This window comes from Paenibacillus sp. J53TS2, from assembly GCF_018403305.1.
In the GTDB taxonomy this organism is placed as follows: domain Bacteria; phylum Bacillota; class Bacilli; order Paenibacillales; family Paenibacillaceae; genus Fontibacillus; species Fontibacillus rhizolycopersici.
Window position 1 is genome coordinate 403699 of record NZ_BOSK01000002.1, and the last position, 57671, is coordinate 461369.

Consider the following 57671-nt stretch of genomic DNA (forward strand, 5'->3'; position numbering starts at 1 on the left):
TCAGCGATTTCCTCAACCGTTCCATTTAGCGTACGGGCGGGTTGATCGCCTGAGGCGGCAACCGCGACCTCAAGCGTCTGCCCGGTCGCAACCTGCAGGCGGCCGATCAGCTCGGCATCGCCGGTCATCTCCAAGCGGTAGCCCGCGATGTCGCTCGATACGACCACGTCCGGTTGTCCGGCCGAAGCCAAACCCTCTACCGCATTCACTTTTGCAACGACTCCATCAAACGGGGCGACGAGCTCGCGCTGGCGGTCGAGTTGCTCCTTTAGGCCCTCGATTTTTCGCTCCTGCATGGAGAGATCCAGCTTGCGCGTTTCCAGCTCGCGTTTCGCTTCCCGAAGACCGGTCTCGTCACCGCCAACCGTGGCCTCAATGAACTGGTCCTGGATCGTCTGCAGCGCAATCCGCTGCTTCTTGAGTTGATCCGACTCGTCTTCCAGCTCCCGCTCAGCAGCGGCGCTGTCGTATAGTAGCAGCGGTTGACCTTTCTTCACGCGGGCTCCTTCCTTCACAAGCACCTTCCGAACCTTCCAGCCTGCTGGATTAGGAAGATCCGCCTGCTTGGCCGGCTGCAATACGCCGCTGGCTTCCAGCTTGTAGGTAAGTCCGCCGAGCTTGGCTTGGCCCGTCCGGACCTTCGGTAGCGTCACCGATTGCAGCGTATTGCTGAACAAGGTGAAGAACAGCAGTCCTCCCATCAGAGCCATAAAGGCGATTAAAATCATCTTTTTCCTATTGCGATCGGTTTGTTCTTTCGTAAGCTCCATGACGTAAGCTTCTCCTCCTTACCCCTTGATCCCGGACAGCTGCACGCCTTCGATGAAATACGTCTCGGCATAAAGGAACAGCAGCACCATCGGCGACATGTACAACATCGAAGCAGCAAAAGCTGTCCCCCACTCGCCGCTTAACCTCGACAAGAAAACCGATAAAGGCTGCTGGAGCGGATCCAAGAAAACTAACGGCTGCTCGACCATATTCCAATAATCCACGAACAGCAAAATCACCAGCGCGGCGAGACCCGGCTTGACCATCGGAAGGATGATCGTCAGAAAGATCCGCGGATGGCCGGCACCGTCCATCTTGGCGGCTTCGATATAGGCGTACGGGATATGCAGCATGAACTGGCGCAGCATAAAGACCCCAAATGCGGCGAAAATCCCCGGCAAAATCACCGCTCCCGAATGGTGCAGCAGCCCCAGCTTATCGGCCATGAGATAGTTAGGGACCAGCGTGACCTGAAAGGGCATCAACATCGACAGCAAATACACCAGAAACACCGCGTCGCGACCGCGAAACCGCAATTTCGAAAGCGCGTAAGCCGCCATCGCGGCCACCGCCGTTTGTCCGGCGATGATCGGCAGCACCAGGCCCACGGAATGCCAAAACATCAGCAAATAGTTGGGGGTATGTACCAACAGTTGACCATATTGCTCCAATGTGATCTGGTCCGGCACCCATTTCAAATTGACGAAGGTATCGGCCCCGGTTGAGGTCGCCTCCGTCAATTTCCCGATATTGCCGTAATCGATGACCAGCTCCTGTTCGCTCATCAGCGAGTTGGTGAACGTAATGATGATCGGGAACAGCAGCATCGCAGCGACTAGACTCATCCCCCCGGTTAACAACACCTTACGTATCGTTTGGAACGCCTGCACGTCCTGCACCTCCTAAATATGCGCGTTATTGTCGGCTTTGCAGGACCGAGACGCTTCGTCCTAAAAAGCCGACCTTCTATTCCATGAATTGTCGGTATCGGCGTTCTAGCCCGAACAAGCCCAGGACGATCGCCAGGATGGCGGCAACCATTAACACCGCCGCAGCCGTCAGCTTCTGAATGTCCATCGAAACAAACATATTGTTCATGTAATGCTGCAGCATGTAGATGCTGTCGTGCGGATAATCGCCTGCAAGCAAATACGTCTCCCGGAATACCTTAAACGAGTTGATAATGGACATGATGACCACGAAGAACGTGGTGGTCGTCAAATAAACGAGCGTGATGCCGAAGAATCGGCGGATCGGCCCTGCGCCTTCGACCTGTGCCGTTTCGTAGTAGTCCTTCGGAATCTGCTGCAGGCCGGCCAGAAACAAAATCACGTTATAGCCGATGTTCTTCCACAAATACACCACGATGACGACATACCGGGCGGCCCCGGTCTTCATCCAGTCCACGCGCTCCATCCCGAAGCGGCTGAGGGCATAATTCAGCACGCCGTTCCAGTCAAAGATCATCTGCCAGATGAGGATGACCGACGCCACCGGCACAACCAGTGGGAGCACGTACGAAGTGCGCAGCCACTTCCGCAGGTAGATCTGCCGATTTAACAACAGTGCGAGAATCAAGGACAACACCAGCATCAAGGGGACGCCAAGCGCGCTGAAATAAAGCGTGTTGGCCGCTGCCTTCCGGAACGAATCGCTGGCTAGAAGCTCGCGGTAATTCGCCAATCCGGCGAAGCCTCCGCCGGGGATGCCGCTCTGGAAGGAATACAAGAAACTCATCCCAAACGGGATCAGATAGAAGACCCCGAACCCGGCCACGCTCGGCGCCAGGAACAACCCGGCTGCGGCGGAATCCCCGCGTCGCCACCTCGCGAATCCCGAGGAGGCTTGGCTTTTTGGCGCACGCAAAAAAACCCACTTTTTCATTTTCCAATCCTCCTGCCGTTCTTGCTCTTAAGCATAAGGCGGACTGTTAAAATCAAAAGTGGGGTAAACCTAAACTTTTTCTTAAGTCAGCTTTTCATGACGAAGCGGTTCATGAGATCCAAGCTTCGGCAAACGCACCTCGAACTCCGTGCGGATCAGATCGCTTTGCACCGAGATCGTGCCTTCATGCTGCTCCACGATATTCTTGGCGATGAACAGGCCAAGCCCGGTGCTGCCTTCCTGGTGCGTGCGCGCCCGATCGCCGGTGAAGAACATGTCGAACACGTGAGGCAGCTCGTCCGGCGGAATGGAATCCCCATAGTTGGTGACGCGCACGACAACCTCTTCCCCGTCCAGCGCCACGCGGACGTCGAGGTATTCACCGTCTTTGCCGTAACGGACGGCATTGGACAGCAGGTTCTCGAAGACGCGGGCGAGCAGATCGCCGTCGCCAGAGATCATCAGTTGCGGCTCCGTCTCCAGACGGGCGGTCAGCTGATTTTTTTCAAATACCGGGTACATCTCTTCGGTCAATTGAGTCAGCAGCTCGCTCAAGTCCAGCGGCCGGCGGTGGATACTCAGCTTGCCGTAATTCATCCGTGTGATTTCGAACAGCTCGTCGATCAGCTTCTCCAGCCGTTGCGATTTGGTGTAAGCAATCGTCGTGTAATGCTTCATCTGCTCGGCGGTTAAATCCTTGCCCTGCAAGATGAAGTCCAGATATCCGATAACGGAGGTTAGCGGGGTTCGCAGATCATGGGCTAAGTTCAGCACCAATTGTTCCTTACTGTTCTCGGCAAAATCCCCCCGTTCCACCGCCTGCTGCAGCTTCTCGCTGGCCAGGTTAATGTCCCGTGCAATCTCTCCGAACTCGTCGCCGGAAGGAACATGGACCCGATTCGTGAAATCTCCTCCCGCCAGTTGGTTGATGCCCCGGGAAATCTCCCGAAAGTAAGCGACGTAACGCCGGGTAAGCAGATAGAAGTATAAGAACGAGAGCGGGATGAAAATAATCAAAAATACGTTGATGTCGCCGATCTCACGCATGATCCGACGGACATCATACAGCGGGTCCTCGCGAAGCAGCGTGTGGTAGTACCCCCGCAGTGCCAGGTAAATCAGAAAGGTCGTCCCGGCGGAGAGTAGCATGCTCAGCCCAAACAACCGGATCATTTGGAAGCGGAAGCTGCGAAACTTCGGTTTATCCATGTGGTTATCCATTGAACGTATACCCTACTCCCCAGACGGTTTTGATCAACTTGTTCTTGTGCTGATCTTCGCCCAGCTTCTTGCGCAGAGTCCGGATATGCACCATGACCGTATTCCCGCCTTCATAATATGCCTCGCCCCAGACCTTCTCAAAAATATGCTCCGAGCTGAACACCTTCTTCGGATGGCTGGCGAGCAGCACCAAAATATCGAACTCCTTTGGCGTAAGTTCCACCGGTTCGCCGTACAGGAACACCGTTCGCTGCTCGGGGTGGATCACGAGCCCTCCGGCCTCCAGCACCGGCTCGTCCACCTGAGCGGCGACCGAGGGATTCAACTGAATAAAACGCCGCAGTTGGGCGTTCACCCGGGCCACCAGCTCCATCGGATTAAACGGCTTAGTCATGTAATCGTCCGCCCCGCGAACCAGGCCGGTGATTTTATCAAGATCGGTTGCTTTGGCGCTTAGGAAAATAATCGGGAGATGATGCTGTTCGCGGATTTGCCGGGTCACTTCGTACCCGTCGATCTTCGGCATCATAATATCCAAGATGGCCAGATCCACGGACTGTGTCCGGATGACATCCAGCGCCTCCTGTCCGTCGGCCGCTTTGATGCAGCGGTATCCTTCCCGGGCCAGGTGCAGTTCAATCAAGTCGGCGATTTCCGCTTCGTCGTCTGCAATCAATACCGTGATGGGTTTCATCGATCCATCGCTCCTTTTCATGGACAGCATAACCGATGACGCTTCACGATTTCAAATGTTCGTTTAAGACGTTCTCATCCAGAACATCATAGCTGCCATATACCTTGCAGATATGTTGCTCTCCCCAAGCGCAGAGCGCATCCAGAATCCCGCGTAAGCTCTCTCCATATTCGCTTAGCTCATATTCCACCCGGGGCGGGACCTCCTGGTAGATCATCCGGCGAATAACCCCGTCTGCCTCCAGCTCGCGCAGCTGCTGGGTTAACATTTTCTGCGTGATGTCGGGCATCAGTCGTTTCAATTCACTGGTCCGTTTCCGTCCGTGCGTCAGGTGGCACAGGATTACACACTTCCACTTCCCACCGATCACCTCCAGCGTCGCTTCTACGGAAATATTGTATTTCTTCTCTTTCATCGTCTTTGCTCCTTTTCATAGGCACAAAAATGTGCCTACCCTACTTTTTGGTGCCTATATCACTTGAAAGTGCGTACTTCTCAAAATAAACCCTATCTCCCATAATAGCATTTGTCGCTCGCTTCTGCAGAAATCTCGCAGACGCCAGCCGCTCTTAATCCACATCATCACTGGGAGGTTAAAGACAGGTTTATGGATAAAAAACGAAGTACCCTCGCGCTGCTTGCCTTGGCGATTAGCGCCTTTGCGATCGGGACTACCGAATTTATTAGCGTGGGGCTGCTACCCTTGATCGCCGAGGATCTGCACATCTCCACAACCACGGCAGGGTTGACCGTTTCCTTATATGCCTTGGGCGTCACCTTCGGGGCGCCGGTTCTCACATCACTAACGGCACGGTTGTCACGCAAAACGCTGCTGCTAGGGATCATGGTCGTGTTCATGATCGGCAATGCCCTGGCAGCTACAGCGACCGGCATCGGCATGTTACTCGTTGCCCGGGTCGTCTCCGCCTTCTCGCACGGCGTGTTCATGTCGATCGGATCTACGATCGCCGCCGATCTGGTACCCGAGCACCGCCGAGCCAGTGCGATCTCGATCATGTTCACCGGCTTGACCGTCGCGACGGTCACCGGGGTGCCGCTGGGTACCTTTATTGGACAACAACTCGGCTGGCGCGCCGCGTTTATCGTCATTGTCACCGTGGGGCTGGTTGGCTTCATCGCCAATAGTCTGCTGATACCATCCGGCTTGCGGAAAGGGGGACGAACCGCGTTCCGCGATCAAGTCAAGCTGGTGACGAACGGCCGATTGTTGCTGTTGTTCTCCATTACGGCTTTGGGTTATGGCGGCACCTTTGTCGTCTACACCTACCTGTCGCCGATTCTGCTGGAGATTACCGGATTTAAGGAAAGCGCCGTTGCGGTCATTTTACTCGGTTACGGTGTCGCCATCGCCATCGGTAACATGGTTGGCGGCAAGCTGTCGAATCGCCAGCCGGTCCGAGCCTTGTTCTATATGTTTATGGTCCAGGCGCTCGTCCTGCTCGCCTTACTGTTTACGGCACCGTTTAAGGCCGCTGGCTTGGTCACCATTTTCCTCATGGGACTGCTCGCCTTTATGAACGTACCGGGGTTGCAGGTGTATGTCGTCATGTTAGCGGAGCGGTTCGTCCCGTCCGCCGTCGATGTTGCCTCTGCGATCAACATCGCGGCTTTCAACGCCGGAATTGCCCTTGGGTCTTACCTGGGCGGGGTCATCGCCGATTCGATCGGCCTCATCCACACCTCGTGGATCGGCGCGCTAATGGTCGCGGCTGCCGTGCTTCTCACCGGCTGGAGCCGCGTTCTGGAACAGAAAGATCGGCAAGAAAAGCACGCCCATCCTAAACTTCAACAGGAGGTTCAACTATTATGATCACCCATTTACAAGATACCACTACGCTGCACAATGGAGTGAAGATGCCTTGGCTGGGTCTTGGCGTATTCCAGGTCGAGGAGGGACCCGAACTCGTAAACGCGGTCAAATCCGCCATTGCCCACGGTTATCGCAGTATTGATACGGCAGCGATCTACGGGAATGAAACGGGGGTTGGACAAGGCATCCGCGAAGGCTTGCAGCAAACCGGTATCCCGCGTGAAGCCTTGTTTGTCACCTCGAAGGTATGGAATGCCGACCTCGGATACGAAGAGACGCTGGCCGCTTATGAAACGAGCCTGCGCAAACTTGGTTTGGATTATCTCGATCTGTATCTGATCCACTGGCCAGTGGCTGGTAAATACAAAGAAGCCTGGCGGGCGCTGGAGACGCTCTACCAAGCCGGTAAGGTCAAGGCGATCGGCGTCAGCAACTTCCAGGTTCATCATCTGAAGGACTTAATGGCGGACGCAGAGACGATACCGATGATCAACCAGGTCGAATATCATCCGCGTCTGACGCAGCAAGAAGTGCAAGCCTTTTGCCGCGAGCACGGCATTCAAATGGAGGCCTGGTCCCCGCTGATGCAAGGGCAATTGCTGGACCATCCTTTACTGGTTGAGCTTGCCCGCCATTATGGGAAATCGGTGGCGCAAATCATCCTCCGTTGGGATTTGCAGAACGGTGTGGTCACCATTCCGAAATCGACCAAGCCGCACCGCATTGCCGAGAACGCGAGCGTATTCGATTTTGAGTTGATGGCCGAGGATATGGCGCGGATCAGCGCCTTGAACCAGAACCTTCGGATCGGGCCGGACCCCGACCATTTCGATTTCTAAGCATACCAAAAAGAGCAGATGCCGGGGATCCTTAAGATCCTTCGGGTCTGCTCTTGTCAGCTGTAGGGGCCGATTTCGATGCGGTGATGTTCCGTCTCGTACGTGAGGTCCTTGTATACGCCATCTTCTTTGACCGAAAATTCAGCGACCGCATAAATTTCATACGTGCCGATCCGATCGATTCGAGTTTCGAAAAACTCGTTGATATCCGTTTCGCCCCCCATGCTGCGAGCTACCGCACGGTCCACCTCGGTGATCGTGTTCACCCGGTTCCCCGCACTGTCTACAATCAGGTAATGAAACACCCGTGGCTTGCTCTGCAGTTCAAACCGTTGTTTTGACAGATTGTGCAGGCTAGCGATCAGCGTAAACTTCGCGTCTAAACCGGCGCGCTTCGGAACCGATAGCTCTACAGTGAAGGGGCCGTCCGCATGCTCGGAGGTCGCCTTGGTTTCAGCCGGTCTTAGTCGGGTCAGCGCCTGGTCGACCGGATCAAACGTGCTGCATCCGGCAAGCAAGAGCAGCCCTAAAGCCGCCGCCAATCCTAAGACGGATTTCTTCATAAACGATCACCTCAAACTAAAAAACATGTCTCGCCGGTTTGGTTGTAAACGGCGTAAAGAAAGGGTACCTCAAAGGCACCCCGGGAATCAAGGGCCTTCGGCCCTGCTAGGAACGATTCGCTTCCCACCAGCTTAGGTACGGATAGGCGTTGAGGGCTTTCCACGGCGACGTCTGGTAGATGCCAAAATGCAGATGCGGCAGGAATAGACCGGATGTCCCCTCCGGGCCGTAGCCCGTGCTGCCAACGTAACCGATCAACTGACCTTTCGTTAATTTGCTGCCTGTTCCAATCCCCTTCGCATAACGCGACAGATGCGCATAATAAAATGCGGTAGAACCGTCGACCCGCACGGTCAACCGCCAGCCGCCAAGCTCGCTCCAGCCGTAGTTCATGACTTCTCCGGCCATCGCGCTGTAGACGGGGGTCCCTTCATCAGCGAAAATGTCGATCCCCTCGTGCGTGCGCTGAGCAGTACCATCTTCAGCCCATGCCCGTCCATCGCCATAACTGTTCGTCATCGGGGTATACGTCCCCTTGGCGAGCGGGAAGAAGCCATTTTCGAACCGGTCTGGCTTGGATACGGTATTGGATAATTTCGCTTCCGCCGGGAGATTGATTTGCAATCCGGCCCAGATATTATGGGGATTCGATAATTGCGGGTTTGCTGAAATCAGCGAATTCAACGAAACCTTAAATTTTAAGCTGATCAACCAAAGTGTTTCTCCATTTTGCACTGTATAAGCCGTTGGTCCAGGGACCTGCAGCACTTGACCCGGATAAATCCAATCGTTGGTTAACTGATTCATCGATTTTAACTGTGTTGTGCTGATTTGGTACGCCGTTGCGATTTTCCACAGGGAGTCCCCTGATTTCACCGTGTAAGGCGCTGCGCTGGATATGCTGCTAAATAACAAGGTGCCGGCGATTGCCCCAGCGATGCCCAGTGTCCACTTCTTGTTACTCATGATGTCAACCCCTAGCAGATGTAATAGTTGGACTCCTTCCATCGTACAGGAAATCAGGAGGACAGATAAGCGGTGGATTTTGGAAGTGGCTCAAGAGTAAAAAGGGGATTGCATAAAAAGCCGAGGAATGTGCAAGTTACGAAAAACAAGAAAAAAATGGAGGATTTGATCCCTTGGAATACGACTGGATTTGGAAATCAGCCATCGTCGCGTTGTCCGGCTTGGTGCTCTTACGGATCGCCGGAAGAAAATCCATCTCTCAAATGACAGCCGCCACAACGGTCATTATGATCTCGATCGGAACGATGATTGTGCAGCCGATCGCCAATCGGGAAATCGGTAAAGCGGTTGGTTCCGCCGCCGTGTTTGTCCTATTTCTCTTTCTTATGGAGTACCTACAGATCCGATGGGACGGACTTGAACGCTTGATTAGCGGACGGGCGGTTCCGATCATTGAGAACGGCCAACTCCTCGTGAGCAATTTACGCAAAACCCGAATAACCGTGGATCAATTGGAGGTAAGGTTGCGTCAGTTAGGCGTTGCCAACATCGGTGACGTGAAGAATGCAACTATGGAAGTCAACGGACAGATTGGTTATGAACTGATGGAGCACGCCAGACCTGTTACGTTGGGGGACCTGGAGCGTATTCTCGGACTCCAGCCGGGAATGTCCCTGAACACCTCCGTGTTATTCCAAGAGGTGCGGCAAAATCACCACCCCACCCCGGTGGACCCCAAATTGCAGTAAATTTTGAGCGATTTATGAACCAAGGATAGACGGCCTCCCCTGAACCATACTAATACCAGCTTTATCCAAACAATAAATAATGGAGGCTTGGTTGCGATGGCGCAAAGAAGAATGAACCTGCTCATGTTCAGCGGGGATTACGATAAGGCGATGGCCGGACTGATTCTGGCGAATAGTGCGCGGGATATCGACGTAGAGGTGACGATGTTTTTTGCCTTCTGGGGCCTGTTTCTCGTGCGCGATCCGGAGAAAATGACGCTGGAGGACAAGACGCTGTACGAAAAGCTGATGACCTGGATGACCCCCAAAGGGCCGGAGGAGCTGCCCCTCTCCAAAATGAATTACAGCGGGCTGGGCAAATGGATGCTGAACGAGATGATCGAAGACCAGGAAGCCCCCCGGCTGATCCATTTCTTGAAAGGAGCCCGTAAGAAGAACATCAAGTTCTACGGCTGCAAGCTGTCGGTCGACATCATGGGCTTCAAGCCGGAGGAGTTCCTCCCAGAGCTGGAGATCATCGATGCGCAAACGTACCTGCGCGATGCACTGGAATCGGACATACAGCTGTTTATTTGAATGCGAGGCTGTCTTCTGCGAGCCGCCCGTCCCCTTTGTGGACGTTTTCCGAACTCTCTCCCTTTCCCCTAACGCCCCTAGGCGAATGCACATACCCTAAAGCGTGATTACAGTTACCTATAGGGGGAGACTCGGCTTGCTGGAGACAGAGGAATTGGAATTTGAGGTTTACCGGGAAAATACGATCGGCTACCGGCACCCGTTTGTGACGCCGTACGGGATTCAACCGCTGCGGTATGCCGATTGGGCAGCCAGCGGCCAGCGAGGGCCGTAACGCCGTTCCCCTTCCGCAGCGACATTACTCCCGGCGCGCGTCCGGTCGCCATTGACGGCAGCCGCGAACTGATCCAGAACGGGCGCCATCAGGAGGCGGTGTTCTGGATCACCGCCACATTTGCGCGCTGCCATAAGATTCTAGCAGCTGACGCCCCGGAGCTCGGGGAGCAGCTCGCCCCGGATTTCCTTGCCTTGCTGTCCGATCTTGGCGTCTCATCGACTGCGGCATTGCTTCGCCGGGCGGACGAGGTACATCGCTATCTGCCCCGTCTGATGGGGATCGCGCAAGCCATCATGGATGTCAACCCGGACATCACTCAATCCGGCTCGCCTTGACCGGCCGGCTTCGCCTCATCGGCAAAAGCCCCCAATCACAAAATACGGTGGAATTGGGGGCTTCACGATCTGGCGTTACTTATGCGGTTTAGTCGATGCGAAGCTCGCCGTCGTAAGAGGTGATGATCTTGTAGAGATCCGGCCGACGATCGCGGAAAATCCCCCATTCGATCCGCTGGATCTCCAACAGGTCGAGGTCAAATTCCGCCACCAGCACGGTCTCCTCCGCACGGTCGGCTTCCGCGACTTTGTTGCCTTGCGGCCCGGCGATGAAGGACGAGCCGTAGAAGGTGATGCTCGACTCTTCGTCGATTTCCGTGCCGACGCGATTCGAAGCGATCACCGGCATCAGGTTGGAAGCGGCATGCCCCAGCATACACATTTGCCAGTGATCCTTGGAGTCGATCGAGCCGTCCTGCGGTTCGGAGCCGATCGCCGTCGGATAGAACAGCAGCTCGGCGCCCATCAGCGCCATGCAGCGGGCAGCCTCCGGATACCACTGATCCCAACAGACGCCGACGCCAATCTTCGCGTAACGCGTCTTCCACACTTTAAACCCGGTATCCCCCGGATTAAAATAAAACTTCTCCTCATACCCCGGTCCGTCCGGGATATGGCTCTTGCGGTAACGTCCGAGGACCTCACCGTCGGCGTCGATCACGGCCAGCGAGTTGTAACGGGCGTTGTTCTTTTTCTCATAGAAGCTGATCGGCAGAACCACTTCCAGCTCCTTGGCCACATTACGGAAATGCTGGATCGCTGCGTTCTCCTCCATCTCCGTCGCATAGACGTAGTAGTCGGACTTTTCTTTTTGGCAGAAATAAGGGGTTTCGAACAGCTCCTGCAGCAATATAATCTGTGCCCCTTGCGCCGCCGCTTGTCGAACCAGTTGATCGGCTTTGGCGATGTTCTCTTCTCTATTGGACGAGCAGCTCATTTGCGTTGCTGCCACTTTGACGTTTCTCATGTCGTTGATCGAACCCCTTTCGCTAAAAGTTTATGGGCGTCTTGCGGCCATTTGCTGCGTCGTGCAATGCACGTTGCCGCCTTCGCGGATGATGGCCATGCCATCGACGGTACGGATCTTGCGATCCGGGAACGCCTCGCTTAGCACCTTCACGGCCTGGCGGTCGGTTTCCGCCGCAGCCCCGCCAAAGACCGGCAAAATAATGCCGCCGTTGACGAAATAAAAGTTCAAATAACTCAGCGTCAGACGGCTGGCTTCGTAGAACGCCTGTGGCGGCTGCGGGATCGGAAGGATCTCCAGCTTGCGGCCTTGGGCGTCCGTTGCTTCGCTAAGGATCGCGATATTTTCCTGCGTAATGGCATAGTTCTCGTCGCTGGGATCGTCGCATACTTGCAGGATGACCTTGCCCGGTGCGGCGAAGCAAGCCACGTTGTCGATATGTCCGTCCGTTTCGTCCCCGCTCAGACCGCGTTTCAGCCAGATGATTTGGTCGACGTTCGTAAAGCTCTTGACCGCCGCCTCGATCTCTTCCCGGCTCATGTGCGGGTTGCGGTTCTTGTTCAGCAGGCACTCCTCGGTAGTCAGTAGCGTACCTTCTCCATCCGCATGGATGGAGCCGCCCTCGAGCACCAATGGCGCGTCGAATTGTTTCACTTTGAGGGCTTCAAGGATTTGCGGCGCGACCGCATCGTCCAGATCCCACGGCGAATATTTGCCGCCCCAGGCGTTAAAGCCCCAGTTAACCCCGGCCAGCTCCCCTTCTGGATTGACGAGGAACGTCGGGCCGTTGTCGCGCAGCCAAGCGTCGTTATGCTCAATCGGCAGATAAGAGATGCGACCCGTGTTTGGATCCTGCTCAAAGCGGGCCTTCACCTTTTGTAAATCGTCCGGATTCACGACCACCGTGATCGGTTCAAATTCAGCGATCGCCGTAATGAATTCGGCATACCCGTCGCACACTTCGGCGTACCGGTCGGGATAAACCATCGACTCCTGTACCGGCCAGGAGATAAAGGTGCGTTCATGTGCCGCCCATTCGGCTGGCATTTTATAGTTGAAGTCTTTAGGATACATCGTTTCCTCCACGCTCAAAAATATGATTTATTTATCGTTTCAAACTAGATTTCGGGGCAGCCTCCTAGTGATTCTCCATGTCATGGATGCCCTTAGGCTGTTCCCACTGCTCTAACGCGGATGAGAAACGCTATTTGAAGGATTTCCTCGTTGTACCGTTTCTAACGACGCTGTGGATCACTATTTCCATTAAACCACCTGATTCCGGCTCAAAAAATAAGATTTAAGCACGGTGAGCAGCGTTAAAATGCAAAATCGGCGATTTGAGCCGACTTAAGCGCTGTGGTAAGCGTTAGACCTGCGGATGGCCCCCAAATACTAGCGCGTTCACCCAATTTACCATGATATCATATAACAAATCTCCCTTGCCCACAATGGAAGTCTTGACCGGAAAATCAATGCCTGATTATCGGCGGCACCGCCTTGCTGCAAACGATATAATGGGGACACAAAGTTGAAGACGAGGAGGACCCTCCCTTAATGATTCTCGCCGAACGGAAGGAAGAGTATTATCAAGCTTTATTGGAGAAAAAAACGGAGTATGAAGGGGTATTTTACGTTGGCGTCAAAACCACCGGCGTCTTCTGCCGACCAACCTGCCCGGCACGAAAACCGAAATTCGAAAACTGCGAATTTTACGAAACAGCCAAAGAAGCGCTGCTCGCCTCGTTCCGGCCGTGCCAACGCTGTCGCCCGTTATCCCACCCGAGCCGCGTGTCCGATTTGGTCCGGCAGTTGGTAGAAGCCGTCGAGGCTCATCCGGAGAAGCGCTGGAAGGACGAAGACTTCCGGCAGCTGTCCGTCGATGCATCCACGGCGCGCCGCCAGTTCAAGAAGCGCTTTGGCATGACCTTCGTGGAATACGCCCGCGCCCGCCGGATGGGTCTGGCGCTCGGTAACATCCGTTCGGGCCGACCGGTCATCGACGCCCAGCTCGCTATGGGGTATGAGTCGAGCAGCGGATTCCGGGATGCCTTCTCCCGGATTATGGGGGCTGCACCAACCCGGTTGGAAGAGAGCCGAGTGCTAAGGGCGGCGTGGCTCGACACCCCGCTCGGGCCGATGATCGCGATCGCCGATGAGGAAGCGTTGTACCTGCTGGAGTTCGTGGACCGCCGCGGTCTGGAGCGCGAAGTCGAGCGGCTCCGCAAGCGGACAAAATCCGCGGTGATCCCGGGATTCACCGGCCCGATCCGCTCGATCGAGCGGGAACTCGCCCTGTACTTCGAAGGGCGGTTGACCGAGTTCGTTACCCCACTGCGCCTGCTGGGCACGCCGTTTCAGCAGCAGGTATGGGCCCGGCTGCGGCAAATCCCCCCAGGGGAGACGCGCTCGTATGCCGAGCTGGCCGCCGAAGTTGGCCGTCCGTCGGCCTTTCGCGCTGTCGCCCAGGCCAATGGGGCCAATCAACTGGCCCTTGTTATCCCTTGCCACCGCGTCATCAACGCGAATGGCGACCTTGGAGGCTACGGCGGCGGATTGTCCCGCAAAAGCTGGCTGCTGAAGCATGAAGGGGGTGCGTTCGCTTAGCGGCTCTGCCCTATGAGAGAAATGTTGTAATTAGTACAACATTTTGTTACTCCCCCATCACCCTGATCGCCAACTCCAGGCCGGCAACCAGCTGCTCCAACGCCATACTCGGGGCGCCGGGATGTCGCTCCGCCTGCTCCGGGAGGTAGGGGATATGGATGAACCCACCCCGGATGGGCTTGCCGCTGACGGCGAGATGATGCATCAACCCGTAAAACAAGTGGTTGCATACGAAGGTACCGGCTGATAGCGATAGCGACGCGGGAATCCCCTCGACCTGCAGCCGGTCGGCCATGCGTCTGACCGGCAGCGTGGTCCAATACGCTGCCGGGCCTTCCGGCACGACAGGAACATCCACCGGCCGGTTCCCCGCATTGTCATCGATGGCGGCATCGCTTAGGTTGACGGCGATCCGCTCAAACGAAATCCCCCTTCGTCCGCCGGCTTGCCCTAACGCGATCACCACCTCCGGCTCCGTTTCCTCGATACCGGCCAGCAGGCGCTCCATCGATTGGCCAAACACCGTCGGTAGTTCCAAGCCTATAACCTCATAGGAACCGATCACACGTCCCTGCAGCCGGTGCACCGCTTCAACTGCCGGATTGATCGATTCACCGCCAAAGGGTTCAAACCCGGTGAGCAGCAATTTTCTCATTTTCCTGTCCCCTCCCACTTGAATATTCTACGTCATATACGTTATACTGCTTTACAAATCATATCTCGGAATCATGCCTATGAAGAGCATCCAACTCGGAGGCGTTTTCGTCAAGGGGAACCCGCGCGCCAAACGCGCAATCATCTCCTCCTAAGCTAACCGGGTCCGCCCGTTACCGCGGAACTAAAGGGGATCAACCCGGCCCGGCCGGTTTGATCAATTTGGGTGGCACCGCGAGCATACAGCGCTCCTCGTCCCAATCGGACGAAGGGCGCTTTTTGTATTCTCATCGAAAAAGGAGCGGATCACCCATGTTAGACGGTAAATGGATTCGGGAGCATCAAGAACAAGTTCAACAGGTGGCGGAGGACAAAGGGATCGAGTTATCGGTCCCGGAGCTATTGCATTGGGACGACCAACGCCGGGCCCTTCTGCAGGAAGTGGAACGGATACGGCAGGAGCGTAACCGGCTTACCCCTCAGATTGAGGTACAGATCCGGGAGCAAGGGCCGGACGCCGCCGCCGCTTTGAAAGAAGAGGTGAAACAGCTGAACCGGCGGCTGAGCGGACTGGAGAAGGAGCTTGAGGAGGCGGGGCGCGAGTATCGGCGACTGATGCTGCTTGTTCCGAGCCCGGTCTCGCCGGATACGCCCAAGGGCCTGTCGGACCTCGACAATGTCGTGGTGAAGCAGATCGGAGAACCGCCCGCGTTTGAATTTACGCCGCGAGATCACGTCGCCCTCGGTGAACAGCATCGGATGATCGACATTCCCCGCGGGGTCAAAACGGCTGGCGCCCGCAACTACTACCTGAGCGGCACAGGGGTTCTGCTGCACCGGGCGGTACAGCAGCTGGCCGTGGATCTGCTTGCGGCGAAAGGATTCACCCTGCTGGAGGTTCCCTTAATGGTACGCTCGGAGGCGCTCGTGAACACCGGATTCTTCCCGCTGGGCGTGGATCAGACGTACCGGATGGCCGAGGACGATCGCTGGCTGGTCGGAACCGCCGAGGTTCCGCTCGTGTCGTATTACGACCATGAGATCGTTGATGTCACCCATCCCATCAAGCTGGCCGCGGCCTCGCTTTGTTTCCGCAGCGAAGTTGGCTCGGCCGGACGGGATGTTCATGGCTTGTATCGCGTGCATCAGTTCTCGAAGGTCGAGCAAGTGGTGCTGTGCGAAAACAACCCGGAGCTGTCGGAACAGCTCTTTCAGGAAATCACCCAAAACGCCGAGGAACTGCTTCAACTGTTAGAGCTGCCATACAGGGTAATGGCGGTGTGCACCGGAGACATGTCGCAAAAAACGTATAAACAATACGACATCGAAACGTGGATGCCGAGCCGTGGGGCCTACGGGGAGACCCATTCGTCGTCGCAACTGCTCGACTTCCAAGCCCGCCGTTCGAATATCCGGTACAAGGACCAAAACGGCAAGCTGCAATACTGCTACACGTTAAACAACACCATGGTCGCTTCGCCGCGCATCCTGATCCCGCTCTTGGAGAATCATCAAGAGGAAGACGGGAGCATCCGGATCCCTCATGCGCTGCGTAAGTATATGAACGGATTGGAACGGTTGACCTCGTTGAATCCAGAGGGGTAGGAAACATTTTCCACACAACAAATCTGCTTGGATTTCGTCCAATAGTATAAATCCATCCAGAAAATAGGTGATTTAGAATGACGAAACCATTCAACAATAAAACACTCGGACTGACCTGGCTGTTGGCAGCCTCCCTCGTATTGTCCGCCCAAGCGGGAACGGCCGGTGCGGAGCCCGTGGGAGATCCGGCCTTGGGAGCCTCGGGGGCGGTGGCTGCGGCCCCGTTGATCCAAACCGCCTCTAAGGGCGGCATCACGATTGAGCTCGACGGGCGGCCGCTGCAAACGGAGACGCTCCCCTTGCTGGTGAACGGCAGCGTCCTGCTCCCTATCCGTGACGTGTTTGAAGCGCTGGGCGCCAAGCTGGCCTGGGACGATACCAGCAAGACCGTCACGGCCACCCGAGGCCAAATGACGCTCGTTTACCGCATTGGCGACCCCACGGCTCAGTTGAACGGCCAGCTCCTCACGCTGCCGGTACCCGGGCAGATCGCGGACGGTTATTCGCTGGTTCCTCTACGGTTCGTAAGCGAAGCGCTCGGCAGCGATGTCGTCTGGGACGGCGATCACCACACGGTGCGAATCACTTCGGCGTTTACATACGAAACCACCATCGCTTGGGGCGTCAATCTGCGCAGTGCGCCGGATGCCGGGAGCGAAACGGTCGGTGAGGAGCTGCTGCCCACCGGCAGCAAGCTACATGTCGTTCGCGAAGCCGGTGCGCTCTGGCTGGAGGTGCGAACCCCGGACGGACGCTCCGGTTATGTATCGGCCAAGCCGAAATACACCGACTATCGGAGCGACACCCTTGCGGACAAGCAGGCGGACGAGCTGATCGCTTACGGCAAAACGTTTGAAGGTACGCCTTACGAATTCGGAGCATCTCCCAACCAAACGAAAACGTTCGACTGCTCCTCTTTTGTGAATCGGGTGTACGAGGAGATTCTTTCGATCGAGCTTCCGCGCGTTTCGTATGATCAAGCCAAGGAAGGTACGGAAGTCAGCCTGGATCAGTTGCGCAAGGGAGACCTGTTGTTCTTCAGCGCGCGGGGTCTGGATATCGGCCACGTCGGCATCTATATTGGCGACAATCAGATTCTGCACACCTATTCCAAAGAGCAAGGAGTCCATATCGAGGCGTTTGATGGCCAGTGGAAAAAGCGGTTCGTGACCGCACGCCGGGTGTTTTGAGGTAGCTGCTTAGATCAATGGTGGAGCGAATCGGGATCATTCAATTTTTTCCTCTTTTTGCCGACATAGGAAGTATAGACATGGCGAAGGAGGTGAATCCGTGCGGTTCTGCCGGCGAGGATAGGAATCGAACCCGGATAACGCGCATGGAGACGCGATGTGGAAATGGCTGAAAGGCTCGAAAACAACCCAAGGCCTTGCCCGCAACGAGGCTGAAGCATCTTCTGACAAGCCCAATGACGCGGGCCTGGAGGAGGAGCGCACTCCGCAGCCCAAAGTGATCGTCATTACCGGCACGAGCGGTTCGGGCCGCAAAAGTATCGCCAAGCAGCTCAGCACCGACCTGGGCCTTCCTTATGTCCTTCCTTATACCACGCGAGCGAAACGCCCAGGGGAGAAGGACGGTGAGCACTACCGTTTTATCTCCGATGCGGATTTTCAAACGATGCTCGGCAGGCAGGCGTTTACCCAAAGCGTCCGCCTGGAGCGCGGCAGCTACGGAATCACGGAGCATGAACTAATCGAAGCGCTGGAACAACATGGTGCGGCGGTCGTCGTCGTGAATCATGATGGCTTGCAGGCGTTCCGGAAACGGTTTGGGTCGCAGGCGATCCGGATTTTCCTCTATGTGACAAAGGAGGACATTCGGCTGCGCGAGGAACGGGAGGGGGCCCCGCCCGAGGTGATCGAAGAGTATTTACGGAACTACTCCGAGCAGGTCGTTTACAAGAAAGAGTCCGACTATTTGCTGCAAAATATCGATCCCGCCGCAACGCTGGAGAAGATTAAGGGTTTTTTGCAGGAGAAAAAATAAATGGAAACGGGTTGTCCCGGTCGTTACTGGCTGGGGCGACCCGTTTTTTTGTGCTTGAGGTGCTTGGAGTGCTTGCGGTTCTTGCTGTACGGATACTGTGCCAGCGCTAACGCTGACCAGGAACTCTAATGTGGCAAATTCGGCGCTGTGGAAATTCTCCACCAAGACCCACTCCCATGCGCTAACGCTGACCAGGATCGCTAATGTGGCAAATTCGGCGCTCTAGAATTTCTAACGACGCTGAGCAACGCTATTTCGGGGAAACCCCCCGATTTCAACCCCAAAAATGGCAAATAAACTCTGTGATCCGCGTTAGATCCGCAAAGCGGCGATTTTAGCGGATATTAGCTGTGTGGCAAGCGTTAGGTGCTAAGCCGTCGTTCCTCGCTCCAGGCGAAAAGTAGGTTGACGAGATGAAATTTTATTTATATAGTTATATATAAGACTATATAACCATATAACTAACAACAAAGGGATACGGAGGTGATTTCCCGTTGAGTCCGTCTTTTGACGACAAGAAGCCGATTTTTCTGCAGATCAAAGAGCTCATTGAAGACCAGATCGTGAACGACCAACTGAAGGAGCATGAGCAAATTCCGTCGACGACGCAGCTCGTACAATTTTACAAAATCAATCACCTGACGATCGCCAAAGGCATCAATCTGTTGGTGGACGCCGGTATTTTGTACAAGAAGAGGGGGGTTGGCATGTTTGTGGCCGAAAATGCAAAGGAAATGCTGCTTACGGAACGTAAAGATCGATTTCTCGATGAATATGTCCTTCCCATGATGCGGGAAGCTGCGAAGCTGGGCATTGCCGAAGGGGAAATGAATCTGCTGATCACTAAAGCAAAGGAAGGGATTAAACATGAGCCTTGACGTTACGCTTGAGCAGGTGAGTGTCCATTTTGGCAGCCACCCCGCTCTGATCGATATTACTTTAGAGCTGGAGGCCGGGAAAATTTATGGGCTGCTAGGCCGCAACGGCGCGGGCAAAACCACCCTGCTCTCCCTCCTGGCTTCCTATATGGAGCCAACGGCAGGACGGGTGCGGATTGGCGGCCATCCCCCGTTTGAGCATGCCGAGACGATGGCCCAGGTCAGCTTCGTTTATGAGACCAATTACAGTGAAGAAAGCGAAAAAGTGAACGGCATGCTGAAGGTTGCCGAGCGATACCGCCCTTATTTTGACCGGGCGTATGCCGAAGAACTGGTCCGGTTGTTCGGTTTACCGACGGATGTATCGATGAAGAAGCTCTCCAGCGGGATGCAGTCGGCGCTGAATGCCGTGATCGGGCTGGCAAGCCGAACACCGGTGACGATCTTCGATGAGGTGTATCGCGGAATGGATGCGCCAACCCGAGAGATTTTCTATAAGCAGCTGCTAGAGGATCATGCCAACCACCCGCGGACGATCATCCTATCCACCCACCTCGTTTCGGAAATGGATTATTTGTTCGAGGACGTGGTGATTTTGCACAAAGGACGGATGCTGCTGAAGGAGCCCATTGACCAGTTGTTGGAACGGGGTGCATCTATCACCGGAGCAGTTGCCGATGTCGACGAGTTCGTGCGCGGCATGAAGGTGCTAAATGTCCAACAGCTTGGCAGCACGAAGGCAGCGATGGTCTACGGGGAGATTGACGAGGCTCGGCGCAGAGCCGCTGCGAACAAAGGTCTCGACATCGGACCGGTTCCGCTACAGGATTTGTTCATCCATTTAACCGGGGAGGGGGGTTCCCATGAAGTCCAATCCGAGCTTTAAGAACCAGCCGATCAATAACACAAGCCGCGCGCTTCGAGTTGCTGCGGATATGTCCTGGCTCCAGCTGACCTGGGCCGCCTGGTTTATCTGCTTCGTCACCCTGGCGTATGCGCTAATTGAAGTGAATGCGCAAAACTTTATCACGTTCGCTTTTCAACCGTCCAAGGTGTTTATGCTCGTCATCGGAATTATTTCGGTGTCCGGCTTCCTCAGCTTCTACGCCAGATTTGGGGTTACGCGAAAAGCCTATTTCTGCGGGTCCTCACTGGCTGCTGCTATGGTGGCCTTGGTGTTGATGGGGGGTGTAGGCGTCCTCGGCAGCTTGCAGCATTGGCTGATTCCTGCACCCGAGAAGGTATCCTTCCTGGGGGAGAATGCTTCCTGGTTGCTTACCGTAATCGTCTACATCTTGAACGCCCTCGTTTATTATTTGGCGGGTTATGTGATCGGTGCCGGCTTTTACCGGTTCGGCAAGCTGGGGGGCATGTTGTATATCGTTCTGGCCCTGATTCTTCTGTTTGCTTCCGAGGCCATGTGGGATTTGGAGCTCAAGGACCTCCTTAACCGCGTCGTCTATATAGGCCATTTGCCGGTTTGGGGTTCGTTGCTGGGTACGTTGTTGCTAGCAGGTCTTGCGCTGGGAATCCTATGGGCCACGATAAAAAGGGTGCGCATCAAAATAAAGTAACCGGGCGTGGTTCTTTGTCCCTTTCGCCGCCGCTGGGGATTCGTATAATGGGTACGAAATCATGATGCCCGAGGTGATCCCTGTCCAATGAAATATAGTGTCATCATCCCCAGCTATAATAAGGCGTTGTCTTTGATGCTGACGTTAACGGCATTTGAAATCCAGACCTATTCGCTTGATCAATTTGAAGTGGTGGTGGTCGACGACGGCTCCACAGATGACACCCTGGAGCGTCTAAGCCGGTACCGCCCCCCTTACCAGCTCGTTCCCGTCACCCTGGAGGAAACGGCCGGGAGGTCGGCGGCTCGGAACCGCGGGGTTGAGGCCGCTTCCGGCGACTACCTGATTTTTTGTGATCCCGATTACCTGGTCACTCCCGACTTCGTGAAGACGCACGACACCTATCATCAACTGCACCGAAACGCTGTCGTCTCCGGCGTTCCGATCTTGTTCATCAAGGCGTATCCCCACCTGTACCCTGATTTCTCTGGGGAGGAGAAGGTCGCTGCCTCTGAGGTTCTGCAAGCTTCCGGGCTGTGGAACAACGACTATTGGCAAGCACCGGATCTGATCGAGATCGTTACCCGCGAGGATATTCTCGGCCAAACCGGCCAACTGGAAAAAGTCGTCGCCCCTTGGGAACCGATTAAGGGGAATTATCGCGAATTCCCAACCACCGATGTGGCGCCTTGGCTCATGGCGGTCACGCGCAACCTCTCTTTGTCCAAACGACTATTTGAAGAGGTCGGCGGTTTTAATGAGAACTTCCAGAAGCATGGCCTTGAAGATTGGGAACTGGGCTACCGGCTGCACCTTCGCGGTTGCACCTTCGTTAGCATTGAGGAAGTGGTCGGTTATCATCAGGAGCACCCGTCCTTTCATCGGAGTGAGGATTCCCAAGGAGAGAACCTGCGGATCATCTACCAGAACCATGGCTACGCCGATCCGGAAATCAGCTTGTTCGCCATCCTGCCCCCTTCCGAGGGGATGGAAGGGTATAAAAATACGCTGCGTATCCTCAAATCGTGGCGCAGCAGCAAGAACGCTTCGGAGCGTGCTGCCGCGCGACAAGTTCGGCGTACGTTAGCTCACGGCGCCCGGCTCTTTCATCTGCAGCCGGATGCTCCCGAATACGGAGCTTTGAAGAACGGGCTGAAGCCGGCGCTGATGGCGGCTACCCAGATCTATACCCAGCCGGATGCTCCGCATAAACAGGAGCAAATCAAGGCAATCTTAACGCAAGCCTGCCAGAGTCTATGGCCTGACTCGGTGAAACCAACCTCGTCCCGCCGGCGTCGCAAACGTTCGATCCGCAAAGGGGCGCTGCGCAAGAAAGGGGCACGAACTTGGGTTCGCAGTTCCATTGGTAAAGCGGCCGCTCATGCCCGCAGCAAGGCCAAGCGGCGGAGCGCCCGATCGCTTCACGTCACGCTGCGCGGACGAAGAAGACAACGGCGACGCAGCCGGTTATAGCAGAATGGCAAAAAACCATCTCTTGCAAGTGAGAGATGGTTTTTCGTATGCCTGAACTTTGAATTCGGAAGTTAGCCGACTCCTTCCTCAACGTCCATGTCCAAAGCCAAGCTTTCCCTTAACCCTACTCGCCCTTTCGCGGTCAACTTGACGGCCCGGCTATGCGGATTTCGCTCTACCCATCCCAGCTCCATCAGCCGCTCTAGCAGCGCATGGCCGAGCGCCCCGGCCAGATGATGGCGCCGTTCACTCCAATCCAGGCATTTTGGGGAAAAAGAGCGGCGTTTGCGCTTGGCTCCGTCGATGTCGACCCCGAACCGACCCAGAAACGCTTCCCCTTCCGTGGTAACATCAAACCCTCCGTCACCTTCGGCGAGGATTCCTCGGCCAACCAAGCATTGCGTCAGCCGGACGCCTAAACTCCCCGCCAAATGGTCATAGCAGGTTCGGGCATACCGCAGTGCCTGATCCTCCGTGGCCTGCCGCAACGACTTAATCGGTGCCGGCGGCGCGATGGACAACAGGGATTCCATCACCCGGGCGACCTCCGGGCCTGCGATTCCGTAGTAGCGGTGGCGACCTTGTTTCTCGACGGCAATGAGGCCGGCTTCCGTCAGCTTGGTCAGATGAAAGCTGGCTGTTTGCGGCTGGATTCCGGCCGCTTGAGCCAACTCCCCGGCGGCATGGTACCTTCCGTCCAGCATGGCCGTTAACATCGCCGACCGACTAGGGTCGCTGACAAGCGAGGCGATGACCGCCGCTGACGTATGCATCGGTGTTTTCATAACGATTCACTCCCCCTTTTTGAGGATGTCATCCATATTTCGATCCCCATGGTATTGTTGCCATTATACAATGAGCGGGAAACACATAAAACCGGGAGGTCATTCCGATGCAAACTTCGAAAGCGGCAAGTCCGTCAGCCGACGACACACATCTGATTCAGCCAAAAATTTTGTATTACGGTACGCCCGTCGTCCTGCTCACGACTCTTAATGAAGACGGAAGCACGAATATTAGCCCGATCTCTTCTTCTTGGGCGCTCGGCAACCATATTGTTCTTGGCATCGGGCTGGGCGGAAAAGCCGCCGAAAACGTACAGCGCTGCCGAGAGTGCGTGATCAATCTACCCGATCCCTCCCTGTGGGAGCAAGTCGAGCGGCTAGCCCCCACAACCGGAAAAAACCCCGTGCCAATTGAAAAAGCAGCACAGGGTTTTACGTATCAAAGCGATAAATTTGCGGCCAGCGGGTTGGCATCGATCCCTTCCCAGCAGGTGCGGCCCGCCCGCATCCGCGAGTGCCCGCTGCAAATCGAAGCGGTCGTGAAGGACTTCCGAGCGCCAGCCTATGCCCCCTTCTTCGCGATCGTCGAAACCCGGGCCGTGGCCGTCCACGCCCGTCGTGACCTCGTCATCGGCGAACATCATATCGACCCTCGCCTGTGGAGCCCGCTCATTTATAACTTCCGCCACTACTTCGGCCTCGGCGAACCGTTAGGGAAGACGTTTCGGGCGGAGGTGTGAGGGGGGGCTGCCCTTAGAAATCAAGCCAACGTCTTGGACCCTCGAGTGGCTTTGTGTTGGAATCCTTGCTCGGTGCCTCCCCTTCCACCTCTATAGGCTGCTGTGGGCGTGGGGGATCCGCTATCTCTGGCTCAACGGGTTCGCCCGACTGGGTGGAGGCAGGTAAATCAAGGGACGGATCCAACGGTTGTTCCCTTGGAGGCGAATCAAGGGGCGATACATCTTCCGTATGAGGTTCATAGAGTTCGACAGGATTAGGCCGCTCAAATAACGGAGGGTGATCGAGCAAATCCACTAAAGTGGAGAGGAAAACCTCCGGGGAGTCCTCGTTGCTGCGCCCTTTTAGTGCAAATCGAATTACAGCATGGTTCGTCATCTTAATTGCCACAACTTTACCTATAAAAAGCACATTGATCTCGGCAATTCCAGCAATTTCTCGAAGCGGCAACTCGTAACGCTCAGCCATTCTCCCCGAAACAAGCCTGGCTATAATCAAACGATCGGCGGTCAACGCCATAACATTAGATTGTTCTGGTAGCTCAGTCCAATATGAAAAATCCTTGTAAAGTGCCGTTATGTGCTCTTGGGTTGGGATGATTCTCAAATCGTACAATCGATACAGACTTGCTTCGTCGACTTCGAGGTGAGCCTTCATTCTCCGCTTTTTGATCGTGTAGTTGGACATGCCCATAATCATCATAATAACGGCAACCAAGAAGCTCCCTACCCCGATCCACAGAAAAAAGAACGCAAATACGCTCAGCCATTGCCCCGCCGTCAGGAAACCCCTCTGCTGATCTAGGCTCATACGATAAAACCATAAGCTTTGGTCGGGCTTGTATAAGCGGATCTTTCCAGTGATGAATTTACGTAAACGGATCAACCTAACGACCGTCCAAACCAATAATATCGTGAATATCAAATCCACTTCCACAAAGCCGATTTTCACGGCATAGTAGGTTAAAATGAAGCCTACCGGAATCAGGATCCAGCTTAACATCCACCGTAATTGGAGTTTTCTTAGCGCTTCACGGTCCACGAAAATAGCCCCTTCAAGGTATTTAACCTGAGATTTAATCAGTGCCCAGTGATTTACCCTACTAAGTTCTCCATGGGCTAGTTTTTTCCTTCTTTTTACTGAAGATCCCCGCCCCCGGCTTCCCAACGGGCGATTTCCTCCCGTACTCGAGGCGCCACTTCAGTGCCGAGGAGTTCAATCGACCGCATGACATCCTCATGCGGCATCGTCCCGAGCGGGCAATGCAGCATGAAGCGGGTGATGCCGACATTTTTGCGAAGGTAAATGATCTTGTTCGCCACCGTCTCCGGGTCACCAACGTACAGCGCACCTTCCAGGCTGCGGGCGGCATCGTAGCTGGCCCGGCCGTAGTGGCCCCAGCCGCGTTCCCGTCCGATCACGTTCATGGCCGCCTGTGTCGAGGGGAAGAACTTCTCCACCGCCACGTCATTGCGGTCGCCAACGAAGCCATGCGAATGGGAGGCGACCGTCAACTTCGAGACGTCATGCCCTGCCTGGGCGGCAGCCTGCTTGTAGATCTTCACGAGCGGCGCAAATTGAGTCGGCCGGCCGCCAATGATCGCCAGCACCAGCGGCAAACCGAGCACACCGGCACGAATGACGGATTCCGTGTTGCCGCCGCTGCCGATCCATACCGGCAATGGGTTCTGCACAGGGCGCGGATAGACGCCCAGATTATGGATTGCTGGACGGTGGTTGCCCTGCCAGGTTACTTTTTCCGACTCACGCAGCTTTAGCAGCAGATCCAGCTTCTCCTCGAACAGCTCCTCATAATCATTCAAATCGTACCCGAACAGCGGGAAGGACTCGATAAAAGAACCCCGACCGGCCATAATCTCCGCGCGCCCATTCGATAGGCCATCCAGCGTCGCGAAGTCCTGGAACACCCGAACCGGATCATCGGAAGACAGCACGGTAACGGCACTGGTTAGCCGGATACGCGACGTCTGCGGCGCAGCTGCGGCCAACACCAACGTCGGCGAAGAAGCGGCATAATCCTTGCGGTGATGCTCCCCTACACCAAACACATCGAGCCCGACCTTGTCGGCTAGGACGATCTCCTCTACTACCTCACGCAGCCGCTGCGCATGACTGATCAATTCGCCAGTAACGACATCCGGTGTCGTTTCCACGAACGTGCTGATTCCGATTTCCATGGTTTGTTCCTCCGCTTCATCTAGTTAACTATATTTTTGTATTTTACTATACTTTTGTTATATGGGCAAAAGAAAAGCGCCCAGACATCATAAACTGTGCGCTTCGCTAGACACCTATTCCTAAAGAATGAGAATCGAGTTGTTAAAAGTCCAATTTGCGCCGGTTCCTGGACTCCTCATAAGGGGCCGAGCCAGCCGAACGACCGGGGAAATCCACTGCCGCTTGTCCCGCGGGAGCCTCGTTCCATTCGAACAAATCCAACTGACGAATGACTGGATGTGCTACCCCATCCGCAAAACTAGGGTATGAAAGGGGGGAGCGTTGATGAAGTGGCGGAGATATCGGCGTTGGCTTGTTGCCTGTCCCCAGTATGGCATGATCCAGTGTATTTAAAAATTCATACATGAATTGCTCCGGTGAATCCTGCACGGTGTTCCCAAGCAACGACAGGCGAATGCTTGAATCGTTGGATAAGCGGATCGTCAATATGAGACCTTGGCCATAGCGCCCATTCGAAATGACATACACACCTGCAATCTCACGTAGCGGTACATCGTACCGATCTCCAATTTCTGGCGTGATCATTCGAACAATTACAAGACGATCTTCCGTCAGGGCGAGGATCTTCGCATTCGGATGCACTTTCGTCCAAGTTTCAAAGTCCTTATAAAGTCCGGTCACGAACTCCTCCGCTTTCACGATACCGAGCTCCAGCAATTCATACAAAGTAACGTCATCCACCGACGTATGCAGCTTAATTCGCTTCTTTGTCTTGAACTGAATATACAAAATGCCGCCAATTAGTGTTGATGTTCCGTATACAGACGATCCTAAATCAAGGATCCAAAAAACCACAGCCAGGAAAAAAAACACCCATTGGCTGACCGTCAAGTAAGTCTTTTTATGCTGCGGGGAAAGACGATAATACCAAAAGCCTCTTCCCCTCCGGTATAAGGGGATGTTTCCTTTTAATTGCTTACCGTACATGATAGTCGGCCATATACAAATCAGAACAAATGCTCCGCACATGAGACCCAACCAAACCTCTCCCATGGCCAGCAACAAAAGCATGAGAAAAGTACAAAGTAGATTTCCGAACCACAATATTGCATACTTACTTTTCAATTGCTTTAGCGCTTCTTTTTCCACGTTCTCACGCCCTTTAGCCTCTCAAATTTCTTCTACCGAGTTAACCTTAATACCTTCAATTCCCGATCCTCCACGTTTGCTTGATAAGCCGGAGTCCATGTCCGTTCGACAGGCGTATTAGAGCTGGAGAGCAGACGTTCGAGCGAAGCGGTAGCATCTGTGCAGGAACGCCCCATAACCCCTTGAACGGTTTCTTCGATGACCCCGTCTGGGCTTTTTGTGACCGTGACTGATTTATTCCCCGTGCCGAATTTCAGGACGAACGAGACGCCTTCTTCGGTTCTTTTCTCCCGAACTTCTGCGAATAACCCGGATTCCCGATATTTCTTCGCGGTCTCTTCCACCGCGCAGCGCAGGTAAGCAGTCTCCACTTCAGACAAAAGCCGCTCTTCTACTATCGCGCGTTCTTCGCCGAATAAGGCATCCGTTTCAAACATCGGCTGGAGGCCTTGATCCGTCTCCTCGAAGGCTAAATTCAGGCCGTACTTGCTTCCGGTCAGGAGCTTTCCGAGCGATTCTCCCCCAATACCCAAACCCTTTAACAGGCTTGATCCGTACATCTCCCATGCGACGTTCTCCGGTTCCATCTCCAAGTCCCGCATGGCCTTAAACAATAGGCGTTTATCCTGAAAAACCATAGGATACGTCGTGCAATGGCTCATATGCTTCCTCCGTTCTAAAAGTCGATATTACGTCCGCCCGTGACTTCCCCGGATCCCGTGGTACCCAGCGCCGCCGTCGCAGAAGGCTGTACCTGCTCCGGTGAGAGACTAGCTCGCACCGCATTCTCTGCGGCCCAAGAACGCATATAACCGATGTCTTCCTTGCGGACCCGACTCAACGGCACGGAATGCTGAATCGCCCGCTCGATGTCCGCCGAAGTGACATCGCTATCCGGATGATTTTCTGAATTTTTCACGAAGAAAGCCTCCAACAACGCCTGATTAACGCAAGCTTCGATCTCCGAACCGGTTAAGCGGACACCGTCACCAAAGGTCTGCTCACCAGACAGTTGCACCATCTTGGCTATATCGTACTGATCCGGATTACGTCCAATTCGCTTAATGTGGATGCGGAATATTTCTGCACGCTCCTGTTCGTTCGGCAAATCAACGAAGAAAATCTCGTCGAACCGGCCTTTCCGCAGTAACTCCGGCGGCAGGCTGGCGATATTGTTTGCCGTAGCAAACACAAATACCGGGCTTTTCTTCTCCTGCATCCAAGTCAAAATCGTGCCGAATACCCGCGACGTCGTTCCCCCGTCGGTCTGATTGCTGCTGGCTTGACCGGACAACGCCTTCTCAATCTCATCGATCCAGAGAATAGACGGGGAAACTGCTTCACACATCGATAAAGCCATACGAATATTTGCTTCGGAGGTACCGACGTACATGCCGAATACACGACCGAGATCTAGACGGAGCAGTGGCATTTTCCATGAAGCGGCTACGCATTTTGCGCTAAGGCTCTTTCCGCAACCCGGCACCCCGACGAGCAGAACACCTTTGGGCCAACCGATGCCGAACTGTTCCGCTTCCGGCGTGTAAGCCTGCTTACGGATTTCCAGCCATTTTTTCATATTATCCAATCCGCCGATATCGGAGGTCTCCAGATTCTCTGTTTCTACGTATTCCAAAATACCCGCCTTACGGATGTTCTGCTTCTTCTCCTCCAAAATAAAGTCGATGTCCTCCATGGAAATCCGCTTATGCTTCACCAGCGACTTCGCAAGGCAATTTTCGATTTCCGTCTTGGACAAACCGATTGCCGCTCTGCCTAGGGCATCTAATGTAGGTTCAGAGCAATCGATGGTAAGGTCAGTGCGATCGGAATATTGCCGAGCAAATTGCGAAATGATCGCTTTTACCTCATCCAAACCAGGGTACGGCATATCGATAATCGTAACTTCCTTTTGTAACTCGGCGGGGATATCGATGAGCGGCCCTACAATAATGGAGTTGGACGGCATGCGTTCCCGGATCTCCTGTGACAGCTCCTTGAAGCGGCGGATGTATACCGGTGAACTGTTCAGGGTGGATTGGAGGTCAAGCCATACGAACAAAGAAGGATCATTAGCCAACTGCTCGACACGTGCAATCGCCGTCATGAGGTCCACTGTCTCCGGATCGACTGCCGTATCGTTCTCTGTAATCAGTCCGCGAGTGCAGGACCATAACATCAAACGCTTATTTAATTTGCGAGCCATGGCTTTGAGGATGTCCACAGCCCGTTCTTCTTCCAACGTATTAATCAGAATAATGCCATAACGCGCACGAATCAGTACTTCTAGCTCCTGTGTGAATTCATCCCTTGTCATCATCTTGGAACCCTACTTTCATTAGTTTCGAAAATAATTCCCGCTCCATCAGGCCTGGATATCCGGACAACCGAAGCTGCCCGCTGGACTGTAGCGATACTTCCAGGCGCTTTTCCGGTGTCAGTTCCTCCGGATAGATTCGGTCTGTGACCAGAATCAGCTGCTTGCCGCTCCAAATCCCGGATGAACGATCCCCCTCCACGTAAGGACCGGCCAGCACCGCATCCGTCAGCAGGATCGTTTGTCGAGCCTCTGGCGAAGCAAATATCCGCTTAGGCGAAAGACCACTAAAAATAAGCACCGTTCCGGGATTCACCTTTCGGAAAGCTTCGATTAACGCAGCAACGGCCTCCGGTTGCTCTAACGGCTCTCCACCTGATACGGTTAGGCCATCAACCGCAAGGTGTCCCAACGATTTGCCCAGTTCCTCAGGGTCGCTTCCCCCATCCGAATCGGAATGAGCGGCATGCGTCTCGGGATTAAAGCATCCAGGGCAACCGATACTGCAGCCCTGTACCCATACGACCGCACGAGTACCCGGACCGTTAACCAGACTGGCACGGCTTACTTCGTGAACGAATATTTTAGCGGTCACAGCATTTATTCCTTTCTCATCGAGTTGGCGAATTCATCATGGTGTTGACACATGTCATGGTAGGACTAAGGTATGTTGGAGTTATCAGGCTGTAGAAGAGTGCGCAAAACGTGAAGGTGATTTCTGAGGTGTGTGACACTTAAATAATAATTAGTTTCTGGGAGTTCCTACTCCCGGCCTAGTAGCTTTACCAGTTATTCTCCATAATCCAACAATTTTCCTGCTATATAGGACTAATTGGCCCGAAATGTTGCATATTGTGCAACATTCCGGGCTACTTGGCGGGCCGGGGGAGTGAAATGTTGCATAAAGTGAAACATTTACCAGCGGTACGGCCCGGGGCGGGCTTAAATGTTGCAGCTTTTGCAACATTTGCCCCGCAGGGGCAAGAAAAAAGGGAGAAATGTTGTAGGAAATACAACATTTCTCCCTTTTGGGCGGCGAAGCGGGCGCAGCGAGGCTGGCCTGGCCGGACCCAGCGGCCTGGCGGCGGCGCCGCGCTCGCCGCAGAGCGGGTTGTCGACGTCGCAAGCCACGATCAGGCGCGTCTGCTGCAGCCGCGGATCGAGCGCGGATACGTCAATCCGCGCCAACTCCCCGAGGCGGCCCCCGCCGCGCGGCAGCGACCGGCCCGACGTGTCCAGGAACCGCGCGCCTAGCGCCTCGGCCATCCCGGCACCGCCGTCGTTCGTGGCGCTGCCGCCAAGCACCACGATGATCCGACGCACGCCCTGATCGAGGCAAGCGCGGATCAACACGCCGGTGCCGTACGTTGTGGTCTGCAGCGGGTCGCGCCGATCCGGCGGCACCTGCTGGAGCCCGCTGGCCGAAGCCAATTCGATGGCCGCCGTCTCCCCGTCGCTCAGCAGCCCGTACTGCGCCGTAACCGGCTCGCCGAGCGACCCCGTCACCTCCAGCGAGAACAGCCGCCCGCCTGTGGCGTCAACCAAGGCTTGAACGGTTCCTTCTCCGCCGTCAGCCATCGGAACATGAACATAACGCGCGTCCGGAAACGCTTTGCGCAGCCCTTTTTCCATAGCTAGACATACATCCTTGGCCGTCATGCTCTCCTTAAAAGAATCCGGCGCCAACACGAACGTGGGTTGCCGTGCCATGCTCATCGGGGCCTCCCGCCTATTCCCTCATCAGCTTCGCGGCCGCTTCCATCGCTCCGACAACCCGATCGCTCCAAGCATCGAATTCCGGATCCGCTACCTGAAGCTCAGGATGCGCCAGGATATGCTCCACCGTCCGTCGGATGCCTTGATCCACACGAACCGTCGCCGTAAAGCCAGGCACCAGCCGTTTCAGCTTGGCATTGTCGAAGACGACCGTATTTGCCTTGTCGCCCAGCAGCCCGCCGCGGAAATCGTAAGGCCCGTTGTCCGCAAGAAAGTCAGAAGCGACGTGCAACGTACGCAGCTTCACGCCCAGGGCATCCGCAATGACTTCATGAATTTGGTTCCAAGTTACGCTTTCATCCGACGTGATATGGACCGATTCGCCGATGGCATGAAGGTTGCCCATCAACCCGATAAAGCCTTTGGCAAAATCGCTGTTATGCGTTAACGTCCACAACGACGAACCGTCGCCATGAATCAAGACCGGTTTGTTCTCCAGCATGCGCTGGGCCACTTGCCAAGAACCCTTGTTGCCGTGAACGCCCAGCGGGATCGAACGCTCATCATAGGTGTGGCTCGGCCGCACGATGGTGATCGGGAATCCCTGCTCGCGATACTGCTGCATCAAATATTCCTCGCAAGCGATTTTGTTGCGGGAGTAGACCCAATAAGGATTGGACAGCGGTGTCCCTTCGGTGATTCTGTAATCCGACAAAGGGGTTTGATACGCCGAAGCCGAGCTGATAAACATAAACTGCTTGGTTTTCCCAGCGAATAATCGAACATCCCGCTCCAACTGCGCCGGTTCAAAGGCGATGAAGTCCGCCACCACATCGAAAGTATGACCCTCGAGCTTTGCAGCCACCTCAGCTTCCTGATGGATATCGGCCTCAATGACATGTACGCCGGACGGCAACTCTTTACTGCGGTTCCCCCGATTCAACAGGTACAACTCCCAGGAGCTGTCCTCCGCCAACTGTCTCGTAATCGCGGAACTGATCGTCCCGGTGCCTCCGATAAATAGCGCTTTCAAAACAATCCCCTCCCAAATCAAATTCGCCCAATCCCCTCCATGGTAACACCTGCCACCGCATTTTCCAAATCGCATGCCCTGCAGCTGCCGCCCCGCCAGAAGGATGCGTAATCGCATTGACATCGTTCTTCCGATAATGGTATCTTCAACCCTACCCGGTCAAGAAAGCCGGGGTTGCTTTGTTGCTTTAGCCTTGTGACGAAATGTCCGATAATAGGGGTAAACTGTTTTCTAACTATATAGAAAAGAAAGTGATGTCTATTGAAGCCCATTTTCGCGCGTCTACAAAATAACGTCTTCCTGGAAAAGCATCTGTCCGGCGAGTCCATGGACTACCGGCAGATCTTCGCTCTGTTTCTACCGATTCTGATCGATCAGGCATTTATCATCGGCCTCAACTTAGTCAATACCGCCATGATCAGCTCGTCCGGCGTCGCCGCCGTCAGCGCGGTCAACATCGTCGACTCGCTGAATATCTTCTTGATCAGTGTGTTTGTCGCCGTCGCGACCGGAGGTACGGTAGTGGTCGCTCAATACAAAGGCAGCCGCAACGACCGTAATGTCTCCCGCGCTTCAGCGGCAACGGTCACTTCGGTGTCCCTGCTTGCCGTCGGGATCGCCCTGCTCCTGATCGGATTTCATAATCCGATTCTGAAGCTGCTGTTCGGCGCCGCATCCGCGGATGTACTGGACAACGCCCGCGTCTATTTGATCGGCAGCAGCATCTCCTACACGGGACTAGCTGTGGTCCAGGCCGTCTGCTCCGCTTTGAGGGGCATTGGCAAAACTCGGGCTTCTTTAACCCTGTCGCTGATCATGAACCTGCTCTACGTGCTGCTGAACATCCTGCTGATTACCCTTCTGGATATGGGCGTCTTCGGCATGACGCTGGCGATCAATATTGCCCGGTTTGCAGGCGCGATCTGCGCGCTGTATTATCTGTTCAAAATGGAAGCCTCCTTGCACCTGCAACTACGCGACCTATTCCACTTCCCGCTCGAAATGCTGCGCAAAATCATGTTCATCGGGATTCCGTTCGCGGCCGAGCAGCTGTTCTTTAATGGCGGTAAACTGCTAACTCAGGTTTTTATCGTTAGTTTAGGCACCTACGCCATTGCGACAAATGCCATCGGCGGTTCCCTCGCTGGGGTGTTCCAAATTCCCGCCAGTGCCCTGTCGCTTACGATCGTAACCGTGGTTGGCCAATGCATTGGCAGCGGCAGCGTAGGCGACGCGCGGAAGTTCATCAAGTCCTTCCTCTGGCTCGGCTCGGGGTCGCTGGCTATCATCAGCTTGATTCTACTGCCATTGTTCCGACCGCTCGTAAGCATCTTCGCTCCGCCAACCGAAATTGTCGGCGACATCTTCCTTGTGCTCCTGGTGAGCTCCATCGCCCAGATCCCTCTCTGGCCGATCAGCTTCATCTTGCCATCCGCACTGCGGGCAGCGGGCGACTCACGTTTCACTTCAATCACCTCGATGTTGACGATGTGGCTGTTCCGAGTCATTCTCGGCTACATTCTCGGCATCGTGCTTGGCCTTGGCATCTTGGGTGTCTGGCTGGCGATGTGCAGCGAATGGGGCGTGCGCGGGGCCCTCTTCCTCTGGCGGTTCCGCGGGAAGAAATGGTACGCGCATAAGTTAATTTAAGCGAATCCAATTGCAGCAAAAAGCCGCCCCTCTCAAGGGCGGCTTTTGTCATTCTAGCCAGGGTGAGCTACTCTGTGCGCAAATAACGCTTGTCCTTCAGGAACAGCCACCAAAACAGCATGAAGACCGGCAGCAAAATGACCGTTCCAATGCCGTAACCCCATAATAAGGAGATAAACATCGAGTGATTGGTTATCCCTTCGGTCACCGTCAAATACGGGTACACGATATACGGCATATGCGCTTTCCCATAGGCAAAGCTTGCCACTGCAAATTGAAGCACCACGAATACAAAGGCCAGACGGGGCCAGCCAAGCCTACCGTTTCGTCTAACCCATAGGGAACCGTACCCTGCAAGAAATGCGGCACTCGACAGCATAAACCACAGTCCCTGCTCCTTCATCCGGTGGACCATCCACATCGCCTCCTCATTCACGGAGAAAGTCGCGACGACAGCCAGTAGCATGGCGAGCGGCCCGGTGATCACCGCTAACAGGCGGTATTGACGATAACTGCTCTCATCCCCCGCCTCGTTGGAGAAATCGGAGAGGAACAGCGCAGACAGAAACAACTCCGTGGCGATACCGAAGCCCAAATAGGCATACAATGCCGGACTAGTCAGCAAATCGCCGTACTTTAGCTGCGGATACCCGCTCTCCTGACGAATAAAACCGCCTAACGTAATCGGCAGCACGCTCACGAGCAGCCCCGGTATTAATAAGCCGGTGATGCCGGACACGATGCGCAGGCTCCGGACCTCCCGTTGTACGGAGTAGGCGTAAACCATAAACGCGCTGCGGAACAGAAGCAGAATCATGACGAGGCTGACCGGGACGAGCAACAATGTTCCAAGGACATAGGCGGCACGCGGGAAGAAACCAACCAACGCCACAACCAGCAGCACCAGAAAAACATTTGTCACTTCCCACGATGGAGACAGAAAGCGGTTTGCGATCCCGGCGGCCTGGGGATTTCTCCGACTGTAAACCATAGACCAAAATCCCGCGCCGAAGTCGACCGAGCCGATGATTGAATAGATGAACAGAAACCCCCATAAGATGGAGATGGCGATGGTAGCGTCGCTCATAGCATGATAGCCTCCTTATCCATAACGGACCTCCAGCATGTCCGGCGTCACCGGATGTCGGTTGAAGTAATACCGCAACACCAATCCCGTCACGATCAGCAAGAATACGTACAATCCGATAAACAGGACGAACAGGGTTCCGAGGTTCTGCGATTTCGTCGCCGCCTCCACCGTAGTCTGGATATGGTAGATCGTCCATGGCTGCCGACCCGTGCAGCTAAAAATCCACCCCGTCTCAATGCCGATCAGCGACAACGGCCCGGCGAGAAGCAGCGCCTGAAGCAGCCAACGTGGATAATCGCGTTTTCCGACGAGCCGGTAGAGGATCGTTCCGGCCGCGGCCGCCAACAGCAGCATGCCGATGCCGACCATCAGATTAAACAGCGTATGGATGAACAACGGCGGCCATTCCTCCTCGGGGAAATCGTTTAGCCCCCGCACCACCGTATCGAAGCGATTGCCCGCCAGAACGCTGAGGGCCCACGGGATTTCGATCGCCCCGCGAATCGTGCGATTCTCTTTGTCCGTAACACCGCCAATCGCCAAGGGTGCGTAGGCCTGCGTCTCGAACAAGCCTTCTGCGGCTGCCAGCTTCTCCGGTTGGTAATGATGCAGCATCTGTGCCGTGCTGTGGCCACTCAGCGCGGTAATCAGAGACATGGCTCCGCCAATGATCAGCGACAGCATGAGGCCTTTCCGGTGATACTGCCGTTCCCGCTCCGAACGTTTACGATTCAGTATTTTAGCTGCGGCCACCGTAACGACGGCGAACGCTCCCGTCATATAGGCCGATATCAGCACATGCGAAGCCGTGGTCGGCAGACTGGGGTTAAGCGCAGCCTTCCATGGGTTCACGTCGAAAATCTGACCGTTCTCGATTCGAAACCCCTGCGGGGTGTTCATCCAGGCGTGGGCATCGGTGATCAGCACGGCCGATGCGCTTGCCCCCAGCGCCACGAAGGCGACGCTGACGATGCGCAGCGCCCCGGGGAGCCGATCCGCCGCGTAAACGTAGATCGACATGAATAAGGCCTCCAAGAAGAAGGCCCATATTTCAACCTGAAAAGGCAATGCAATCACCTGACCGACGATCTCCATAAACCCCGGCCACAAGAGCGATAGCATCACGCCGACGAGGGTACCGGACGGAATCCCGACACCTAGCAGAATGGCCTGGCATTTGGTCCATCGCTTTGCCATCACAGCGTAGTCTTTGTCTTTTTTAACCTGATAAGCAATTTCCGCGATCACAATCATAAAGGGTAGCCCCACGCCCATGGTCGCAAAAATAATGTGAAAGGCCATCGACGATCCGAATAAGGATCGGGCCAGCATGACATTGTCCATCCTAAACTCCTCCTCTGAAGCTTCAACGAGTTTAGTATGGGTCATGTTATCCCGATTATTCCATATAAGGTTATCGCTTCCTGGGCGAGCGGAACTTGCTCAATCTTTGTCGGCTATTACGAAGCGTATTCGGGGGCGACTATCCGGCGTCGAATCTTGCATTCAGCCGGGCCCTCCGCCGCTCACGTAGCCTTCAAGTGCCAAGTAATAATCTCGCTCAGCAAAGGTTACTCCGCGCTAACGGACCTCAGAGACGCTATTTGTTGGGTATAGACACTTGCTCGAATCTAACGGACCCAGGTGACCTTATTTCGTACTAAAGTAGCTGTATTGACGTCAAATCGACTATTTAAGGCCCTTGGAGTCCGCTAGAGCGGGAAATAACCAAAAAATGAACGAATAAGTTCATTTCGGTCCGTTACACGTGACTACAACTAGTTCTCTCCAGAGATTCGCAGAATCTCTACCATTTGCGCCCCAAGCTCCTCCACGATCGACCACAACACATTTAGTTACTTGCTTTCCTGCCACTTCGAGCCCCTTAGGACATGCCTGCACCAGCTAACCTTATTTCGCCTCAGGTACAACAACAGCAACTTCAACCTACTTAACCTCTAACGCTTGCCACACGGCTTATATCAGCCAAAATCGCCGTTTTCCAATTCTAACGCGGATCACAGAGCTTATTTGCTGTTTTCGGGGCTCAAATCGGGGGTTTTCTCCGAAATAGCGTTGCTCAGAAGCGTTAGAGTTTCTAGAACGCCGAATTTGCCCCAATAGCGTTCCTGATCAGCGTTAGCGCCGGCGTGGTCTGTTTAGATCCAGTTACCTGATCACTAATTTGGCTTACCCGCCACTTCGAGCTCCCGCTTAAGGTTGATTAAAGGTTATCCTGATATAATGGCTACATTAGAGAAGCCCCCGATTTGTGAATAACCTGTAGAGGGAGGCACCCCAGATGAGAATATTAATTGCTGAAGATGAGGTTCATTTGGCCGAAGCCCTATCTCAGATCTTAAAAAAACACCACTATTCTGTGGATGTGGTTCACAACGGCGAGGCGGGGTTGGATAACGCACAGAGCGGCATCTATGATTTGTTGCTGCTGGACGTGATGATGCCGAAAATGGACGGATTCACTGTGCTGAAGACGCTCCGCGCCGAGGGCATCTCCACCCCCGTAATCCTGCTGACCGCTAAAGGGGAGATTGAGGATAAGGTATCCGGACTCGATTATGGGGCCGACGATTACATCGCCAAACCGTTTTCGACGGAAGAGCTGATGGCCCGCATCCGGGCCGCGCTCCGGCGGAAAGGCGAGGTCATCCCGGAGGATGCCCTGAAATTCGGCGACATCGAACTCAATACGACGAACCTAAAGCTCTCCTCCCAAGGGAAGGAAATCAAGCTGAACCTGAAGGAATGCGAGCTGCTGGAGCTGTTAATCAACCGCAAGCAGGCCGTAACCTCCAAGGAACAGATCATCGAAAAGCTATGGGGATTTGATTCCGAGGTGGAGCATAACAACGTCGAAGTGTATATTTCTTTTTTGCGTAAAAAATTTACGTTCCTCCATTCCGCCGTCCGGATCGGCACGATCCGGGGCGTCGGGTACGTTCTAGAGGTGACCCCCTAATGTTCACGAAACTCAGGAACCGGTTTCTGATCGTCAACCTGCTGACGATTTCCATTATGATGCTGGTGGCATTCGCAGCCATTTATATCATCACTTACCGCAACGTACAGACCGATATCGACATGGATTTGCGCCAAGTCATGGAATCTTATGAAAAATCACCCGGCCATAACGAGATGCGGATGGGTGCAGGTCTCAATGATCGAGGCATGGGGGGCGGCATGAGCGGGGACATGGATGATAGTTCACCTCGCGGCAGCGGGCCGCTGAATCGATCCGGAGAAGCCCCGATGGACCGCTCCGTTTCGTTTATGCTGCTGGCCGACCCCGATTTTGGGCTCGTCTCCTATATGTCCAAGTTCGAGATGGATGAGGCGTTCTACCAACAGGCGCTGAAGGAAGCGGCGGCCGAGCAACGCGAAACCGGGCAATTCAGCTTGGACGGCAGCCGCTGGATCTTCAACGTGCGGCCCATCGGCAACGGGTATATGCTGGTCTTCCTGGACGTGACGGCCCGGAAGGAGATCCTGACCAATCTGATCTATACCTTCTCAGCCGTGGGGGTGGGGATGCTGTTCGCCTTGTATTTTGCCAGCCGATATTTTGCCAATCGGGCGATCGCGCCGGTCAAGGAAGCCTTTGATAAACAAAAGCAATTTATCGCCGACGCTTCGCACGAATTGAAGACGCCGCTGGCCATCATCAACACCAACGCGGACGTGCTGCTGACCAATCCGGAGGAGACGATCTCCCGGCAGGCCAAGTGGCTGCACTATATCAAGTCGGAAACCGAGCGAATGTCCAAGTTAACCCGCGACTTGCTGTATTTGACCGAAATGGACGATGCCAAAACGACCGTCCTGTTCTCCCGATTTGATCTGAGCGAGGCAGTGGAAAGCGTGCTGCTGACGATGGAGGCGGTTATTTTCGAGAAAGAATTGGTCCTGAACTACGACATCGAACCTGAACTCACCGCCTACGGTAACCCGGAACAAATCAAACAGGTCGTCATGATCCTGCTGGATAACGCGGTGAAGTATGCCAATCCTAACGGGGAAATCACCCTTTTGCTCAAGAAGACGCATAACGAGGTGATCCTGGCAGTCACCAACACCGGGGAAGGGATTCCACCCGAGCATCTGCCGCGGATCTTCGACCGCTTCTACCGGACGGACGCCTCGCGGGCACGCAAACAAGGCGGCTACGGCCTGGGGCTGGCGATCGCGAAGTCGATTGTTGAGCAGCATAAAGGCCGGATTTATGCCAAAAGCACCTTAGGCCAGTCCACCACGTTCTACGTGCACCTCTTCCAATAAAAGAAGGCGTCCCCCATGCCATAACTTCGTGGCGGGGACGCCTTCTTGTTTCTATCACTGGGTTAGCTGATATAACCCTTTTCTTTCATTGCTTCATACGCGGCTTTTTCGTTCTCATCCTTGACTTGATATTCCAACGTACCTTCTACGATTTTGGCGCAGCGTCCGCCAAACGGTTTAAGGGATTCCTTGATTTCCTTGAGATCTGCATTCCCCTTCAAGGGATAATTGACTTTCATGCGTCATCCACCTCCTAAGCTACAATTAGCAAAAGCGGCAGCCTCGTCGATATGACAAACCTCACATCAATGGCACCCCTCCGGCCTTCATGCAAAAACCCCTGCGCCATTAAATAGAGGCACAGGGGTGATATAGAAGATCGGGACGGATCTTAACGCAGCGTTTTTAGAGCGCCGCTCCAAGCCAACACTTGGTCCAGCATGTCGTTCAAGTTCGTTTGATGCAGATCAGCCGGCTTGAAGACACTATAGTTTTCGAAGTCGGTGAACAGGGACAGCGCTACGTGCACACGCACGTCGGCAACCATCAACTCACCCAGGATCCCGCGCAGATGCTCAGCGGCACGAGCGCCGCCTACGGAGCCGTAGCTGACGATCCCGGCTGCTTTGTTGTTCCAAGCTTCACGCGCATAGTCAAGCGCGTTCTTCAAAGCGCCGGTAATGCTGTGGTTGTATTCTTGTACGATGAAGACGAAGCCGTCCAGGCCGTTCAGCTTGTTATTCCAAGCAGCGGCTTGCTCGCTTGCGTCTGCTTCCCCGAGCAGCGGCAGTTTGAAATCAGCGATGTCGATAATTTCATAGTTTGCGTCGCCCCGAGCGTCCGCATGTTTCTTCACCCATTCGCCTACTTGCGGGCTTACGCGACCTTCGCGCGTGCTTCCCAAGATAATTCCAATATTCAACTTAGACATCATTTTTTCCTCCTCGATTGGTTGAGATGTTCTACCTAATAATTTACCCCAAAAACTCATATGTCACACCACCAAGTATCATTCCCGAACTTCTCCAATGTCTTAAATTCGGATTATTCGAACTAGAGATAATGATATCCGTCTAGGTTCCTTTTGTCAAGTAGCTTACAAAAAGTTTGTGGGGATGTCCTCCGCCTAAACGAACTAAAGGCTGCCGATTCCGGCAGCCCCCCCTACGCTATCACTCTAATATTCAACCTTCTCCTGTCCGCACCACGGCATGCGAATCTCGCGCCGCGGAAAACACAATGTACATGAAATAACCGAGCAATGCTCCTCCTGTATTTAAGAGCAGATCGTCCACGTCAAACCGGCCGATCGCCAGCAACAGTTGGGCACATTCCAGGCTCAGACTGACCACGAATGCGTAAAGGATCGTCTCCACGCCGTTAATGCCTTTTTCCCGGAACATGATCCCCAGCAGAATCCCAAACGGGATGAAGATCATCACATTGCCGAAGACGTTAACCAAGTCATGCGGCGTCATGACCTCCAGGCTTCGGGTGATTTCCTTCAATGGAACGAGATTGCCCTCCTGCAATCTCCGGAAGACCATTCTCGGGTAGTGCAAGCTAACCTGCAATTGTTCCCAGAGGAAACCCAGTTCGATATCGTGAAACTTGAACAGGATGATTTTCACCAAGAGACTTAGATATAAGGCAAACAGCACCCGAACGCTTGCGTATTTCAACCAACTTTCCGTTTGCATTCTTTCCCCTCGCTTTCATGATGTCTTTTTTGCCGCCTGTCTAATCCCGTACGGTTACAATAATCCCATCCATGTTGTTGCCGGATATTTCGTATTTTCCCTGTGCTGGCACCCGGATCGTCTGATCCTTTGTAACCGGATAATAGAACACCTGATAGTTATGGCCTTGCACGGTTAGACTCACCGCCTTTTGCTCTCTCAAATAATCCATGTATTGCTCCAGCACGAGCCCATTTTCGTGAATGATCGCGCTATGCGGCAGGCCAACATACCGGAAATGCCAAGGTTCAAATTGAATGCCCGTAATCGCCGTTTTGTCGTCCGGATACCGCAAAATAAATCCATACTTCCACGCATTCTCCTTCAACCACTGACCTTCGGGAGCAAGGTTCATCTCTGCTTGAGAAGATCCGATGTCCAGCGACAGGCCGAGGTTATGCTCGCTGTATCCGGCGGGCAGAGCCAGTTTTGAGCCCATTTGGCGGTATAGCTCGTCCTGCTTCTGCTCATCCCGGTACCCGCTGCTGATCAGGAAATGATTGATCCCTTCCTCCCCGGCAGCCTGAACCATCGTTGCAAACCGGTCTGCCATCCGCGGCGACAATAACACTTTATTATCCAACACCCCGAACCCGTTGATCAGCTCGGCATTCCGAATCAGACTGACCGCCTCCGATTCGGGATGCAGCTCTTTCGGGACGGGATGGTCTTTGTTCACAAGCAGCAAATCGCCTTGATAAACCATCTCTTTGGTGACGTCGATCGATAATCCCTCTACCACCGAGGAAGATTCCGGAACGTTATAGGATTTATCGACCTGTAACGGCGACGTCGTATCTTGCGGCGTCCGGGCCATACTCGCTTTAAATTTCGTAACCCCAAATCCCAGCAGTACCAGGACCATGAGGCATATCATCCATTTTTTCACTTGGGTACCTCCTAGCTTTTCTTCCTCTTTAGCATAGGTCACATTGTTTAAGAAGATTGGGGGTAAAAAATAAAGTTTTTCTTAAATCGCATACTCGTATCCCGTGCACACGAACTATGCTTGTGGAATAACATCTCCTAGCTTAGAATAGGGGGTAAATTCCAAGAGGAGAGGCGAAATCATGGAAGGCCATCTACTAATGATTGAAGACGATCCAGCCATCAGCGCGATGGTCAAGGATTACCTGTCCAAAGAGGGCTATAAGATCACCTTGGCTCAGGATGGCGAGGAAGCGCTCCGTCAATTCGCATCCGCGAGCTATGATCTGGTTTTACTGGATCTCATGTTGCCTAAACGAAGCGGTCTCGACATCCTAGAGCATATTCGAAAAGAGAGCAGCATCCCCATTCTGATCTTGTCCGCGAAGGACAACGAAGTCGAGAAGGCACTGGGCCTGCGGCTAGGTGCCGATGATTATATCGCTAAACCTTTCTCGCTCATCGAGTTGGCTGCCCGCGTGCAAGCCTCCATCCGACGGGCAACATTATATTCGAACCCGGATGAATCCGGGCAGGCGTCAGACCTCAAGTTATTGTCCGTCGGCGACTTGACGGTCGACCCTGGCAATTTTACGGTCACCAAGCGAGGCAAGGAGATCTTACTGACGTCAAAAGAGTTTCATATACTGAAGCTGTTCCTTCAGCATCCGACACGGGTATACACCAAGGCCATGCTCTATCAACTGGTTTGGAACGAGGAATATTTCAATGATGATAACGTCATTAACGTACATATGAGAAGGCTGCGAGAGAAGATCGAAGACGATCCGTCAAATCCCCGGTATATTCGAACGCTTTGGGGAATTGGGTACCGACTGGGGGAAGGGTGAATGACGGATTACGGGTGGTTGCTGTTCATCCCCATCGCCGTGCTGGCGATATTATACCTCAATCAACATAGGACAAACCTTGCGCTTCGAAAGGAGATTACTTACATCAACCGCAAGCTCATGCCCTTCATCGATCCCCGGCATCCCATAACGCAGGAACGTATTCTTACCCTAACTCCCCTTCCCGAACTGCGGGAATTGTTGCAAACGATCAATGGCCTGCTTGACCGAGCAGGTCAATCGGCCGCGGATTATGCCGGCATGGAGCGGGCGATGCGCATGATGTTATCCAACGTCTCGCATGATTTAAAGACGCCGCTGACCGTCATCATGGGTTATGCCGAAATGCTCTCTCAGCAGACGGACCTGCCGGAGGAAGAACGCCGGAGGATGCTTGGGGAGATCCATAAGAAAACGGCTCAGGTCCATGAGCTCATCAACACTTTCTTCGATTTAGCCAGGCTGGAATCGGGCGATTTGGATCTCCCCCTGTCGGTGATCGATGCAGGAGAGATCAGTCGTCAGCGAATCCTAGCTTATTTCGACCTTCTCTCTGAGCAAGGATTTCAGGTCGATATCGATTTGCCTGAGAGCCCCGTATGGGTGTATGCCAATGAAGAAGCATTATCCCGTATACTGGACAACTTGCTGTCTAACGCGATGCGATACGGAGCGGAAGGACGCTATTTAGGGTTATCACTTCGAACTTCGGAGAACCACGTCACCCTCCAGGTGATCGATCGAGGGCGTGGCATCTCAAGAACCGAACAAGCTCGGGTGTTCGAGCGGATGTATACCATGGAAGACTCGCGCAACCGGAAGATGCAAGGCAGCGGGCTCGGCCTGACCATCGCCAAGCGGCTTGCCGAGCGATTGAAGGGTACCCTCGAGCTGGAGAGCACGCCGGGTGTACGTACCTGCTTTACCGTCACCCTCCCTCGATCGAAGCGGGCTTGAGGGAGGAACGATTGTTCCGAAGTAAGAAATAAGTAAGATCTATGACATAGAAAAGAGAGTTTCCCCGATTACGCTAAAGGTAAGGGTAAAGAAACAAGGGGAGTGAGACCATGAATGAAATCGTAAGAACGCACCAACTTATCAAAAGCTACGGAACGACGGAAGTGGTTTCCGGCGTAAATATGACCCTGCGCCGGGGCGAGATCTACGGATTTCTCGGACCAAACGGGGCCGGCAAATCAACCGTCATGAAGATGTTACTGGGGTTAGTCAGACCCACCGGCGGCGAAATTGAGCTTTTCGGGGAGAAGCTCCTACCTGGGGCAACAGAGCATCTGAAGCGCATCGGCCATTTGATTGAAACGCCGGTGTTCTACGAGAAGCTGACGGCAGAGCAAAATTTGGAGCTGCATGCCGAGTATATGGGTTACTACAAGAAAGACGCCATTCGCGAGGCACTGGAGATGGTGCAGTTGATCGGCACCCAGGATAAGCCGGTCAAACAGTTCTCTCTCGGAATGAAGCAGCGGCTCGGGATCGCGCGGGCCATCTCTACCCGGCCGGAGCTGCTGCTCCTGGATGAACCAATCAACGGTCTAGATCCTGAAGGCATTCAGCTGATGCGCCAATTATTTCGTCGGCTGCGTGACGATTGGGGAATCGCGTTACTCATTTCCAGCCATTTGCTCGGGGAAATCGAACAAGTGGCCGACACCATCGGCGTCATCGACGGGGGGAGATTGCTTCGCGAAGTCTCTATGGAATCCGTGCATGCTTCCACGACCGAATACGTGGAAATCGTGACCTCAAACGTAAATCTGGCCGCCTTTGTCCTCGTGGATACGTTGGAGGTTGAGAACATCAAGCAAATCGGCGACAACCTCATCCGCATCTATGATCCGAAGCTGTCCCAAGAGGCGTTGACCAAAGGGCTTATTGCCAACGATGTGCCGATTCAATCGATCAACCGTAAGCACCACAGTCTGGAAGAGTATTTCTTCGAGATGCTCAAAGGAGGGGAAAGCCATGCTTCAACTGATTAAACTGGAACTCAAGAAGGGGCGCCTAACCAGCTACCTTTGGGGGGCGCTCATCGCCTACCTATGCATTGCCGGATCCATGTCGGTCATTTACTTCGCCGATCCCATGAATATTGAAGATCCTTCGATTCGGAGTCAAGCCGAATTGCTGTCCATGATTGATCTGCTCGTTCGGGCAACTTTCATCGTTTATGCCTCCGTGCTCATATCGAAGCTGATTATCAGTGAGTTCAAAGACAAGACGATCGCCTTGTTGTTTGCCTATCCCGTTAACCGCAAAAAGTTGATTTTCGCTAAGCTGGCGATGGTGTTTGTTTGGACTTTTGCCAATGTAATTATAGGCAACCTGTTGGTTGACGCTATCTTTATCGGGATCAATTCAATCACAGGGTATTTGTCTGATCCGCTGCAAACGGATATGCTCCTCAACCATGGCCTCAACGTGCTGATGCAAGCCTTCGGGGCTGCCGGTATGTGCTTATTGCCGCTGGTCATCGGCCTGAGAAACAAGTCCGTTCCCGCCACGATTGTATCGTCGATTGTCATCGTCCTGATCGTATGCTCCGGCAATCTCGGCTTCAGTCTCAGTTCCATCATTGCGATTCCGCTGTCTCTGTCGGTGTTGGGGATTCTCATCACTTACCTCAGCTACCGTAATATTGACCGGGTGGATGTGGGCTAAGCCCAATCAAATGAATGAAGTGACCGCGGCGCAGCGCAAATGCTTTTTGTTGAGTGCGTGAACCGCTCAAAATAATGGGGTGTCCCAAAAGTAAACTTTGGGGCACCCCCTTCTTGGATTAGGCCTTTTTCTTCTTCCATGGTTTCCAGACCGAAATGATGATGATGAATATCGTAACCGCGACCTGAAACCAAACGAAGACCTGCCTGATTTCATGATTTTGCAGAAAGCCCGGATCGCTTAACGCCAGTGCCCCTTGCGTCTCCAGCATCCTCATATTGGCCACCATCAGCTTATCGACTACAAAGATGCCGATAATCGTTTGCACGAGATACAGCACGAACTTAACGCCAACCCAGCGGTGCTTAAAAAATCCCCAATTCGTGAAAAACCCATAGACGAACCCTACGAGCAGGGTACCGATCGCGCCGTACCGGACGACATGATCGCTGATGAGAATCAAGCCCTTGTAGGCTAAATACGATTCATTGTAATTCTGCAAATCGATTTGCAGATTAAGCGCCGTCGAACTAAGGATTCCGCCAAAAAACATGACGACCAGCAGCAGATGGATGATTTTCAGCCATTTCAGGCCTTTAGGTCCTATTTTTTTCATCTTAGAACTCCTTTTTAAATGATTGTCCCCAGCATCATAACAGACGAATGTTGTGAACTTGTGACGAAGCTTTACGGTTTGCATGAAATCGCAGCAGGTTCGTTTCAGGCCTTGCCAGAGAGATGCGGGAGGACGCCAACCTAACATTTCGGAGGAAAAGGCTTTCATAAGCAGCTAGTCCGGACGGGCGCTCCCTAGGTATGATAAGGAAGAGAGACTTGACGATAAGGGATGAGCGCCCATGAAACTATCCGGTATTTATAGCGACGGCATGGTATTGCAGCGAGATGCAAGGGTTATTCTCCGAGGACAATGTAGCAGCGGTGGGCAGAAAGTGCAAATCGGCTTCCGCGGGATGACCACCTGCACCGATGCGGATCCCGGCGGCAACTGGGAGGTGCAGCTCGAAGAACTTGCTCCCGGCGGACCCGATGAGCTCGTGATCACCGCCGGCGAGGAGAAGCACGTCCTTCGCGATGTGCTGGTCGGGGACGTGTGGGTACTAGCGGGCCAATCCAATATGGAGCTGCCGGTGCGACGGACACTGGATCGGCTCGCGGAAGAAATCCGGGGCCTGGATTTGCCCATGATCCGCCAGTTTGCAGTGCCGCAGAGCTACGACTTTCACGGTCCGCAGGAGGATCTGGACGGCGGCGCATGGGTAACGGCCAATCCGGAGGGACTGCTTGGGTTTAGCGCCGCAGGCTTCTTCTTTGCCAAAGAGATCTACGAACGCTACGGCGTGCCGATCGGTCTCATTCAAACGGCGGTAGGCGGCACGCCGATCGAAGCATGGATATCGGAGCCGACCCTAAGGAAGATCGGCGGTTACGAGGCGACGCTGGAGCAATGCAAGGATGACGCCTATGTACGGGCGACTAAGCAACGGGACGAGGATCGAAACGGGCAGTGGTACGCAAAGCTGAACGAGGCGGACGCTGGTTTGCGCGAGGGATGGCATCAGGCAGATTGGGACGTTTCCGAGTGGAGCGAGTTCGAGGTACCGGGTTCTTGGGCAGGCAGCGACTTGGAGTCCGTACGCGGGGCGGTCTGGTTCCGTAAGGAGATCGATGTGCCGGTGGCGATGACGGTAGGCGAAGCGCAGCTTGCGCTCGGCACCATCGTGGATGCGGACGATTCGTACGTAAACGGGGTGCTCGTCGGGAACACGGGGTACATGTACCCGCCGAGACGGTATAACGTGCCGCAGGGCGTGTTAAAACCGGGGAAAAACACCCTTGCTGTAAGAGTCATCACAACGCATAACACGGGGTCGTTCGTCCATGATATGCCCTACAAGCTCAAGGCCGGCGGTCAGGAGCTGGACCTGCGCGGATCGTGGAGGTACCGCGTGGGTGCGGTAACGGAGGCGTTGGAACCGCAGACGTTCTTCCACTACATGCCGGCCGGCAATTTCAACGGCATGATCGCGCCGCTGCGGCGGTTCCCCATCGCCGGGGTGCTGTGGTATCAAGGCGAGTCCAACACGGGCCGGCCTGCAGGTTACGCTGAACTGTTCCGGGACATGGTGCGGGACTGGCGCGAAGCCTGGGGAATCGGCGAGTTCCCGGTGATCGCCGTCCAACTGGCCAACTTTGGACCCGAAGGCGATCCATACACGGACTGGGCGGAACTGCGTGAGGAGCAGCGTAAAGGCTTGGCCGTTCCTCGCACCGCGTTGGCTACGGCGATCGACCTCGGCGAATACAACGACCTGCACCCGCAGGACAAAAAGTCACTTGGCCAGCGGTTGGCCCTCTGCGCTCGTAGGCTCGCCTACGGGGAAACGGAGCTGGTAGCCAGCGGGCCGATATTCGTGCGGATGGAGCGTCAGGGAGATGCGCTGCGGCTGCATTTTACCGAGGTCGGCGGCGGATTGACCCCGCGGGATGGGAACGCGCTGCAGGGATTCAGCGTCTGCGGACCCGACGGGGCGTTCGTACCGGCGCAGGCCGTTATCGACGGAGATACCGTGGTCGTGCGGCATGAGCAGGTCAAACCGCCGATCCATGTACGGTACGCCTGGAGCAACAACCCGGCCAAAGCGAATTTGGTTAACCGCGAGGGGTTACCTGCGTTCCCGTTTACAACTGAAACTGAAGCATGAAAAAAAGCGCAAGCGCTAGGGACCCCTTCCCTGGCACTTGCGCTTGTTGTTTTTTTCGGAACGCGATTAGGCCCCGGCCGGGAGCTTCACCTGCACTCGGTAAGTCTTACCCTGCTGCACGTTCCGCAGCACGCCATCTGGCAGCAGTTCGCCTTCCGCGTACACTTCCGTCTGCGACGCGGATGCATCGCGCTGGATCTCGACATGCAGCGTAGCGCCCCGGAACTCGCGCGTGACCGTCGCCTCGTTCCAATGACTCGGCAACTGCGGATTCACGCGGATGCCGTCCTTCGTACCCTGCACGCCAAACAGTCCGTCGATCAGGCAACGATAAACCCATGGCACCGTCCCCGTGTTGAACAGATGGCTGGAACGCCCCGCCGTACGCGGGAACTGGCGATAAGCGCCCCGGTAGTAGTTCGGGATGAACACGGGCAATTGTCCCCGTTGCACGATGTCCTGGACATCTGGGCCGGGAAGCATTTTGCGCAGCAGACGGAACGCGTCCTCCTGCTTGCCCACGGCGTACAGCGCGTAAATGTAGAAGGCGGCGGCATGATTGTACACCGCGCCGTTCTCCGCCGAGCCCGGGTGCTTCTGCGTCACCCGGCCGACGTCCTCGCGCATCGCCGTGTAGGAAGGGGCGAGCTTCTCCACGCCATACGGCGTCTCCAACTGCTCGCGCACCGCCTGCATCAGCTTCTCGCGCTTCTCGTCATTGGCCGCGCCGCTCAACATCGACCAACCCTGCGGGTTGATAAAGATCCGACCCTCTTGGTCCTTGCTGACCCCAAATACGACGTTATCGTCCGTGATGCCCCGAGCATACCACTCTCCATCCCACAGGTAGCGGTTAACCGCTGCGTTTGTCTCCTCCGCAGACGCCCGGTATTCCCGCGCGACCTCCGGCCGCCCGCTGTTGTTGCAAATGTCAGCCCACACTTGGAATGCGTAGGCCGTGGCGATGGTCAACCAGCCGGACACGCCTTTGCCTTTGTAGCCGACCATGTTCATCGGGTCGCACCAGTCACCTTGGTTAATGTAGTTCAGCCCGCGCTCATCCCGGTCATTCATCAGCCAGCGCATGGCCTTGTCAATATGAGCATAAACGGGCTCGGTCTCCCCGCTGTCGGCATAAGCCACCTTCTCCTCCAGAATGGAGTAGTCTCCCGTTTCGTCCAAATACGTGCTCAGGCAAATCGGCAGCCAGACGCAATGGTCCGTATGCGGAACCTGGTTAATGTATTTCAGCTCGGCGTCCGGGTGCAGGACAATGCCGTCCGGCATAGCGCCGTTCGCCTTTTGCTGGCTGAGCGCCGTCAGGAACGAAGCCCGCGCCACCTGCGGCTTGAGGTAACTCATGCCCATGTGATCCTGCAAATAATTGCGGGTTTGCGGATCGGTGGTCAAACGGTTCGTTTGCCCGTGGTAATAAATCTGCCGCGGCAGCCAGCGATTGACGAACAGATCGAGATCCTTGTCCGGCGTTGATATCGTCATGCAACCTCGGCCTTCCCGGATATATCGATCGTATTCGCGTTCTGCCGCCGAGAACCCATCTTCTCCCGACCCGAAATACGCCTCCCGGATCTGCGCAATTTCCCGCTCATCCCGGGCCGGTCCGAACAGGAAGCGGTATTCCCGAGATTCGCCAGCTTCCAGCTCCATCCGGTATTGCATGACCGCGACCGGTGTTTCGTACCGCGCGTCTCCCTTCGCCAGCTCGGATTGCTCCAAAGCAGAAGGACGGGTAATCCCCCCTTCGCCTTCGAACGCCTCCTGGTTTACCTCCCAGGCAACCGGCGAGTGCTCTGCGATCAGGAAGGTTTTGTCGCGGAAATTTTTGATTTTATCGTAATCCTGATATTTCTGATAAGGCGTCACCGAAGAGCAGACGATCGCCCGCAGGTCCTCAAGGTATTCGCCGGATTGGTTCATCCAAGACATATAACCCACGGTAAAGTAAGGATAGACGCTCAGCTTCCGTGCTTGCTGCGACACGTTCGTCACCTTGACACGCCAGAGCTCCAGAGGATCTTCCTTCGGTAAGCTGAGGCTCATTTCAACCAACACACCTTGATGCTCCACCTTCCAGACGATCCGGCTCTGGCCGAGCGCAAAAGAGTAGCTGTCGGTCTTTACCCGCACGGGTTCGTAGGGTGCCGAAAACACGCTTTCGTTCTCCTCGTCCTTCACAAACACGAAACGACCCGGGTGGTGCGCATAGTAGGGTTGTTCCGGCTGCATGAACGTCTTCGCTTCCAGATTCGGCGCATGCGAATACTTCGCCGGTTCCGGTTGCATAAACTGGGCTACCGCATATCCGCGGCAGTTCATGTGAATCATCATCGTTTCGTTCCATAGGAATCCCGACGCCTTGGGCAGGAGCGTAGGGCTCAGCAACTCGTAGAATTCCTGGTCCTCCGTGGCTCTGAACATGGTTCAACCTCTTTTCCGCATAATCTTGTCTACTTGTCTACAACTATGTTCATTATACAACGGAAAGCCCATTTTTGAAGCGTTTTCTACCCTTTATCGCATAAAAAAAGAGCCGAATTTCGCCAGAACGAAATTGACTCTGATGGCCGCATGACCACACAAGCTTCTTTAAATAAACAGAAACGGGATCAGGAACAGTAAAGCAAGCGCCGCCCAATCAAATGCATAGGCGCCGTAACCATAACCCGGATAGCCTCCATAGCCTGGATAACCCGGATAGCCCGGCCCGTAACCCAACGCCTTCGTTTGAGCTTGCTCGTTGGCTTTGATGACGGCCTTATTCGCGCCTTTGGTTTTGGATTTCAACTGCTGCAGTTGCTTCTTGGCCTTGGCAGGTTGGGTGGAGAGAACATTGGCTTCCGAAGTGAAACCCCCGTTCAGTTGGATCCCGTTCTCGTTCACGTCTGTGATCGTGCCGATATAATAGCGGCCGTCTCGAAGGATCGCACAAACGGTTTTGCCGACGTGTGGTTTACAGGCGTCGACGCCAAGCGGATAAATCTGCTGCATGGACTCGTGCCTCCCCTCTCGAATGCTCATTTATCCTATTCGCCACCGGGAGATTTGCACAGGGCGAATGTCCCGATCCTTGAAATAAAGTCAATCGCTAGAGCCTTCCTTCCGGGGTGCACGCCCATCTTAATCGCGCCGGAGACGCGGCGGCATATTCTGCTGTGAGAGGAGTGGCGGAGCTTCATAAAGGAGGGGCAACAAAGGGATGAATTATCACGAAATCATCGCCGCCGTTGGGGAAGGTTCGGCGCATCCGGGGGGGTACCAGGGTACCGTCGACTTTATTCAGTCTGTCGGCATTGTACCAGGAATGCGCGTCTTGGAGGTCGGATGCGGAACGGGAAGGACGGCCTGCCTGCTGGCTCAGTTGGGGGCGCAGGTCACGGCCATGGATCAAAGCGTCATCATGCTGGAGAAAGCCGAGCGTCGGGCGCAGCAACAACAATTGCAAATCGAATGGATTCAAGGGGATATTACCGCGATCCCGCTGCGATCGGACACCTACGATGCGGTGATCGCCGAGTCGGTGACCGTGTTTGCCGCCGACCCGGTGAAGGCCTTCCGGGAATATCATCGCGTTCTGCGCAAGGGCGGGGAGGCATGGGACCGCGAGTTGTACCGTACGCAACCCCATCCGGCGCTGGAGCGGGAGATGCGCGAGCTCTACGGTAATCCGCATTTACCTGACGCCGCCGCATGGATGCGAATGATGCAGGATGCCGGTTTCCGTAGCATCCGACCTTGGGTGCCGGGTACTGGAGCTGACGATAGCGAGAATCCTGGTCCTAATACGACCCAAGGCCAAGGCGGTAAAAATTCGTCCTTCGACTGGCAGAATGCGTGGGACCCGCACCGCTTCCTCGACCTGGAGGCGCTGCAGGATCCCGCCGTCCGGACGTTTTTTAAGGAGAACGAAGCCTTTCTCCAGCGTTACCGGAACCATCTGTCGCATGGCGTATTTATAGCGGAGAAATACTAGATCACTTCCCCCGGGTTTGTGCCATATTTCCAATGGTTACAATGAGTAGCATCTATTTTTTTCTGATGTTCGGCTACTTAGAGGGAGCAGGGATATGGTGTATAAAATTTCCGGTTATCAATTGCTTACAATGACCTTTATCTACCAACTGGGGACGACCATCATTTTCGGATTCGGCAGCGCGGCAGGCCGGGATGCCTGGATAGGTGATCTTATCTCATTAGGACTCGGCCTAGTCGTGATTGGGGTGTACACAGCTTTAAGACATCTGAACCCGGGACTTACCTTGGTAGAATGGTTCCCGGCCCAACTGGGGCGCTGGCTAGGTACGCCGATTGCCTTCTTATATCCGCTCATGTATTTGTACCTCACGGGGCGAATCATTGCGGACACGAGGGACATGGTTTCGACTGCGATTTTACCCGGAACACCGCTGCTCGTGATTACGAGCGTTTTTGCCTTTATTACCGCCTATTGCTGTTACGGCGGAATCGAGGTCACCGCAAGGATGGGGGAATTGATTTTTCCCATTGTCATCCTCATGTTCATAACGGAAACCTTACTGCTCTTCGGCTCGGGAGTCCTGCATCCTCATCATATTCAACCGATGTTGGATGAGGGCTGGGGCCCCGTATGGAATGTCGCTTATCCGAACGGGATCACCCAAGGATTCGGTGAGAGCATTGCCCTCGCCATGTTCTGGCCGGATGTCAAAGACCAAGGAAAAATCACGAAGGTCACCCTACTCGCCACCATGCTGGCCGGGTTGATGATTGCCAGCTTTGATGTCTTGGCTATTTTGGTATATAACGATTTGTTTTCCCGTTTTGTCTATCCGCTCTATACCTTGCTTGGCGTGATCAGTGTAGGCAATTTCGTTGAAAACCTGCAGATGTTCGGAGTTCTATACTTTTTTGCAACAGCCCTGTTAAAAAGCGTGATCAACCTGCTCACCGCACTCCAAGGCATCCAAAAGCTAACGAAGATGAAGAGCTACCGCATCATGATTATTCCGGCAACCCTCGTCGCCTTAATCCTGGGGATGACGATGTCCAAGAATATTACCGAGCATATTTATCTCCAGCATTATAAAGTTTTGGTTCCTTATTTCTGGGTACCGATGTTTTTAATCCTACCGGCTATTCTGCTCATCTTGTCGTGGATTCGTAGCAGGGTGCAGAGGAAATGACCGATAGCCCCTTCATTTCTTAATCTCTCGCTCCTTCAAGTGCAGCGAGGGTCCTGTTACGCCAATTTTCCGGATCGTCAACTTTGCTTTAACAGAAATTTCGGCTTTCCGAAATTCCTGGTTCCAGTTGTCCTTTAAGGATCTCCAACGGGACGGGTACTTGCGATGGATGACTTCGCCAAATTCAAAAACGTCGGTTCCAAACTTATCCTGCACCTTGGTGATCGTTTGATAAGCGTTCGTTTCGACTTGTTTCTCCAACGCTTCCTGAACAAGGTTAAGATTATGCGGCTGCGTGAGGTCAAAGCCCGTATTGTTCTCCCGAATCATCCCTTGACCGATCAAGGTGACCTGGATTTTGATGTTGTCGCCTTCGAATATCGGTTGAACTTTGCTGTTCAACTTGTTCAGATCCATACTGATCTTGCCGTTATCCCCTGCGATCTGGGACGTAACGATAAGCTTTCCGAGCTCTCCTTTTATCCATCGCAACACTTTGCCTTCGTTCACGTCAATAAATCCCAGCAACTTCAGATCATTGTCGAAAATCCCCGTTCCCGCAATATGAAAGCCCTTCTCGCCCGAGCTCCCCCCCTGTTGCGCACTCTCTTGCCCCGGCGTATCAAAACCTATCGCTATGGCCGGCAATGCCGGACAATTTCCGTCACTAATCGAAGAGATCATCAGGTTGATCAGACCCATTTCCTTTAGCGTACCAATTTGGCTGTATTCCTTTAAAGCTCCCATACCTGGGATGTCCTCCAGCGGGTAGGCCACATTCAGAAACTCCTCGGCTGTCCCTCCCCTTACGATAAAAATATCGCTGCGCAGCTTGAGATTCGGGTCGCGGCTATACGTATCAAGCACCTCTTTGAGCCCCTTTCTGGCCTGCGCCTCGCCAATCACGATCACGCGTCGGTGCGCGCGGTACACTTGACGGGACAGCTTGGTTTGCATTTGCTGTACCGCATCCAATGTGTCTTTCCCGGTGCCGGTCACAACGAAATATGGCTTATCCTGGCCACCGCCTCCCCCGCCGCTGCTTTTCTGCGCGCTGCCAATCCGAAAAGGGGCGATCACCTGAGCGCTGATCATGACTCCCTTGTCCTTAGCCGAATCGATTCCCCAGGCCAACTCCAAGGCGAGATCATTCACCTCCGAGCTATCCCAACACCCCGCCGTCAACAACAGCGTCAGCATGGCTAAAGCGAAGACTCCGGCTTTCCGCATTCGGTTCATGGCTCTGTCCTCCCCCGTTTCGGACTCGGCCGTTGGCCTTTCGGCACGCGTTGTTTATTTCCCCCAGTGGAGAGCAAGGGCCGTTGATGCATGCTCCACCTTGGCGCGCGTATCCATACATCCTTCATGTTCTCAGGGAATTGCGGTGAGATCGGTGTCATATACGGAATTCCAAACGATCGAAGGCCCAGGAGATGGATAACGATGAGAAAGAGGCCCGCGATAACCCCGTACAAACCCAGGACGCCGGCTAAAATTAACATGGGAAAACGCAGCAACCGGACTGCCGTCCCGAGATTGTATCGCGGAATCGCAAAGGACGCGATGCCCGTCGTGGCGACGATAATCACGACGGAAGCGGATACGATGCCGGCTTGAACGGCCGCTTGTCCAATCACGAGCGCACCTACGATGCTGACCGCCGAACCGATCGGCTTCGGTAGGCGTATGCCCGCTTCCCGCAGGCCCTCAAACATGAACTCCATCAATAACGTCTCAATAACTGTCGGCAGCGGAACCCCCTCCCTGGCGGCAGCGACACTAATCAATAAACTCGTCGGAACCAGTTGTTGATGAAAGGTAGTCAATGAGACGAACAACGACGGAAGCAGCAAGGAAATGTTCAACAGGCCGAACCGAATGAGCCGAATAAACGACGTATAAATGGAACGCTCATAATAGTCCTCCACGGCCTGCAGTCCGGACCAAAAGGTCATGGGGGCAATCAGGACAAACGGCGTGTTGTCGACGAAAATGGCGATCTTCCCCTCCAGTAAGCTGGAACAGACGATATCGGGCCGCTCGGTATTTTGGATTTGGGGAAAAGGAGACAAGGGTACGTCTTCAATGAATTCTTCGATATACCCCGATTCCAACACCCCGTCAATCTCGATGCGGTGAAGCCGCTGGCGGACTTCCTTCAATACCGACTCCGATGCAACTCCCTCTAGATAAGCAATGACGATATCGGTCTTCGAGTACTGGCCGAGGGTGAGCGACTCCATTTTCAGCTTCTCGCTGCGAATCCGTCTGCGGATCAGACTGGTATTCGTTCGCAAGGCTTCCGTGAATCCGTCCCTCGGTCCGCGAACGGACAACTCGGCGCTCGGTTCTTCGATGGCACGCTTCTCAAAGCCCTGTAACCCAACCAGCAACGCCTGGTTCTCCCCATCGATCAACATGGCGAGGTCGCCTTTCAGAATGCTTTCCACGATGACACCGATCTGCTGGACCGGCTTGACCTGGGCAACGGCAACAAGCCGTTTGGTCAACAAGTCACTTAGCGATCCGGACCCGCCGTTCTCCGCATCGCCAGGTAAACCCTCGAACATCATCGGCTGCAGCACGACTTGATCTAGCATATTCGTGTTGACAAGCCCATCGACATACACCAATAGAAGGCGGGTTTGACCCGGAAGGGTGACCGTACGAAAGAGGATATCGGAGCTATTGGAGCAGACTTGTTTCAGCACCCGTTCGTTACTCGAGAGATGGGCGGCGACTTCGCCCGCCTGATCGTTCCGGTTCGGGGTTGCCGATTTCGTTCTCGGAACCGCCTTGTTATTCGATTTATACCGCATCGGAAACTTCATCTTTACGCACCTCATTCATGATGAAGTTAGTATTCCGGTTGAGAAGCGGATCATTCAAATCATGGGTGATTTGCATGAAAAAGGAGCCTTCCAGAGGGGGGCTTCCCCCTTTGACAAAGCTCCTTCGTATTCCAAGTTCCGGTATTATTATCGCGAAGAAATCACGCTGCCTTGCGCTGCGCGGCTTCTCGCTTTCAGAAAGACGTTTAACCGTTCGGAGAACAACCACATTGCGGCGGCCGACAACACGATGTATATCGGGAAAACCCCGATCGTTGAGTGCGAAGCCAGGAACCCGAGCAGGGGCGGCATAAAGGTGCTGCCGGTGTAGGCGACCGCCATCTGAACCCCCATAATCGTCTGGGATTGCTGCTTGCCGAAGCGTACCGGCGTTTCGTGCAGCATGCATGGGTAAATCGGGGCCAAGCCCAGGCCGATGATCAGGAAACCGATCAGCGACAGGATCGCGGGTAAAGGCAGGATTAGCAGCACCGCGCCAAACAAGGCTGTGATTTGTCCCGTGCGGATCATGACGCGATTGCTCACTTTGAACGTGACGAACCCTGCGATGAACCGACCAACCGTGATCCCGGCGTAATACATCGATACCCAGCTCGCGGCCGTTGCGGCCCCGATATTCTTGACGCCGACGAGGTAGCTGCTGCCCCAAAGGCCCACTGTCGCCTCCACCCCGCAATAGAACAGAAAGGAAACCAGCGCCAGCTTGACGCCAGGGATCCGCAGCGGTTTGACTCGGCCCGCATCCGACGGCTCCGCTTCCCGTTCGCCAAGCTCTTCCTTCCTGGAATCGCCGGCGGACTGAGCAACCCGGTCCCAAAGCGGCAGCGTGAAGAATAAAATGACAACCAGGGCAAATTGAATGATCGCTACCGTCAAATAACCGTTTCGCCAATGACCGTCGCCGGAGATGAATCCAGCCATGATCACGGGCCCCAGCGTCGCGCCGACGCCCCAGAAGCAGTGCAGCCAGCTCATGTGATGCGCTTTGTAGTGGGCCGCTACGTAATTGTTAAGGCCAGCGTCAACCGACCCGGCGCCCAAACCCAGCGGAATGGCACAGACGCCCAGCCAGAACACCGATGGGGCTAACGAATAGCCTAGCAAAGCCACAGCGGTCATGATACAGCTGGCGAGCGTCACCTTTCCCGTACCAAACCGGCGCAGGACTGAGCCGCTGGCCAAGCTCGACACGATCGTGCCCGCGGCTACGATCATGAACAATACGCCGGCGGTACCCAGCGGCGCACCCAGGTCGCCCCGAATAATCGGCCAGGCTGAGCC

General features: G+C 54.5%; 56 protein-coding genes and 1 pseudogene (2 of these 57 only partly in view). 25 read left to right on the top strand and 32 right to left on the bottom strand.

Features of this window, described 5'->3' with window-relative positions; all coding sequences use genetic code 11:
• The 6 genes from KJS42_RS06400 to KJS42_RS06425 form a co-directional block, all read right to left on the bottom strand.
• Positions 1-770, bottom strand: partial view of an efflux RND transporter periplasmic adaptor subunit gene (locus KJS42_RS06400; protein ID WP_213622344.1) — the 5' portion only. It extends 391 nt beyond the left edge of the window; only the first 770 of its 1161 coding nucleotides appear in the window; its start codon is at positions 768-770; its stop codon lies off the left edge, out of view.
• An 18-nt stretch (positions 771-788) separates the two neighbouring features.
• The gene (locus KJS42_RS06405; protein ID WP_483311271.1) at positions 789-1661 is read right to left on the bottom strand and encodes a carbohydrate ABC transporter permease; all 873 of its coding nucleotides are present in this window, start codon (positions 1659-1661) and stop codon (positions 789-791) included.
• Positions 1662-1737: 76 nt separating this feature from the next.
• Positions 1738-2655 (bottom strand): carbohydrate ABC transporter permease, encoded by a 918-nt coding sequence (locus KJS42_RS06410; protein ID WP_213622345.1) that lies wholly within the window; start codon positions 2653-2655, stop codon positions 1738-1740.
• A gap of 81 nt (positions 2656-2736) precedes the next feature.
• On the bottom strand, positions 2737-3876 hold the full coding sequence (locus KJS42_RS06415) for a sensor histidine kinase (protein ID WP_244868398.1): 1140 nt from the start codon (positions 3874-3876) through the stop codon (positions 2737-2739).
• A complete protein-coding gene (locus KJS42_RS06420) occupies positions 3869-4570 on the bottom strand; it encodes a response regulator transcription factor (RefSeq protein ID WP_193416955.1) in 702 nt (233 codons plus the stop codon). Before KJS42_RS06420 ends, KJS42_RS06415 begins: the two co-directional genes overlap by 8 nt.
• 43 nt (positions 4571-4613) lie before the next feature.
• Positions 4614-4985, bottom strand: coding sequence for a winged helix-turn-helix transcriptional regulator (locus KJS42_RS06425; protein WP_155604753.1), 372 nt, complete (start codon positions 4983-4985; stop codon positions 4614-4616).
• A gap of 192 nt (positions 4986-5177) precedes the next feature.
• On the opposite strand from KJS42_RS06425, the gene KJS42_RS06430 reads away from it, so the two are divergent.
• Both KJS42_RS06430 and KJS42_RS06435 read left to right on the top strand, forming a co-directional pair.
• On the top strand, positions 5178-6401 hold the full coding sequence (locus KJS42_RS06430; protein ID WP_213622346.1) for an MFS transporter: 1224 nt from the start codon (positions 5178-5180) through the stop codon (positions 6399-6401).
• The gene (locus tag KJS42_RS06435) at positions 6398-7240 is read left to right on the top strand and encodes an aldo/keto reductase (protein ID WP_155604751.1); all 843 of its coding nucleotides are present in this window, start codon (positions 6398-6400) and stop codon (positions 7238-7240) included. The genes KJS42_RS06430 and KJS42_RS06435 overlap by 4 nt, the downstream gene beginning before the upstream one ends.
• Positions 7241-7296: 56 nt before the next feature.
• Here the strand turns inward: KJS42_RS06435 and KJS42_RS06440 are convergent, their stop codons facing one another.
• Positions 7297-7803, bottom strand: coding sequence for a hypothetical protein (locus KJS42_RS06440; protein ID WP_213622347.1), 507 nt, complete (start codon positions 7801-7803; stop codon positions 7297-7299).
• Between the two features lie 106 nt (positions 7804-7909).
• A complete protein-coding gene (locus tag KJS42_RS06445; protein ID WP_167521158.1) occupies positions 7910-8770 on the bottom strand; it encodes a M23 family metallopeptidase in 861 nt (286 codons plus the stop codon).
• A gap of 173 nt (positions 8771-8943) precedes the next feature.
• Here KJS42_RS06445 and KJS42_RS06450 point away from each other — a divergent pair, with 173 nt between their 5' ends.
• The 4 genes from KJS42_RS06450 to KJS42_RS06465 all read left to right on the top strand — a co-directional run bounded on the left by KJS42_RS06450 (position 8944) and on the right by KJS42_RS06465 (position 10707).
• Positions 8944-9519: a DUF421 domain-containing protein gene (locus KJS42_RS06450; protein WP_244868399.1), complete on the top strand. Its 576-nt coding sequence runs from the start codon at positions 8944-8946 to the stop codon at positions 9517-9519.
• 96 nt (positions 9520-9615) lie between these two features.
• The gene (locus KJS42_RS06455) at positions 9616-10095 is read left to right on the top strand and encodes a DsrE/DsrF/DrsH-like family protein (RefSeq protein ID WP_155604748.1); all 480 of its coding nucleotides are present in this window, start codon (positions 9616-9618) and stop codon (positions 10093-10095) included.
• A gap of 136 nt (positions 10096-10231) precedes the next feature.
• The gene (locus KJS42_RS06460; RefSeq protein ID WP_213622348.1) at positions 10232-10369 is read left to right on the top strand and encodes a hypothetical protein; all 138 of its coding nucleotides are present in this window, start codon (positions 10232-10234) and stop codon (positions 10367-10369) included.
• A 98-nt stretch (positions 10370-10467) separates the two neighbouring features.
• Positions 10468-10707, top strand: coding sequence for a hypothetical protein (locus tag KJS42_RS06465; RefSeq protein WP_213622349.1), 240 nt, complete (start codon positions 10468-10470; stop codon positions 10705-10707).
• 88 nt (positions 10708-10795) lie between these two features.
• On the opposite strand, the gene aguB is transcribed toward KJS42_RS06465, so the two are convergent.
• Both aguB and KJS42_RS06475 read right to left on the bottom strand, forming a co-directional pair.
• Positions 10796-11674, bottom strand: coding sequence for an N-carbamoylputrescine amidase (gene aguB, locus KJS42_RS06470; protein WP_213622350.1), 879 nt, complete (start codon positions 11672-11674; stop codon positions 10796-10798).
• 30 nt (positions 11675-11704) lie between these two features.
• On the bottom strand, positions 11705-12748 hold the full coding sequence (locus KJS42_RS06475; protein ID WP_213622351.1) for an agmatine deiminase family protein: 1044 nt from the start codon (positions 12746-12748) through the stop codon (positions 11705-11707).
• Positions 12749-13228: 480 nt separating this feature from the next.
• On the opposite strand from KJS42_RS06475, the gene KJS42_RS06480 reads away from it, so the two are divergent.
• A complete protein-coding gene (locus tag KJS42_RS06480; protein ID WP_155604742.1) occupies positions 13229-14278 on the top strand; it encodes a bifunctional transcriptional activator/DNA repair enzyme AdaA in 1050 nt (349 codons plus the stop codon).
• A gap of 46 nt (positions 14279-14324) precedes the next feature.
• On the opposite strand, the gene pcp is transcribed toward KJS42_RS06480, so the two are convergent.
• Positions 14325-14933 carry a pyroglutamyl-peptidase I gene (gene pcp, locus KJS42_RS06485; protein ID WP_155604741.1) on the bottom strand — a complete coding sequence of 203 codons (609 nt, stop codon included), beginning with the start codon at positions 14931-14933 and terminating at the stop codon, positions 14325-14327.
• A gap of 311 nt (positions 14934-15244) precedes the next feature.
• On the opposite strand from pcp, the gene serS reads away from it, so the two are divergent.
• The 7 genes from serS to KJS42_RS06520 all read left to right on the top strand — a co-directional run bounded on the left by serS (position 15245) and on the right by KJS42_RS06520 (position 22466).
• On the top strand, positions 15245-16537 hold the full coding sequence (gene serS / locus KJS42_RS06490) for a serine--tRNA ligase (RefSeq protein WP_193416946.1): 1293 nt from the start codon (positions 15245-15247) through the stop codon (positions 16535-16537).
• Positions 16538-16614: 77 nt separating this feature from the next.
• Entirely contained in the window at positions 16615-17727 is a 1113-nt protein-coding gene (locus KJS42_RS06495; protein ID WP_193416945.1) for a C40 family peptidase, read from the top strand.
• A gap of 157 nt (positions 17728-17884) precedes the next feature.
• The gene (locus KJS42_RS06500; RefSeq protein WP_213622352.1) at positions 17885-18541 is read left to right on the top strand and encodes a guanylate kinase; all 657 of its coding nucleotides are present in this window, start codon (positions 17885-17887) and stop codon (positions 18539-18541) included.
• A 494-nt stretch (positions 18542-19035) separates the two neighbouring features.
• Complete coding sequence (locus KJS42_RS06505) at positions 19036-19419, top strand: GntR family transcriptional regulator (protein WP_155604737.1); 384 nt, start codon at positions 19036-19038, stop codon at positions 19417-19419.
• A complete protein-coding gene (locus KJS42_RS06510; protein ID WP_213622353.1) occupies positions 19409-20305 on the top strand; it encodes an ATP-binding cassette domain-containing protein in 897 nt (298 codons plus the stop codon). The genes KJS42_RS06505 and KJS42_RS06510 overlap by 11 nt, the downstream gene beginning before the upstream one ends.
• Positions 20283-20993, top strand: a complete 711-nt coding sequence (locus KJS42_RS06515; RefSeq protein WP_213622354.1) for a hypothetical protein — start codon at positions 20283-20285, stop codon at positions 20991-20993. The genes KJS42_RS06510 and KJS42_RS06515 overlap by 23 nt, the downstream gene beginning before the upstream one ends.
• Before the next feature lie 87 nt (positions 20994-21080).
• Positions 21081-22466: a glycosyltransferase family 2 protein gene (locus KJS42_RS06520; protein WP_155604734.1), complete on the top strand. Its 1386-nt coding sequence runs from the start codon at positions 21081-21083 to the stop codon at positions 22464-22466.
• A gap of 71 nt (positions 22467-22537) precedes the next feature.
• Here KJS42_RS06520 and KJS42_RS06525 read toward each other — a convergent pair whose 3' ends face one another.
• Complete coding sequence (locus KJS42_RS06525) at positions 22538-23251, bottom strand: ArsR/SmtB family transcription factor (RefSeq protein WP_244868400.1); 714 nt, start codon at positions 23249-23251, stop codon at positions 22538-22540.
• A 107-nt stretch (positions 23252-23358) separates the two neighbouring features.
• Here KJS42_RS06525 and KJS42_RS06530 point away from each other — a divergent pair, with 107 nt between their 5' ends.
• The gene (locus KJS42_RS06530) at positions 23359-23991 is read left to right on the top strand and encodes a flavin reductase family protein (RefSeq protein ID WP_213622355.1); all 633 of its coding nucleotides are present in this window, start codon (positions 23359-23361) and stop codon (positions 23989-23991) included.
• Positions 23992-24004: 13 nt separating this feature from the next.
• Here KJS42_RS06530 and KJS42_RS06535 read toward each other — a convergent pair whose 3' ends face one another.
• From KJS42_RS06535 to KJS42_RS06570, 8 genes and pseudogenes are all read right to left on the bottom strand, one after another.
• Entirely contained in the window at positions 24005-25030 is a 1026-nt protein-coding gene (locus KJS42_RS06535) for a hypothetical protein (protein WP_213622356.1), read from the bottom strand.
• Between the two features lie 95 nt (positions 25031-25125).
• Positions 25126-26187, bottom strand: a complete 1062-nt coding sequence (locus tag KJS42_RS06540) for an LLM class flavin-dependent oxidoreductase (protein WP_213622357.1) — start codon at positions 26185-26187, stop codon at positions 25126-25128.
• Positions 26188-26329: 142 nt separating this feature from the next.
• A complete protein-coding gene (locus KJS42_RS06545; protein WP_213622358.1) occupies positions 26330-27337 on the bottom strand; it encodes a hypothetical protein in 1008 nt (335 codons plus the stop codon).
• Between the two features lie 32 nt (positions 27338-27369).
• A complete protein-coding gene (locus tag KJS42_RS06550; RefSeq protein ID WP_213622359.1) occupies positions 27370-27999 on the bottom strand; it encodes a DUF2997 domain-containing protein in 630 nt (209 codons plus the stop codon).
• 14 nt (positions 28000-28013) lie between these two features.
• Positions 28014-29657 (bottom strand): AAA family ATPase, encoded by a 1644-nt coding sequence (locus KJS42_RS06555; protein ID WP_244868401.1) that lies wholly within the window; start codon positions 29655-29657, stop codon positions 28014-28016.
• A complete protein-coding gene (locus KJS42_RS06560; RefSeq protein ID WP_213622360.1) occupies positions 29641-30249 on the bottom strand; it encodes a 4Fe-4S single cluster domain-containing protein in 609 nt (202 codons plus the stop codon). Before KJS42_RS06560 ends, KJS42_RS06555 begins: the two co-directional genes overlap by 17 nt.
• Positions 30250-30704: 455 nt before the next feature.
• Positions 30705-31364: pseudogene (locus KJS42_RS06565) on the bottom strand (glycerate kinase); the annotation flags it as partial.
• A 19-nt stretch (positions 31365-31383) separates the two neighbouring features.
• Entirely contained in the window at positions 31384-32403 is a 1020-nt protein-coding gene (locus KJS42_RS06570) for an SDR family oxidoreductase (RefSeq protein WP_213622362.1), read from the bottom strand.
• A 327-nt stretch (positions 32404-32730) separates the two neighbouring features.
• Here KJS42_RS06570 and KJS42_RS06575 point away from each other — a divergent pair, with 327 nt between their 5' ends.
• Positions 32731-34053: an MATE family efflux transporter gene (locus tag KJS42_RS06575; protein ID WP_240908606.1), complete on the top strand. Its 1323-nt coding sequence runs from the start codon at positions 32731-32733 to the stop codon at positions 34051-34053.
• Between the two features lie 67 nt (positions 34054-34120).
• Here KJS42_RS06575 and KJS42_RS06580 read toward each other — a convergent pair whose 3' ends face one another.
• Together KJS42_RS06580 and KJS42_RS06585 are read right to left on the bottom strand one after the other, a co-directional pair.
• Complete coding sequence (locus KJS42_RS06580; RefSeq protein ID WP_213622364.1) at positions 34121-35140, bottom strand: cytochrome d ubiquinol oxidase subunit II; 1020 nt, start codon at positions 35138-35140, stop codon at positions 34121-34123.
• Positions 35141-35155: 15 nt separating this feature from the next.
• A complete protein-coding gene (locus KJS42_RS06585; protein ID WP_193416933.1) occupies positions 35156-36487 on the bottom strand; it encodes a cytochrome ubiquinol oxidase subunit I in 1332 nt (443 codons plus the stop codon).
• 958 nt (positions 36488-37445) lie between these two features.
• Here KJS42_RS06585 and KJS42_RS06590 point away from each other — a divergent pair.
• Positions 37446-38123, top strand: coding sequence for a response regulator transcription factor (locus KJS42_RS06590; RefSeq protein WP_193416932.1), 678 nt, complete (start codon positions 37446-37448; stop codon positions 38121-38123).
• On the top strand, positions 38123-39439 hold the full coding sequence (locus KJS42_RS06595; RefSeq protein ID WP_213622365.1) for a sensor histidine kinase: 1317 nt from the start codon (positions 38123-38125) through the stop codon (positions 39437-39439). The genes KJS42_RS06590 and KJS42_RS06595 overlap by 1 nt, the downstream gene beginning before the upstream one ends.
• Positions 39440-39501: 62 nt before the next feature.
• On the opposite strand, the gene KJS42_RS06600 is transcribed toward KJS42_RS06595, so the two are convergent.
• From KJS42_RS06600 to KJS42_RS06615, 4 genes are all read right to left on the bottom strand, one after another.
• The gene (locus KJS42_RS06600; RefSeq protein ID WP_167521157.1) at positions 39502-39678 is read right to left on the bottom strand and encodes a hypothetical protein; all 177 of its coding nucleotides are present in this window, start codon (positions 39676-39678) and stop codon (positions 39502-39504) included.
• 152 nt (positions 39679-39830) lie between these two features.
• Complete coding sequence (locus KJS42_RS06605; RefSeq protein ID WP_059041456.1) at positions 39831-40370, bottom strand: NADPH-dependent FMN reductase; 540 nt, start codon at positions 40368-40370, stop codon at positions 39831-39833.
• A gap of 253 nt (positions 40371-40623) precedes the next feature.
• The gene (locus KJS42_RS06610) at positions 40624-41139 is read right to left on the bottom strand and encodes a VanZ family protein (RefSeq protein WP_155604726.1); all 516 of its coding nucleotides are present in this window, start codon (positions 41137-41139) and stop codon (positions 40624-40626) included.
• Positions 41140-41179: 40 nt separating this feature from the next.
• On the bottom strand, positions 41180-42067 hold the full coding sequence (locus KJS42_RS06615; RefSeq protein ID WP_193416930.1) for a M15 family metallopeptidase: 888 nt from the start codon (positions 42065-42067) through the stop codon (positions 41180-41182).
• A gap of 181 nt (positions 42068-42248) precedes the next feature.
• Here KJS42_RS06615 and KJS42_RS06620 point away from each other — a divergent pair, with 181 nt between their 5' ends.
• The 4 genes from KJS42_RS06620 to KJS42_RS06635 all read left to right on the top strand — a co-directional run bounded on the left by KJS42_RS06620 (position 42249) and on the right by KJS42_RS06635 (position 45635).
• Entirely contained in the window at positions 42249-42956 is a 708-nt protein-coding gene (locus tag KJS42_RS06620; protein ID WP_213622366.1) for a response regulator transcription factor, read from the top strand.
• Complete coding sequence (locus KJS42_RS06625) at positions 42957-43913, top strand: sensor histidine kinase (RefSeq protein ID WP_213622367.1); 957 nt, start codon at positions 42957-42959, stop codon at positions 43911-43913.
• Between the two features lie 110 nt (positions 43914-44023).
• On the top strand, positions 44024-44956 hold the full coding sequence (locus tag KJS42_RS06630) for an ABC transporter ATP-binding protein (protein ID WP_213622368.1): 933 nt from the start codon (positions 44024-44026) through the stop codon (positions 44954-44956).
• Positions 44940-45635, top strand: coding sequence for an ABC transporter permease (locus KJS42_RS06635; RefSeq protein WP_213622369.1), 696 nt, complete (start codon positions 44940-44942; stop codon positions 45633-45635). Before KJS42_RS06630 ends, KJS42_RS06635 begins: the two co-directional genes overlap by 17 nt.
• Before the next feature lie 118 nt (positions 45636-45753).
• Here KJS42_RS06635 and KJS42_RS06640 read toward each other — a convergent pair whose 3' ends face one another.
• Positions 45754-46251 carry a DUF2269 family protein gene (locus tag KJS42_RS06640; protein ID WP_193416927.1) on the bottom strand — a complete coding sequence of 166 codons (498 nt, stop codon included), beginning with the start codon at positions 46249-46251 and terminating at the stop codon, positions 45754-45756.
• A 241-nt stretch (positions 46252-46492) separates the two neighbouring features.
• On the opposite strand from KJS42_RS06640, the gene KJS42_RS06645 reads away from it, so the two are divergent.
• Complete coding sequence (locus KJS42_RS06645; RefSeq protein WP_213622370.1) at positions 46493-48358, top strand: sialate O-acetylesterase; 1866 nt, start codon at positions 46493-46495, stop codon at positions 48356-48358.
• Positions 48359-48424: 66 nt separating this feature from the next.
• On the opposite strand, the gene KJS42_RS06650 is transcribed toward KJS42_RS06645, so the two are convergent.
• Positions 48425-50797 carry a GH36-type glycosyl hydrolase domain-containing protein gene (locus tag KJS42_RS06650; RefSeq protein ID WP_213622371.1) on the bottom strand — a complete coding sequence of 791 codons (2373 nt, stop codon included), beginning with the start codon at positions 50795-50797 and terminating at the stop codon, positions 48425-48427.
• A 168-nt stretch (positions 50798-50965) separates the two neighbouring features.
• Entirely contained in the window at positions 50966-51367 is a 402-nt protein-coding gene (locus KJS42_RS06655; protein WP_193416925.1) for a hypothetical protein, read from the bottom strand.
• Between the two features lie 208 nt (positions 51368-51575).
• Here KJS42_RS06655 and KJS42_RS06660 point away from each other — a divergent pair, with 208 nt between their 5' ends.
• Both KJS42_RS06660 and KJS42_RS06665 read left to right on the top strand, forming a co-directional pair.
• Positions 51576-52349 carry a class I SAM-dependent methyltransferase gene (locus KJS42_RS06660; protein ID WP_213622372.1) on the top strand — a complete coding sequence of 258 codons (774 nt, stop codon included), beginning with the start codon at positions 51576-51578 and terminating at the stop codon, positions 52347-52349.
• A 94-nt stretch (positions 52350-52443) separates the two neighbouring features.
• The gene (locus KJS42_RS06665) at positions 52444-53538 is read left to right on the top strand and encodes a GerAB/ArcD/ProY family transporter (protein WP_213622373.1); all 1095 of its coding nucleotides are present in this window, start codon (positions 52444-52446) and stop codon (positions 53536-53538) included.
• A 12-nt stretch (positions 53539-53550) separates the two neighbouring features.
• On the opposite strand, the gene KJS42_RS06670 is transcribed toward KJS42_RS06665, so the two are convergent.
• The 3 genes from KJS42_RS06670 to KJS42_RS06680 all read right to left on the bottom strand — a co-directional run.
• The gene (locus tag KJS42_RS06670) at positions 53551-54777 is read right to left on the bottom strand and encodes a Ger(x)C family spore germination protein (RefSeq protein ID WP_239483794.1); all 1227 of its coding nucleotides are present in this window, start codon (positions 54775-54777) and stop codon (positions 53551-53553) included.
• A complete protein-coding gene (locus tag KJS42_RS06675) occupies positions 54774-56357 on the bottom strand; it encodes a spore germination protein (RefSeq protein ID WP_483311274.1) in 1584 nt (527 codons plus the stop codon). The genes KJS42_RS06670 and KJS42_RS06675 overlap by 4 nt, the downstream gene beginning before the upstream one ends.
• 159 nt (positions 56358-56516) lie before the next feature.
• On the bottom strand, positions 56517-57671 hold the 3' portion of the coding sequence (locus KJS42_RS06680; protein WP_213622375.1) for an MFS transporter. 69 nt of this gene lie beyond the right edge of the window; 1155 of the gene's 1224 nt are visible here — the last part of the coding sequence; the start codon falls outside the window, past its right edge — the gene reads right to left on this strand; the stop codon is at positions 56517-56519.

Coding starts and splice junctions, on each gene's coding strand:
- KJS42_RS06410 (WP_213622345.1), bottom strand. CDS start 2,655: ATGAAAAAGTGGGTTTTTTTGCGTGCGCCAAAAAGCCAAGCCTCCTCG.
- KJS42_RS06415 (WP_244868398.1), bottom strand. CDS start 3,876: ATGGATAACCACATGGATAAACCGAAGTTTCGCAGCTTCCGCTTCCAA.
- KJS42_RS06420 (WP_193416955.1), bottom strand. CDS start 4,570: ATGAAACCCATCACGGTATTGATTGCAGACGACGAAGCGGAAATCGCC.
- KJS42_RS06425 (WP_155604753.1), bottom strand. CDS start 4,985: ATGAAAGAGAAGAAATACAATATTTCCGTAGAAGCGACGCTGGAGGTG.
- KJS42_RS06430 (WP_213622346.1), top strand. CDS start 5,178: ATGGATAAAAAACGAAGTACCCTCGCGCTGCTTGCCTTGGCGATTAGC.
- KJS42_RS06435 (WP_155604751.1), top strand. CDS start 6,398: ATGATCACCCATTTACAAGATACCACTACGCTGCACAATGGAGTGAAG.
- KJS42_RS06440 (WP_213622347.1), bottom strand. CDS start 7,803: ATGAAGAAATCCGTCTTAGGATTGGCGGCGGCTTTAGGGCTGCTCTTG.
- KJS42_RS06445 (WP_167521158.1), bottom strand. CDS start 8,770: ATGAGTAACAAGAAGTGGACACTGGGCATCGCTGGGGCAATCGCCGGC.
- KJS42_RS06455 (WP_155604748.1), top strand. CDS start 9,616: ATGGCGCAAAGAAGAATGAACCTGCTCATGTTCAGCGGGGATTACGAT.
- aguB (WP_213622350.1), bottom strand. CDS start 11,674: ATGAGAAACGTCAAAGTGGCAGCAACGCAAATGAGCTGCTCGTCCAAT.
- KJS42_RS06475 (WP_213622351.1), bottom strand. CDS start 12,748: ATGTATCCTAAAGACTTCAACTATAAAATGCCAGCCGAATGGGCGGCA.
- KJS42_RS06480 (WP_155604742.1), top strand. CDS start 13,229: ATGATTCTCGCCGAACGGAAGGAAGAGTATTATCAAGCTTTATTGGAG.
- pcp (WP_155604741.1), bottom strand. CDS start 14,933: ATGAGAAAATTGCTGCTCACCGGGTTTGAACCCTTTGGCGGTGAATCG.
- serS (WP_193416946.1), top strand. CDS start 15,245: ATGTTAGACGGTAAATGGATTCGGGAGCATCAAGAACAAGTTCAACAG.
- KJS42_RS06495 (WP_193416945.1), top strand. CDS start 16,615: ATGACGAAACCATTCAACAATAAAACACTCGGACTGACCTGGCTGTTG.
- KJS42_RS06500 (WP_213622352.1), top strand. CDS start 17,885: ATGTGGAAATGGCTGAAAGGCTCGAAAACAACCCAAGGCCTTGCCCGC.
- KJS42_RS06510 (WP_213622353.1), top strand. CDS start 19,409: ATGAGCCTTGACGTTACGCTTGAGCAGGTGAGTGTCCATTTTGGCAGC.
- KJS42_RS06515 (WP_213622354.1), top strand. CDS start 20,283: ATGAAGTCCAATCCGAGCTTTAAGAACCAGCCGATCAATAACACAAGC.
- KJS42_RS06520 (WP_155604734.1), top strand. CDS start 21,081: ATGAAATATAGTGTCATCATCCCCAGCTATAATAAGGCGTTGTCTTTG.
- KJS42_RS06525 (WP_244868400.1), bottom strand. CDS start 23,251: ATGAAAACACCGATGCATACGTCAGCGGCGGTCATCGCCTCGCTTGTC.
- KJS42_RS06530 (WP_213622355.1), top strand. CDS start 23,359: ATGCAAACTTCGAAAGCGGCAAGTCCGTCAGCCGACGACACACATCTG.
- KJS42_RS06540 (WP_213622357.1), bottom strand. CDS start 26,187: ATGGAAATCGGAATCAGCACGTTCGTGGAAACGACACCGGATGTCGTT.
- KJS42_RS06550 (WP_213622359.1), bottom strand. CDS start 27,999: ATGAGCCATTGCACGACGTATCCTATGGTTTTTCAGGATAAACGCCTA.
- KJS42_RS06555 (WP_244868401.1), bottom strand. CDS start 29,657: ATGATGACAAGGGATGAATTCACACAGGAGCTAGAAGTACTGATTCGT.
- KJS42_RS06575 (WP_240908606.1), top strand. CDS start 32,731: ATGGACTACCGGCAGATCTTCGCTCTGTTTCTACCGATTCTGATCGAT.
- KJS42_RS06580 (WP_213622364.1), bottom strand. CDS start 35,140: ATGAGCGACGCTACCATCGCCATCTCCATCTTATGGGGGTTTCTGTTC.
- KJS42_RS06585 (WP_193416933.1), bottom strand. CDS start 36,487: ATGGACAATGTCATGCTGGCCCGATCCTTATTCGGATCGTCGATGGCC.
- KJS42_RS06590 (WP_193416932.1), top strand. CDS start 37,446: ATGAGAATATTAATTGCTGAAGATGAGGTTCATTTGGCCGAAGCCCTA.
- KJS42_RS06595 (WP_213622365.1), top strand. CDS start 38,123: ATGTTCACGAAACTCAGGAACCGGTTTCTGATCGTCAACCTGCTGACG.
- KJS42_RS06600 (WP_167521157.1), bottom strand. CDS start 39,678: ATGAAAGTCAATTATCCCTTGAAGGGGAATGCAGATCTCAAGGAAATC.
- KJS42_RS06605 (WP_059041456.1), bottom strand. CDS start 40,370: ATGTCTAAGTTGAATATTGGAATTATCTTGGGAAGCACGCGCGAAGGT.
- KJS42_RS06610 (WP_155604726.1), bottom strand. CDS start 41,139: ATGCAAACGGAAAGTTGGTTGAAATACGCAAGCGTTCGGGTGCTGTTT.
- KJS42_RS06620 (WP_213622366.1), top strand. CDS start 42,249: ATGGAAGGCCATCTACTAATGATTGAAGACGATCCAGCCATCAGCGCG.
- KJS42_RS06625 (WP_213622367.1), top strand. CDS start 42,957: ATGACGGATTACGGGTGGTTGCTGTTCATCCCCATCGCCGTGCTGGCG.
- KJS42_RS06630 (WP_213622368.1), top strand. CDS start 44,024: ATGAATGAAATCGTAAGAACGCACCAACTTATCAAAAGCTACGGAACG.
- KJS42_RS06635 (WP_213622369.1), top strand. CDS start 44,940: ATGCTTCAACTGATTAAACTGGAACTCAAGAAGGGGCGCCTAACCAGC.
- KJS42_RS06640 (WP_193416927.1), bottom strand. CDS start 46,251: ATGAAAAAAATAGGACCTAAAGGCCTGAAATGGCTGAAAATCATCCAT.
- KJS42_RS06645 (WP_213622370.1), top strand. CDS start 46,493: ATGAAACTATCCGGTATTTATAGCGACGGCATGGTATTGCAGCGAGAT.
- KJS42_RS06650 (WP_213622371.1), bottom strand. CDS start 50,797: ATGTTCAGAGCCACGGAGGACCAGGAATTCTACGAGTTGCTGAGCCCT.
- KJS42_RS06655 (WP_193416925.1), bottom strand. CDS start 51,367: ATGCAGCAGATTTATCCGCTTGGCGTCGACGCCTGTAAACCACACGTC.
- KJS42_RS06660 (WP_213622372.1), top strand. CDS start 51,576: ATGAATTATCACGAAATCATCGCCGCCGTTGGGGAAGGTTCGGCGCAT.
- KJS42_RS06665 (WP_213622373.1), top strand. CDS start 52,444: ATGGTGTATAAAATTTCCGGTTATCAATTGCTTACAATGACCTTTATC.
- KJS42_RS06670 (WP_239483794.1), bottom strand. CDS start 54,777: ATGAACCGAATGCGGAAAGCCGGAGTCTTCGCTTTAGCCATGCTGACG.
- KJS42_RS06675 (WP_483311274.1), bottom strand. CDS start 56,357: ATGCGGTATAAATCGAATAACAAGGCGGTTCCGAGAACGAAATCGGCA.